Below are 57,671 nucleotides of genomic sequence, written 5' to 3' on the forward strand. Positions count from 1 at the left end.
ATGTCCGCTGACCTGCGCGAATGACCTTTCAGCTATTTCACGTTCGTGCGGGTTGATGGAGCCGGAAGTCCCAGAAAAGTCCCAGAGGGCTCCCACGGGTAACGGGAGCCTTTCGGCTCTGCACAGCAGTGCGGGCTCGTCGAAGTGCCCGCCATCGAACAGCGTCAGTTCGAGCGAGGGGCGGGCGGCCGCCGGGCCGGAGAGGGGTGAACGAAACCGTTGGACGGTCTGCGCCGGCAGTTCGCCCAGGAAGGCCAGGGGGATGTGCCAGTCCTCGATGCGGTTCCAACGCAGGTCCGGATGGGCGGCGCAGGCAGGGCTCAGCGCGTGTGCCAGCTCGTTCTTCGCCTCATCGGGCGGCGCGAGGGCGATGAACGCGTGCTGGATGGTGGTCCGGGGTGGATTTGGGCACAGATGTTTCTTACCTCATGCGTTCGCGGGGCCGAAGCCTGACTGCTATCTCGGTGCAAGCCCGTACTTCAGTGTGGGTCGACTTCATCTGTACGTATACCCAGAGCGCGGACGCATTGGACGAGGGCGGCCAGGTTCGGCGGGCGCCTGATGTCAGCAGCGCGCGCGACACTTAACTCCGTGCCCCACTCCGATGAGCATCACCACGTACCGCACGTCCCCGACTCGCCCCCTGCGGCAGCGGCTGACGCCGTAGAGGAGCGCTGGGAATCCTGCGCCGCAGATCCTGCACTCAGTACCCCGCCGTCAATGGGGCGCCCGGGTAATGCTCCGCCAGGCGAAGACCTCGATCTGCACATCGGCTGGGACCGCTTCGAGAAGCTCCTCGTCGCGGTATGCCGTGGGGTACGAGGCTTGAGGGAAACCAAGTTTCGCCGCTACGGCGTCGAAGGGCAGGCCCAACACGGCATTGACTTGGCTGGACGAGAACCGGACGGTAGCTACACCGTCGTGCAGTGCAAGGACTATCAGACCTTCACTACTACTGACCTGAGGGCGGCCGTCACGAAGTTCACAACAGGCAAGCGTCCGTTCGACGCTCGAAGACTCATCATTGCCACCTCTGCCGAGACTCGCACAACCCAGCTGGAAGACGAACTCGGCAAGCTTCAGAACGCGCACGACGACCTGGATCTTGAGCTGTGGGGCTCCGAACAGATCAACGAGTATCTGCGCTATCTCGGCGACGTGGTCGCCCGGTTCTGGACCCGGGAGACTGCGGAGACCTTCTGCACAGGAGCACCTTTGCCGGGGGTGCCCGTGCCGTTGCCGGACCGTCAGGAATGGGCAGACAAGATCCTCGTCGGCCCATTGCGGACAAGTGATGTCGTGTCCATCCTGCGGCGAGCCGACGAACAGGTGTCGACAATTCCGGAAGAGTCCGCTCGGCTCTATGGTGAGTTGGCGCGCCGACTGGATAGCGAAGATTTCCGCGGACATGCTGCCATCCTGCGCGGCAAGCAACTCGACGCGCTCGTCGCTACCGGGCACACGGAGAAAGCCATCGTTCTCGCAGCGGAACTCGCGGTCGCTGCGTTGCACTACGGAATTCGGGATGAACCGAGGAAGCTCATTCACCGGATTCGTGAACTGGCCCAAGAGGATGCGGCCCCCGGAGTATCATCGGGCGCTAATGTGCAGCGCCACGTCCAGTTGGTGCGCGCAGCCGTTGACAGCGCCTTCCACCCTCTCGGTCACGCCGCGACCCTGGTCGAGACATTGCGTGAAACCGTGCCTGATGAGCCCGCGTACCAGCCCCTACTCGTCCTGCTGGCGGCCGAGAACCTCCTGGTCACAGACTCGGACAGTCTGAAGAGCTTCGCCCCGGTCATCGACGCTGCGATCGAGTACGCACGCTCCGAGAGCTCGGGCCAGGTCGAACGCGTCACAGAAGATGCCGTCATGCGCTTGCGTCTAGTGCGAGCCGAGTACGACGACTCTGAGCGCATTGCGCTCAGGAAACTGGCCCGGTACCACCAAGTGCCAGGTCGTCACGCAGCGCTGATCAACGCACGAGAGGCACGCCGTTGCGCTCTTGAAGGGCGCGCAGAATCAGCAGTGGAGTGCTGGCGAGACGCGGTTCACGAGGCCATCAACGCTGGGCTTCCCGAGGACGCCGCCGACTGGTTGTATGCCATACGGGCTGTGAACGTCCAGTACGGTCCGATCACATCTGACATCGACGACGAACATCGACTGGCGCAAGCTCTGCGCACCACAGGCCGTGGCCGACTTCTTAGCCGGGTCCGTTCTCCCAGGGAACAGGCATTGTCGGCCGTGGTAGCAGGCAAGCCTGTCGAAGCGGCTCTGTCCGCCCGGCGCTGGCTCACCGACACAGTCATCACGGGCAACTGGGCGAGCGAGACCGAGGCCTTGACGCTCCTCGGAGACCTCTACCGCGACAGTGGCGAGCTGAATATGGCTGCCCAGTACTTCCAACTCGCGGGCCGGGCGAAGAAGCTGGAAGAGATTGCAGGTAAAAATGATCACATCTTGCCAGTAGGCCCTCTGAGTGATGCGCCGTGGTGGACGCTGCATGCCCGTGCGGCACTGATCGCGGCGCAGGCCGACCTACTCGATGACGATGCGGCCGCCGCCCATCTCACCGCACTGCTGGCTCTGACTGAACGCGGCAGAATGGGCGAGTTGATGGAATCCCCACTTCGGCACCTCACCCATCAGGCCACACGCAGCGCCTGTTCTCTTGGGGCGAGAGGAACACCGGATCAGGCCCAGACTCTCCTCGACCTGCTTGCCGCTGATGTGCCACGAGGACCTCATCAATATCACTTCTCCGACGACGGACACGCAACGGGGTGTGTTGCCATCGCCAAGGCCCACTCCTGCCTCACAGCGAATGCCCTCACACGACTCTTCGACCTGACAGATGGCGGGGTCGACAAGGCGCTGAAACTAGTCGTGGATGATGAGGTGGTCGAGCTACTAACGGAGCGGGAGGATCTTATTTCTTTTCGCGCACGGGTGTCTCAACTTGATGACAAGGGCCTGTATTTGGCTGACATCGCACTAATGGCCATTGCTCCTGAGTATCCAGCAGTATTGAAAAATGCCGAGAAGGCGCGCGACCGCATCCTGCGACGATCCGCCCCGGAACCAGGCCACGCCGAGCTTGGCACGAGGCTGGTGGAAGACTCCTATTTGGTTGGCAGCCTCCACATCAATGCACGCAAGACGTGCCTCGAAAGGCTCATGGACATCGCAGCAGACCCTCGAGAGATCGCCATGGCGCGGCAGGATGCCATTACTGGTGCCGGCAACCTGGTCATCGACCTGCCGATCGAAGTTCAACGGCAGACGTTCCTGGTAGCCAAGGAGTACGCACTCGGAAGGCGCGACGGAAGCTATCTGGACGGAGAAGTGACCGGTAGTTCCCACCCGCTCAGCTCGTTCAAGTTCTCCGGGGGGTCGGCGTCGCTCCGCGGCAAGGGGCTACGGCTGACTGAGGTATCCGCCACTGAACCTGAGGACCACGTCTGGGTACGCGTCCGGGCGATCAGTCTGCTCTCAGAGCATGACAACGAGATCCTTCATGATGCAGCCATGACGTTGTCCCGACTCCCGCATGACGTTACATCCCAGATCGACCCTGGTGTCTTTGCCGCACACAGTTATGCCGGTGTCCGTCAGGCGGGCGCGGTGCTGTGCATGCGTCATCCCGCCCGCCATAGGGACACAGCCCTGCGACTGGCACGGGACGGTAACTTTCGTGTGCGCCGCGTCCTGGCGGAAGCGGCAGTTCTGGCGACCACGGAAGCAGCCGAACTATCCGCGGAAGTCCTGCAGATCCTCGCCCGCGACGTCCGGCACAGCGTTCGCGCAGCCTCCACCGGTGCACGGTCCCGGAAGTCAGGAGTGTCTAACTGATCTCTTCTTGCAGTCGCGCCGCTTTCTGGTAGAGGCGGCGCGGCAGACTAAATGGCTCTAGCAAAAATGGGTTGATCATGTGACTGTCGGCTTGATCGCTCGTTGATGAGGACATGGGGAAGCGTCAGTCGCGGCAGTGAGCCTTTTCGGCGACCCTCTGAAAGGTCGCCGAAAAGACTCCTCACATCCGCTGGGTCAGCGCTTCTGACCCGAAGAAGCGGCGGGGTGGTGAGCGGTACCGTACACGTACTGGTTCACCATCTGTTTGGTCCGCAGGTCTGCGGACTGCTGGAACTGCGTATTGTCCGCCACCCTCTTCGTGGCCGCTTGGCTGGCCTTGTACGCGGCTTCCAGCAGCGCGTCGTGCTTCGCGTCGCTTGCGCGGAACTGAGCCGCCAGGGCGTCGTCCGATGAGTTTCCGCTCATTTTCCGTCCTCCACTGTTCAAGTTCTCATGCTTTCGAATGTAGCTACGCCGGAGGCGAGTGAAGGGTTCAATCGGAATCCTGCCTGGAATTTTTGAACCGCCGGCACGCTCATGACGTACTGGAGGCCGCTTGGCTCGGCCGACGCGGGACACGGTTCCTCGACGTCCCTCCGGTCGACCGCCTTGTCGGCAGTGAAAAGCTTTCCACCAAGGAAGTTCGGCTTCGTACTCCAGCCGTGGTTCTCCACATGTCAGGGAACACGGATCTACGACTGGGCCGCGGCCGGGCTGCCCGTCGTGGAGATCGCCCTACCTCCTCGCCTACGCCCCGACCGACCTCGACGTCACCGAGCCGAAAAGGCTCAAAAGGCTCTGTGGGCAGGGTAAATGGAGCACCACGACTGGGCTACTAGAGTTCGGTGTCCCGGCGCAGCGCACTCCGTACGAGCCTCGCCCCGCGGCAGTCGGAGCTTGCCGTGCGGACTCGTGTCAGACCCTGACCGCCGTGCTGCGGGCCGCGTAACACCGAGGAGGAGACCGGTTGGACAGCGAGCTGCGGTTCAGTGTGCTGGGTCCTGTCAGAGGCTGGCGCGGAGCCGAGGAGGCCGAACTCGGCACGCCTCAGCAGCGGGCGGTCCTCGCTGCGCTGCTCCTCGCCGAAGGCGCGCAGGTCGGTGCGGCCGAACTCACCGAGGCGGTATGGGGAGCCGGGCCGCCCGCTTCCTCGGCCGGCGTCCTGCGGACCTACATCCACCGGCTGCGCAAGGCCGTCGAACCCGAAGACGCCACCATCGGGTCCGTGATCCGCTCCGTCGGCGATGGTTACCAACTGCCCACCTCGGCGGCCCGGACGGATCTCGGCGCGTTCCGCGACCTGCTCGCCGGCGCCGAACGGGCGCGGCAGGCAGGCGATCCGGCGAGCGTGTCACAGCAACTGCACGACGCGCTCCGGCTGTGGCGGGGGACCGCGCTGGCCGGGATCCGCGGTGAGTACGCGCGGATCCAGCGACAGCGGCTCGACGAGCTGCGGCTGTCCGCGCAGGCGCGGCGTATCACGGCCGAACTGGACCTCGGGTCCCACACCGAGGCCGTGGCCGACCTCACCGAACTGGTCGCCGAGCACCCTCTGGACGAGCGGTTCAGGGAACTGCTGATGTACGCCCTGTACCGCTCGGGCCGGCAGGCCGCCGCACTCGACAGCTACCGCGAGGCACGGCTGCTGCTGGCCGAGGAACTGGGGGTCGACCCCGGCCCGGCGCTTCAGACCATGTACCAGCGGGTCCTGCGGGCCGATCCCGGCCTGCTCACCGCGCACCAGCGGTCCGCGCCCGCCGCCTCCGGACCGCCCTCGGTCATCCCCACCCAACTGCCGCCTTCGTTACCGGTGTTCGTGGGCCGTGACGCCCAACTGGGGATGGTCCGGGAGCTGTCCACCGGAGGCACGGCGGTCGTCAGCGCGGTCGGCGGTATGGCGGGCGTCGGCAAGACCGCGTTCGCGGTGCACTGGGCGCGACAGGTGGCCCACCGCTTCCCCGACGGGCAGCTGTATCTGAACCTGCGCGGCTTCGAACCCGCCGCCCTGCCCGTCAGCCACGAGGACGCGCTGCGCACCCTGCTGGAATCCCTGGGCGCCGACCCCCGGGCGCTGCCTCAAAGCACTGAAGCACTCGCGGTCCGCTACCGCACCCTCCTCACCGGCAAGCGCGTGCTCGTGCTCCTCGACAACGCCCGTGACGCCGCACAGGTCCGGCCCCTGCTGCCCGGAGAACCTGGCTGCCTGGTCATCGTCACCAGCCGCGACCAGCTCTCCGGTCTGGTTGCCGTCGACGGCGCCGTCCCCGTCCACCTCGACGTGCTCTCCGTACCGGAGGCCCGTGCGCTGCTGGCCCGACGCCTGGGTCCGGCCCGCGTGGCGGCCGAACCGGACGCGGTCGGCGCCATCATCGACCTGTGTGCCCGCCTGCCGCTGGCGCTCGCGGTCGCCGCCGCCCGCGCGGCCATCCGGTCGGCCTTCCCGCTGAGCGCGCTGGTCGATGAACTGCGGTCCGGCGCTGGCGGGTTGGGGGCCTTCGAGAACGGTGACGCCCTGGCCGACGTCCGAACGGTGTTCTCCTGGTCGTACCACGCGCTCACCCCTGACGCGGCCCGGCTCTTCCGGCTGCTCGCCCTGCACCCCGGCCCTGACACCACCCTGTCCGCCGCCGCCGGACTGGCCGGACTCAGCCTTCCGCGTACCCGCCGGTCACTCGCCGAACTTCTCCGGGCCCACCTGCTGACCGAGACCGCGCCGGGCCGTCACGCCTCCCACGACCTGCTCCGCGCCTACGCCACCGAACTCGCCGAGGAGCGGGAACCGGCCACGGAGCTGCACGCGGCCCGTCGGCGCGTGTTCGACCACTATCTGCACACCGCCCACCAGGCTGTCGCGCTGCTCAACCCGACCCGGCGGCTCATCGAACTGGGGCCTGCGGCCGAGGGCGTACCCGTTGAGGATCTCGGCTCCGACACGGACCGCGCCAGAGCCTGGATCAACGCCGAGTTCCTGGTGCTGACCGCGGCCGTCGGGGCCACCGCCGCCCACCACTTCGACCGCCACACCTGGCAACTCGCCTGGTCCATGGCCAACCATGTGCATGAACGGGGCCGGTGGCACGACCTGCGGGCCCTGCGCCTCGCCGCACTCGACGCCGCGCGCCGACTGGACGACCGGGCCGCCGAAGCCGACGCGCTCCACGGTCTGGGTGTTGCCCTCGGTGGACTCGGGCACCTCCAGGAAGCACGGGACCGCGTCGAACAGTCCATTGAACTGTTCGCCCTGGCGGACGGGGGAAAGGACCGTCCCGAGTGCTACGTCACCCTCGCCTGGGTGGCCGATCAGCAGGAGGATCCGGAAGCTGCCCTGCACGCCTCTGGGCAGGCCCTGCTGCTCTACCAGGCCCAGGAACGCCGTGACCCGGGCGACGAGCGAGCCAGGACCGGCGTGGCCGCCGCGCTCAACGCGGTCGGCTGGAGCCTGTCCCGCCTGGGCCGCCACCGTGAGGCGCTCGGCCGGACCCGGGAGGCGCTGGACAGGTGGCTCGACCTCGGGGAGAACATCCACGTGGCGCACACCTGGAACAGCGTCGGCCACGCCCACCACCGACTCGGCGAGTACGACGCGGCCGTCACCGCATACCACCGGGCGCTGGAGTCGTACCGCGGCCACCGGAATCTTCCGTGGTTCATCGCAGGCAGCCTCAACCGTCTGGCCGACACCCACGTGAGCGCGGGTGGCCCGAGCGACGCGCGGCGTGCCTGGACCGAGGCGCTGGAGATCTACGAAGAACTCGACCACCCCGACGCCGAGTCCGTCCGCGCCGCACTGCGCCGCCTCGACGAACCGGGCCCGGGGTAGGGGAAGCCGGCCTGACGACGCTCCCGCCGCCCGGGTACCGGGGGCGGTGAGTGAACCGTGGGAGGTGCCTCAGCCGTAGGTGGTTGCCATGAGGAACACCCGGAGGCGAGCGGTCCGCCCGTCACCCCTGGCGTCGAGCGACCTCGCCGACGCCTGCCGCCCACCCGGTGACCCGCGCCCCCTGTCCCGGCCCCGAGAAAGCACCCCACCCGAGCCCCCCGGCGGCGGGCGAGTCCCGCCGCCGGGGAAGGCGCCCCGGCTTCCACAGGTCGACGTGGTGCGCGGCTTCGCCCTGCTGGGTATCTGCATGGTCAACGCGCCGGTACTCGCGGGAACCTGGAGCCTGGCGGCGGGCCCGGTCACGGCGCCGTGGGACCGGACGGTCACCTGGCTGGTCACGGCCCTGTTCACGACCAAGTTCTATCTGCTCTTCGCGTTCCTCTTCGGCTACAGCTTCGTCTTCCAGGAGGAGGCGGCGGCCCGCGACGGCGTGCCCTTCGCCCGTCGCCACGCTCGCCGCCTGCTGGGTCTGTTCCTCCTGGGCCTCGCCCATGCCGTCCTGCTCTACCCCGGCGACATCCTCATGACGTACGCCGTTCTCGGCGCGCTTCTCTACGCGCTGCGGAGGCTGGACCCACGAGCCCTGCTGTGGACGGCCGGGGTCCTGGTCGTCCTCCTCGCCGCGGTGTTCGTCGCCGTCGGCATCCTGGTGTTGAACCTCGACGACGCCGAACAGGTCCTCGACCCGGCGCTCCAGGCGCGGCAGGCCGCGGCCTACCGGGGCGGCATCGGCTCCGTGGTGCACGCCAACATCGCGGCCTACCGGCAGGCGTTCACCGGCGCGCTCCTCTACGGCCCGCACCTCCTCGCCGCCATGCTGACCGGCCTCGCCGCGGGCCGCCGCGGATGGCTGGACCCCGCGCACCGCACGGCGGGCTCCCCCGTCCGGCGGCGCCTGCTCACCGCGGGCCTCCTGATCGGCCTGCCGGGCGGCGTCCTGACGGCGATGTGCGGCAACGGTTTCTTCGGCGCCCGCTGTTACTACCTCGGTCAGGCGGTAGATGTCCTCACCGCGCCCGTGTTCAGCGCTGCCTACGCGACCGCGCTGCTGTCACTGCTGCACGGCAGGTACGGCCCGGCGATCGCCGCGGCACTCGCACCGGCCGGCCGTACGACCCTGTCGCACTACCTCCTTCAGTCCGCCGTACTGGCCTTCGTCTTCACCGGCTACGGCCTCGCCCGCTACGGCACCGTCGGCCCGACCGTTCTGGCCTGCGGCTGCACGCTGCTCTGGACCACTCAACTCGCGCTCAGCGCACACCCGTCGGTACGCAGGCGATACGGCCCCGCAGAAGCCCTGTTGCGCCGTATCACCGGTGGCCGTCCGGCGGTGCGGCGGCCGGCTCCTCGACGTGCCAACGGGTGAGGGACTTCCGAAGGGCCGAAAGGCCGTAGTGCACGCGGGACTTCAGGGTTCCCTTCGGGATGCCCAGAAGCTGGGCGGCCTCTTCCAGGGTACGGTCACGGTAATACACCTCGAACAGGGCCCGCTGGTGGGCCGGGGACAGCGTGGCGAGGGCCGCACGCACCATCATCGCCGTCAGCACGCCCTCCTCGATGCCCCTCACGCCCGCGTCGTACTCCTTCCATCTTTCGCCGTCGACCTCCTGGGGGCGCGTCCTCGCGCTTCGGTAGTTGTCCACGACGAGGTTGCGCGCGACCCGGAACATCCAGGGCCGCAGGTCGCCGTCCCCGCTGCTGCCGTGGGCGCGCCAGCAGCGCAGCAGCGTCTCCTGGACGATGTCCTCGGTCCGGACGGGATCGCCCCGCAGCAGGCGGCTCACGTAGGCGTGCAGGGCGAGGACCTGGGTGCGGTGGTCGGCCCGGCTCTCCTCGGTGTCCGGCCGACCCGATCCGTCGGACCCCATGAACGTCCAACTCATGATCACTCCTTGGGCGTCCGGACGGGACAGCGCTTCGGCGCACGACGGTGCTCCCCGCCGGCCACGCCCGTGCGGTGGTCGGCGGAGGCGGAGGGTGCTGAGGGAGGAAGGGGGGAGACGGTCAGCGGATGAGTTCGGCCGCTCGCTCGCGTACGTCCGTGAGGTCCAGGTAGGTGGCGGCCCCAGGGCATTCGGTGGACGTCCAGTCCCGGTGGCCGCCGACGGCGGGACCCTCGGTGGACTTGCCGCTGGTGGGACTGACATAGGTGACACCGGCCAGCGGGTCCAGCTCGTGCCGTGCGGCGAGGGACGCGGTCAGCCGTACGAGGGAGTCCCGCATCCGGGCCGACGGCTTCGCCTCCTCGAAGTCACCGAGCAGGGCGATGCCGATGTTCCCGGAGTTGAAGCCGAAGGTGTGGAAAGCGGTCACGACCTCGTCGTCCGCATTGTGCGCGGGTATACCGTCTGTGTCGCTGAACCGCCCCTCGTAGACAGCTCCCTGACGATCAATCAGAAAGTTGTAGCCGATGTCTCCCCAGTCGTTGGAGACGGCGTGCTGCTCGTAGATCGCGCGTACGGTGGCGGCGGGGTCGGGGTCGTCCACGGGGGTGGCGGTGTGGTGGACGGTGATGGCCTGCACCGGGGTGAAGCGGGTGGGTGACGACTGCTTCCCGTCCACGGTCAGCCGCTTCGCCTCGTCGGCACCCCAGTCCGCGCGGAGCAGCAGCCCGGGCGGCGGGAAGGCGACGTCGGACGCGGAACCGGACGGTGCGGCAGGCGTCGACGGGGTGCCCGGCGTCGTGGTGCGCCCTTTTCGCCCGAGCCGCCCGGCGTCGATCGCGATCGCCTCGACGACCTTCACCCCGGCGTCGACGTCGAGCTGATAGCCGTAACTGCCCCGCGCCGGTACGAGGGCCCGGTGCGGCGGCGCCGCCGACCTGGTGCGCAGGATGTCGGGGTCCTTGCCGCACGGGCAACCGGCTCTGACGTCCTGCCAGTCGCCCGGCCTGCCGCTCCGGTCGATCAGCCGCAGCCGCACCCCGTGCGGGGACCCGGTCCAGGTGACACCGACCGCGGTGATCGGGAAGGAGGTCCGCTTCACCCCACGCCCGGGGGAAGCCGCCTGGGACACCCGGACCCGCGGCAGCGCGCCGCCCACCGGACCCCGGTGGTCCGGGTCCGCCGCCCCGCCCGAGCCGGTCCCGCACGCTCCGAGCAGCGGGAGCGCGGCGGCGGCGGTCCCGAGGACCGCGAGGAAGCGCCGACGGGACGCGGGAGACCCGTGCTCCGCCGGGGTCCGGTGTCGGGGATACGTGTTGGTCACCATGTGCTCCGTCAGGATCGGCTGCCTTGTACCGACACCTACGGCGCGCTGCGGAAAGTGAGTTCACTCCATCGCGGCGAACCGGGAAGGGGCCGCGGCGCCGCTCCGGGCTGCCGGCCCATGGCCCCGATGACTCCCACGGATGTCCGCAGACATCTGCGAGGGACTGCCGGGCGGCACAACCCGCTGTCCACAGAGGGTGGTTGGCGAGTGATCCATGTCACCGGCGTCCGTTGAACCCCGGGGCCGAACTGCTCGATGTGTCTATCAAACCAGCGGGGAAACATGGGAGACAGTGAATGGCGATCCTGCGGCCACGGGCCACAAAAGCCACAAGTCACGAAGCGGTCATCAGGGCTCTGTACGCCGAGCACGGGAAGGCGTTGCTGGCGTACGCGACGCGCCTGACGGGGGACAGGCTGATCGCGGAGGACGTGGTCCAGGAGACGTTGATACGTGCGTGGCGTCATCCCGAGATCGTCAACGACCCGCAGGGGTCCCTGCGGGGCTGGCTGATCACGGTGACGCGCAATCTGGTGGCGGACCGCTATCGCGCGAAGGCGGCTCGTCCGACGGAGGTGGGTGAGAGCGAGGCGACGGTGCCGGTGCAGCAGGACCACGCCGAGAACGTCGTCGAGTCGGTCGTCCTGATGGAGGCGCTGGCCCAACTGAAGCCCGATCAGCGGAACGTGCTGATGGAGGTCTACTACTACGGGCGCAGCGCGGCGGAAGCGGCGGTGCGGCTGGGTATCCCGGAGGGTACGGTCAAGTCCCGTGCTCATCATGCGTTGAAGGCGTTGCGCAAGGTGTATGCGGGCAGGTCGGGCAGTGATGTTCAGTTTCGGAAGGTGGCAGTGTGACGACGCGGGAGCACTCCCATGACGGGCTTCTCGGCGCGCATGTGCTGGGCCTTCTCGATGCCGGTGAGCGGTCCGGGCTGGAGGAACAGATCGAGGCGTGCGAGGTATGCCGAGTGGAGCTGGCTGATCTGAGGGCGCTGGAGGCCGAACTCGGTGAGGTGCCGCCCGAGTTCTTCCTGGAGGGTCCGCCTGAGGACGGTGATCTGCTGCTCCGGCGGACGTTGCGCCAGGCGCGCGAGGAGGAGGCCGTCAGTCAGCGGCGCCGGGGTGTGCTGGTGGGTCTTGCCGCAGCGGTCCTCGCGGGGGCCCTGCTCGGCGCCGGGTATGTCACAGGGCAGGCGCACACCCCACCCGAGACACTCGCGTCCCGGTCCGCGGAAGGGGACGGGGAGGAAGCCTGGACGGGGTCGGCGACGGACCCGGCGACGCGGGCGACGATGAAAGTGAGCCTGACACCGGCCACGGGCTGGGTCCGGGTCGAAGCGACGGTCGGCGGCCTCCGATCCGGCGAGAAGTGCCGGCTGGTCGTCCGGTCGAAGTCGGGCGAGCGCGAGATCGCGGGCAGCTGGGTGGTGGGGCGGCCCGGTGAGGGCGCCGCGGGGGCGGGCCCGGACCTCTCCGGCTTCGCTGCCGTACCCCTGGACCAGGTGGAATCCGTGACCGTCGAGAACGGCCAGGGCGAACAGTACGTCGAAGTCGAGGCCTGACCGGGCCCCGGTCACCGACCGACGGACCCCTGCCGACCAGCCCCTCAGCCAGCCTGGCCCACGCACTCGGGCCAGGCTGCTGTCGTTTTTCCGGGCACGCGTCGTCCCGGTCCCGGGCGGCACAGAACTCCACGTGACCGGCCGCCGTATAGCCGTATGAAGGTGCTTCGTAGCCTTGTGTGCGAAAGGAAATCACATGCCGGATGCAGTCGACGGGACGTTGTTCCTGTCGGAGATCGACCATCTTCTGTGGTGCAAATTCCAGGGAGTCTGGTATCCAGGCGGGTTCGACAGGTCGCGCGTGGTCGGTCTGGTGCCCGACGCCTCGACACGGCTGCCGAGGCCCGCGATTCTGGCACTGCAGTACACGGAAAGGAACGACCAACCTCCGTCGATCACGTGGTCCGACGGGACCGAGCAGAGCCTTCGGCAGCCATGGAAACCCTTGTGGGCCGTGGCCGTGCTGGAGGATTCGCGGACGGAGTCGTGGGCGCGCGACAGATGGGCGCAGGCCAAAGCCGGTCGAGTCAGCCTCAGCAACATAGCGCCCTCCCCGCTGCCGCCGAGGAACGTACCCACAGTTCCCAATGTGCCCGTGGTCTCCCATGGGCAGCACAACGTGCAGCAGGTCAGCCAGTGCGCCACGGTGTATCCGGCGTACCCGGTGGCACACCCGGCGTCGTCCCGTCCGCCGGCGCCGAGCCACAGCCGTACGTTGTACGCGTACGCCTATCCGCACACCTATCCGTACGGCATGCCGATGGTCACCGCACCTCATGGTGTACCGGGCAGAGGAGCGCGTCCCTGACCGGCTGAGCGTCACCGACACCGGGGCCGGGCCCGCACAGGACGGATTCGTACCGTCCTGCGCGGCTCCGGCCCCGGTCGTGGCACTCCGCACCACACGGCTCAGCCCGGCACCGCCACCCTTTTCCAGGTGGCGGTGCCGGGCTCGGGAACCCACCGTGCTCCAGGCCGGCCGCGTGGGCGATCAGCTCATCGCTGCTGTTGAGACCCGCGCTGTTGCTGCTGTCGCTGCTGGGCTGCCCAGTGCGCGTTGATCTCCTCCTGGGTGGGAGGCCGCTGGGTATGCGTGGGCGCGGGAGGAAGCGCTGACGCCGGGCCGCCGTGGCCCCAGAACTGGTCCTGCTGGCCGGCGGAGTGCGCGTGCGCGCTCTCCGCGAAGTCGACTGCCGCGCCCACCATTTTCGTGAGCCTCACACGGGTCTCCTCGTGGACGCCCACGGCGGCGCTGGTAGCCGCGCTCGGTCGCGCCCCGTGCTCCGGTACCCAGTACCCCGCCCTCTCCCGTGTGGCAACTGCGCGGTGCCCCGCATCGGCTGCGGCGCGGTCGCTCTTCCTCGCGAGGTAGGCCGGAGTCAGAGCGGGATCCATGAACGCCTCATGGACGCTGTGGGATCCGCTCTCCTTCGCGGCAAACCTGATGCCCCTGATGGTCTCGCTCACGTCCCGTCCGACGGTCGGCTCTCCGTACGTGCCGTGCTGACGGAGGACGTTGTCGATGTGCTGCGCGGCCTCCCTGCGCGGCTCGCCCGGTCCGCCCGGAGCCTGTCCTCGCAGCCGGATGGTCGCGTGCACCGCCTGGGCCGCGGCCCCGAACGATCCGGGCCGAGGACCCGAAGAACTGGCCTGAGGCCGCTGAGGATCGGAATCTGATGGATGCGGCATGTGAATCGAACTCCTTCGGTGTGGAAGACCTACTGCGAAATTGAGCCGGCCGGTGGAAACGTATCGGTAAACCGTTTCCCTGTCGGTTGAGCTCCTTCACTCTCAACTACGCCGATGAACGCGCCGACAGTTCAATGGATCCGGCCCGGATTCTTGTTGAACCGGTCGTCATGTTCCTGCGTTGCTGTATTCGAAACAGCACACCTCCAGGATTTCCGGAGGGCCGTCGAACAAATCTTTTGTTTCGCTGATTCCGAGAACATTCGGGATGGGGCCCGCGGTAGGGCCGACGGAACGGCCCGCCGCTTCCCCGTGATGAGCTCGGACCTCTGGGGGTGCGGACGGACTCAACCCGCGTCCGCGTCCGCGCCGACGGTGCTCAACAGCTTCTTCGCCTCGGTGCCGAGACGGGGTCCCGCGAGCCATCGCGTACTGCTCGGGCCCACCGAAGTGTTGCTGACGAGCACCAGCGTGCCGTCGTCCCGGCCCATGAACCAACCGCCGCCTGACGCACCGCCGTTCATCGTGCAGCCGATCCGGTACAGCGTCGGGTCCTTCTCGGCGATGGACAGCCTGCCGGGCCGGTCCTGGCAGGAGAAGAGCAGATTGCCGTCGAATGGGGTCTCCGCCGGATAGCCCCAGATCTTGAGCGTGGGGATCCTGGTGATGGTCGGCGCGTCGAGCGCCACCGGGATCGCGTACCCGATCGCTTCCTCCAAGGACTCTGTGGGATCGCCCGAGCGACGGACGTGCAGGACCGCGTAGTCGTAGGCCGCGCCCGCCCCGCCGATCTCCTCGCCCTCCCGGGCCCAGCCGGTGGAGACGGACGCCCGGTCCGCCCACCAGACGCCCAGCGGCGAGATCTCGCGCGTGTCCCTGTCCGCGCTGCTCACCCCGGACAGCGCCTTGTTGTTGTACGACGGCACGAACACGATGTTCCGGTAGAAGACGCCGGTCCGGCCGGTGTGCACACAGTGGCCGGCGGTCCACACCAGGCTCGACGCGCCGGGGTCCGCGGGATCCGTCACCGCGGTCCCGGAGCAGACCCTGCGACCCCCGGGGGTGTTGAAGAACACCTTGCCCAGGACGGCCGCGTTCTCGACGTAGGGCGCCTGCTCGGGCTCCGCCGGGACGGCCTCCGGCTCCGGGTCGGACACCCGGGGGTCGATGTCGGCCTTGTCCGGCATCGCCATGTCGTAGGGGGTGGCTTCGGCCATGTCCGACGACGACCAGGTCTCCGGCTCGGTGAACTCACCGACACGGCCCGGGACCTCGGCGGGCGGACCCTGGCAGCCGGTGAGTGTGAACAGCAGGGCCGCTGTCACCCACAGCAGGACTCCCCACGGCCTTACGGCCCTGCCAACGGGCCCCTTCATCGCGTTTCCCCTCACGTGGTCGCCGTTCCTTCCTGTGCCGTCCCTGTCCCGTGCGGCTGTCCGCCGTGCGGTGTTCTTCCGTGAACCGGTCGCGCTCCCGTCGCTGCCTCCGCCTCCTGCTCCGGCCGGCCACGCCGTCTCTCGGTCCCGCTTCCCCGGCGCAACCGCGAGCGGCCATCTCTGTCGGGGAGGGAGCGCCTCGACAGAGATGGCCTGGCATGCGGTCGATGTCCGCGGCGGAGGGGGATATCAGGGATCTACCGACTGGTCACTCGGTGCTGAACTCGCCGATGAAGACGGAGCGGGTCCGGTTGTCGAAGTCCTCCGTGGCGAGGTTCGCCGAGACGCCGCGCTCCAGAAGAAGGGACTTTCCGGTGCAGTCGGGGCCGTCCCAGAGCTTGATCGGCTTGCCGGCCGACTGGTCGTCGTCCGGGCTGATCGAGGAGATGGCGCCCCCCAGGGAGGTGTTCTTGCAGCCTCGCCCGGAGACGGTGCCGACCGCGCTCTCGGAGTCGTCGGGGTCGTCGGCGAACTTGTACCGACCGTCCACGGAGCGCTCGACCAGTTCCTTCGCCCCGCTGCCGGCCGAGCCGCTTCCGCCGGTGCCGTTCTCCTCGATCTCGGGCTCGGCCGCACCGCCGCCGTCCTGGCCGGCGCGCTGACCGTCGGGGGTCACACCGAACCAGGTGCCGCCCACGCCCTGGCCGTTGGTGTCACCGGGGGCCGTGTCCTTGCTGAAGAGGTAGATCGGAGCCTTGCCGAGGGTGAGCTGGAAGCCCTTGCCCCGCTGGATGAAACCGACGTCGGACTTCTTGATGCCGTCGATGAACACCTTGCCCCCGGGCTTGACGAGGTAGGGCGGCCAGGTCTTCTCGCACTCGTCGAAGCAGTTGGACTTCGACGGCTCGTCCTTGTCGAACCGGTAGAGGACGAAACCGGCGGCGTTCGTCACCACGGGATCCAGATCGCCCGCCGAGGCAGCCGACAGCTGCACCCAGTTGCGAATGACGGGACTCGACTGCTTGGACTGCTTGGCGGGCGCCGCGTTGGCAGCGAAGTCACCCGTGCTGAGATCGGCCTTGTTCTGCTCGGCCGTACCGTCCTTGAAACTCACCTCGTCCGCCGCGATCGACGTTTCCGAATCCTTCACCGCCCCCTCGTCCCCGCCGCCGCAAGCGGTGAGGAGAAGGGCGCCGGCCATTACGGTCGCCGCGACGGTGGCCATACGAGTGCGATACATGGGAGAACCCCCGAAAGAAAGTGGTACTGAAAGTTCTGGTCTTTTCAGATCGGTTGACATCCGCAACACGGCTGCCGCGTCGGGTGGAGTTCTAAAAAGAGCCCTGCGTTACTCAACCGTGATAAATCTGGGGTGTGGTGACGGGCCGGGAGGTCAGAGCTGCACATCGTGATTCGCCAGATAGGCGACCGGGTCGATGTCCGAGCCGAAGACCGGTTCCGTGCGAACCTCGAAGTGGAGATGAGGGCCGGTCACATTGCCGGTGGCTCCGGACAGCCCGACCCTGCCCCCGGCGGACACGGTCGCCCCCTGCCGTACGTCCAGCCGGGAGAGATGGGCGTACAGGCTGTACTCGTGTTCGGCGTGCCGGATCAGCACGTAGTTGCCGTAACTCGCGTCGGTGGCCGACATGAGCACCGTCCCCGGCAGCATCGCCACCACGGGAGTACCGACCCGCACCGCCAGGTCAACCCCCGTGTGATGACCCGTGGTCCAGTTCCCTGCCTGGGCGTAGGCGGAGGTGATCACATATCCCTTGACCGGCAGGTACGCCGAGCCGGCCACCCGGCCCGACCCCGAGTTCTGGGGCTGCCCCGCACTCGGCGCCGGTTCGGGCGCATCCGAGTCCGGGTCCGCGTCGGAATCCGGCGGCTCCGCGACCGGGTCCGGGTCGCCGCCCGGCTCGGAGTCCTCGCCCTCGTCCCCCGTCAGCTCCGGCGCCAGAATCACCCCGCCGTCGGGCTGCTCGTCGGCGTCGGCGGGAGGCATGACGCTCGCGGTCGGAAACGCCGGGAAGGTGGTGACGGTCGACAGGGGCGGCGCGTCCCCTGCAGCGGTCCGTTCCCCGCCCGACAGGGCGAACGCGGCCACCGATCCGACGACGAGAAGAAAGCCGACGCCGATGATCGCCAGGGTCTTCCGGTCGAGACCGAACAGGATCGCAGGGGAATCGGAGGAACGCGCGACACCGGGAAGGGGCGGCTCAGCGCGAAAGCGTGGCTCTCTCCGGAGCCGGGGAATTCTGGTGAATCGCGGGACGCGCAGGCGGAAGCGTGATCGCTCCGGTACCCCGAAGTTCGCGTCGGCCCGGAAATCCGCGTCCGGATCGACATCCGTTTCCTTGCTCTCGTCGCGGTCGGCCAAGAGATCGGGCCGGAGCGGCTGCCTGAAATACTCCACGGGAATCTCCGGACGTCGAGGCTCAGTTCGGATACTTCGGTGCGACGTTGTCGCTCGCCTCGGGCTGCCAGGACGAGATCTTCTCGTCGATCCCGTTGTTCGGACCCTCCGGGTTCAGATTCGGCAGATAGGTCCGCGAGGGCATCTTGATCGCCGCACCCCGGTAGTTCTTGTCGGCGTAGAGGACGAGGTCGAGATCACTGAGATTCTGGATCGAGCTGATCTTGTCGTTGAGGTCGGTGCCGGCCTTGGAGATGGGCAGGTCCTGGCACTCGCCGCGCAACTCGGGTTCCGTGCAGACGGTGACCACCGCCCGCTCCGTCGCACGCCCGGCCACCTGGGGCTGCCACGAGCTGATCTTGTCGTTCAACTCGACCGGGGAGTGCGGGGTGCCGAGGTTGTCGATGGACTCATGGGGCTTGATCGTGATGGACGCGCCCGCGAAGTCATTTTCGGAGTAGAAGGTGATGCTGAAGTTGTTGTCGTTCCGGATCGAGCTGATCTTGTCGTTCCGCCCACCGGAATCGGACGAGGCCACCGACACCGATGTGCAGCGCTCGAAACCTGTGTGCTCGCAGACCTCGACCTTGAACTCACCCTGCGGGTTGGGGTTGTCCTCGAACGCCGGCAGGGGGATCGGCTGTTCCGAGACCGTGCGCTGCTCACCGCTCAGCGCCGCCAGGTCGGACTTCTTCGAGGGCTTGTCGGCCCCCCTGTCGGACTTCTCCGCCCCGCAGGCCATGAGTCCGAAAGAGGCCACCATAAGTGCCGCCGTGTACGCTGCCATTCGGGCCTGAGTCATTTCTGTTTCCTCAAGTGTGTGGATTTTCGTTTCCTGGACGAAGCCGCTTCGGATACACCGTCGATGGCTTCATGCCTCACAACGTGAACAGTCGGCGGGCAGTTCAAAGAATGTTTTCCAGGGACGCCGCGAACGCGGGCGGAGTCACCCGGGCCAGCGTCGACAGACGCCGCTCGGCCGCCGCGTAGCGCTCGGTGCCGTCGGCTCCGCTGATTCGGTTCCACAGTGGTAGCAACCGCTTCCCGAGCGGCACGGCGGCGATCGGTGTCGTCAGCAACTCCCAGCTCGCCAGGGCACGTTCGATGTCCTCGCGGGCCCGGTCGTCGCCCTGCCGGTGCCGTAGCGCGGCCACCTGGAGCGAGAGCGTGGTCGCCGCGGTGTGCTCACCCATGAGATGGGCCACATAGGCTTCGAGGGCGCGGGCCTCCAGCGCGTAGAGGTGATCCGGCCCGAAGCGATGAGCCGCCTGCCGTTCCAGCGCCGCCGCCTGGGCTTTGGCCAGCGTCAACTCACCGCTTATGACGGTCTCGCAGACCAGCGCCACCCCGGCGACCAGTTCTTCAGGAACGGTGACCGGAGCCGGAGCCGGAGCCGGAACCGGCGACGCGGTCGGGGTCGGGACGGGCTGTGTCCGAGGACCCGGCGTGGGCCTCCTGACCATGGGCAGTACAGAGGTGTCGTACTCCTGATACGGGCCGTGCTCCACATCTCTCGCCGGCCTCGTTCCCGTGGCCGAACCCGGACCCGTACCCGAACCCGCGCCTGGCCCGTCCTGCGGTGACGGTACGGCCGGTGCGGCGGCCTGCGCCGCCGTGGGTACCCCGGTCTCGTCGGAGGCATCCAGCGGCAACGGGTCCTCCAGCAGCTCGCTCGCCCCGTCCTCCCGCACCCGGATGCGCAGCACGAGGCGCCGCCGCTGGTCCAGGATCGACGCCTGGACCGGCGCCGCCCGGTCCAGCGCCCGCTGGTGCAGACGGTCGAGCACGACGGCCTGCGCGGCGTCGCCCGAGGCAGCCGTCGCGATGACCTCGCCGTCGACCGTCACGGCGCCGTCGGTGGAGATGAAGACAGGGCACGGCCGGTCGTCGAGCCGGTCACCCCGGTCCACGTCGGTGCCGGGGTCGGACTGCGCGTTCTTCGCGTCGCGCCGGTCCAGTCGGTACATGGCTCTCACTGTCCTTCGGTGTCTTGGGCGGGCGGGGACGCGGGCACCGCGCCCTCGTAGATCGCGAACTTGGCCCGGATCGCCATGACGTACTGCTGGGAGGCGTTGGTCCGGGGAACACGGCCGGCCTCCAGCACGGCCTCCGGACCGGCGTCGTAGGCCGCCAGGGTCAGGCTCACCAGATCGCTGAGCGGTTCCGGACCCACCGCCGGCCGTACCTTCTCCGCCAGTTCACACATGAAGCGGCCCTGGGCCAGGATCGAGTCGGCTGCGTCCAGCGCGGAGGTCTCGCCGTTGTCGTCGTCGTCCTCGCCCAGCCGGGTGAACACGTCGGGCGGCAGTTGCGACAGCCCTTGCTCGCCGTCGGGTCCGGTCCGGTTGCTCTGGAAGCCGGACTCCTGGTCGATCTGGGCGGCGATGACCACCGGACCGATGTCGGCGCAGAGCGCGCCCGCCTCGGCTATGGGGTCGGCCATGCCCTCCGGAACCGACTTCGGGTCGAACTCACCGCTCCCGTCGCCCTGGATGATCCCGGCGATCCGGTCGGGGTCGGGTCGCTCACCGGCGTCGCCGCCCCCGCCGCCTCCACCGGTGAAGAAGAGGATCAGCGCGATCAGCGGTGCGAACAGCACTCCGAAGCCGCCGATCACGAACACCGAGGAGATCGCCACGGCCATGGCGACAGGGGACAGCAGGCACCCCAGACCGCCCACGGCCGCACCGGCCTTCACGGCGGTCCCCACGCCCTCGGCGCCTGTGCCTCCTCCGGTGTCTCCCGCGTTCCCGCTCACCGCTCCCACCTCTCCCGACGGCCTTGCCTGTGCTGCCTCGTGCGGCCGGATCCGGTACGCGCTCCGGCCTCGGGCGCGGGGAGCGGATCCGTTCGTGCTCGGCAACGGCCCGGACCGCCCGGGCGGTTCAATCTCGATCAATCGGATCCGGGAGTGAACTGTCCGCGGGACTTCGGCCGTAGGTGGCTTTCGTAGGGAGTACGAGGAGGCGGAAAGCTCTCCTCCGGACACCTCCGAAGCCCGGCACCACGGCCCGACGGCCCGCGCCGGACGACTGCACCCGGACCCCGGCCCCCGCCCGCCACGGGCAGGACGCCGTACGTCCGCACAGGTCCTCGGGCTCCCCGAATCGCCGTCACCGATCCGGTCCGGCGTGCCCGGGAACACCCCGAGCGGAAGAAGGAAGAGGGACCCGATGACCGCCACGGCCGCTACCCCCCCGACGGACCCCTGGGTCCGCGGCCCGGTGAGAGCTCGTCAACCCGAGGCCGAGCAGCGGCCGTTCGTGCGCCCGGCGTCGAAGACCGCCGCCCCGGCCCCGGATTCCGCGCCCACTCCTGCCCGGATCTCCGCTCCGGCCCAGGAAGCCCCGCCGGCGCCCGGCCGGGAGGACGCCTCACCCACCTCCGTCCTCACCCTGCCGCCCTCGATCCGGGACGCTCCGCCGCCGGTCGTCCGGGCCTCGCCCCCGCCCACCGCGGGCATCAGCTGGGTCGGCGCGCATGGCGGCGCGGGCGCGACCACGTTCGCGGGAGCGCTCGGCGGGACGGACATCGGTCATGCGTGGCCGGAGGTGGACCAGGGCGAACCCGGCGACATCGTGCTGCTGGCCCGGACCCATCTGGCCGGGCTCCAAGCCGCCTCCAAGACGCTGGACTCACTGCGCACGGGCCGGCACCCCGCCGGGATACGGCTGGTGGCGCTCGTCCTGGTGGCCGACGCACCAGGCCGCCTGCCGCCCGAACTGTGGCGCCGGGTGCGGGTGTTGCGCGCTGCCGTGCGCACCTTCAGCGTGCCGTGGATCCCGCAGTGGCGGGTGGGCAGGTCCGCCCCCAAGGCGCCCCGATCGATCGTGGAGCTCGCCGGGTTCATCCCGTCGCGCCCCGAGACCACCCCACCCCGCTGAGGGCTTCACGCGCCGCACGCCGTCGAAGAACCCGGCCCTGGTGAGAACACCGCTCGCCACCCCAGCCCCCTGACCCGAACCCAAGGACGGACCATGCCCCGCGCCACCGCCGCCCACGAGGTCCTCGCCGCCACCTTCGACCCCGGCGCCGACGCCGACTTCCTCCTCGGCGTCCTCGCCTGGTGCGCCTCCGCCGCCGGGGTCGCGGGCGTCCTGATCACCGGCATGCTCATGGCCCTTCAACTGCGCCGGGGCGAACCCGGCGAGGGTGCCACCTACATGCGAGGCCTCTTCTTCGTGCTCGCCGGCTGCGTGCTCGCCGCGACCGCCGGACCGATCGTGCAGTTCCTCGGCCCCCTGGGGCTCTGAGCACGGTCCCTGGGCCACCCCGGGCCGTCTGCCACTTCCTCCTTCCCCCTCGCATCTCTCATCATCACCTCCATCCTCAGGAGATCCGTCATGCTCACCTTTCTCGCCGCCGCCGTTCCCGACCCGCAGCGCCAGGCCCCCGCCGCCCTCACCGACAAGATCGACCTCGTGCTTGGCATCGCCGCCTGGGCGGGCACCGCGGCCGGGGTGGCCGGTGTGCTGGTGACCGGCGCGATGATGGCCATCTCCGTCAAGCGCGGCGAGAGTTCGGAGCACATGAGCCGACTCGGCATGGTGCTGGGCGGCTGTGTCCTGGTCGCCACCGCCGGCCCTCTCGTCCAGTTCGTCTTCAACTGAACCGGCGAGGGACACCACACCATGTCCACCCCACCCGATCACGTGGGAGTACCCGATCACGTGGGAGTACCCGACCACGGGGGAGTACCCGACCACGGGGGAGCACCCGGCATCGAGGGAGCACCCGGCATCGAGGGAGCGCCGGTCGCCGACGCGAACGGCGGCCCCTCGACCGAGGGCGGCCTCCCGCCCACCCCGCTCACCCCCCTTCCCGCCCCCGCCCGCCACGACGGCGCGGATCCGTTCGCGGCACCCTTCTGGAAGCAGCGGGGCCGACTGCTCGCCGCCGGATTCCTCGCGGCGGCCCTCGGCCTCTCGCTGCTCGCCCTCCTCACCCGCCCCGACACCCCGCCACCGCTCGAAACCGCCTCCGCGGCAGGACCGTTGACCCGGGGCGCCGCGGACTCCACGGGCCGCCCTACGGGCTGCGCCACCGACGACGGTGACCGCGCCACCCCCGGGGCGCCGCCCGCCGACCTGCGCTGGCGCACCCTCGGCGGCACCCGTGTCCCCGTCTCGGCCGCCGCCGGTCCCACCCGGAAGACCGGACCGGTGCGGTGGTGCTTCGCCCACACCCCCATGGGCGCGGTCCTCGCCGCCCACGTCATCCCCGCTCAGATGACGTCTTCCGACTGGCGCGAGGTGACCCGGGACCAGGTGGTGGCCGGATTCGGCCGCGACCTGTTCGTCTCCCAGCGCGGCTCGTTCTCGGACGCCCGCCTCAAGACCCGCAGGAACGGCAGCTACGCCGGATTCCTGCTTGCCGATTACGACTCCGCAGACGCCACCGTCGACGTACTGATCAAAAGCCCGGACGGGCCGTACTTCAGCACATCGGTCCGGCTGCGGTGGAGCGGCGGCGACTGGAAGGTCCTGCCCGCCAACGACGGAGGACTGCACACCGAACTGACCTCGGCGGGCGGCACCGACGGCTACGTGCTCTGGAAGGTGTGACATGGCCTGTGAAACGGGCAGCGGCCCCGGCGACGTCATCAAGGGCTTCTTCGACTTCCTCGGCGACCCCATCGGCACGATCCTGGAGGTCATCGCCAACAAGGTGCTCGCCGGAGCCATCGCGGTCTTCGGCGATCTCACCACCGGCATCCCCACCCTCGTCTCCGACGGGACCGCGGACCAGGTCAGCCGGCAGACCCAGTGGATCGTCGTCTACACCGCCGTCGGCTCGCTCCTCTTCGCCGCCGCACGCATGGCGCTGGAGCGGCGCGGTGAGGCGGGCACCGTCGCCCTCAAAGGGCTGCTGCGGGTGATCCTGGTGGCCGGTGGCGCGACCGCCGTCGTCACCGCCCTGGCGAGCCTCTCCGACCGGTACGCCGACCATCTCTTCGCCACCGGCGCCCAGCAGCAGCTCACGACCATCGGATGCAGCGGCGGCGACGGCATCCCGGCGGTACTGCTGCTGATCCTCGCGTTTCTGCTGCTCATCGCGGCGATCGTGCAGACCGTGCTGCTCTACGTCCGGCTCGGCGTCATGATCATCCTGCTGGGCACCCTGCCGCTGGCCGCCGCCGCGTCCATGACCAACTGGGGCGGCGGCTGGTGGCGCAAGCACATCGGCTGGATGGTCGCCTGGCTGCTCTACAAGTCCGCGGCCGGTCTCGTCATCTTCGCCGGAAGCGCGATGCTCTCCAACGACGGCGACAGCGGCATCCACGAGAAGATCGCCGGCATCGGGGTCCTGCTCCTGTCGGCCCTGGCCCTGCCCGCTCTGCTCAAGCTGATCGTGCCGGCCACGGCCGGGCTGGGCAGCGGAGCCCAGGGCAGTACCGGTGCCGCGGTCGGCGGGCTCGCTTCGGGCGCCAAGTCCATCGGCGGCGGGGGCGGTTCCCCCGGCGGGATGTCCGGCGCCGCGGGACCCTCCGGGACGGCCGGACCCTCCGGCGCGGCCGGCGGATCCGGAGCCGCGGGGGCGGGCGGAGCGCGTGCCGCCGCGGCTGCCGGACCTGTGGGCGCCGCCGCTGCCGCAGCGATCAGCGCGGGCCAGTTCGTCGGCCGCGTGGCGGCCGGAGCGGTCGAGGGCGCGGACGGCGACCGGGGTCACAACAGGTGACCCACCGGCGCCACCCCCGGTGACCCGGCGCTGCTCCGGCCGGTGACACCACGCGGGTGCGGCGCGGCCCCGGCGACCGCGACGGCGCGGCCCACGACACCGCCGTATCCGCACCGCACCCGCGGAAACCCCCGACCCCCGGCGACCCACCACCCCATCACGCCATCAACCCACCAACCCAGGAATCCCCATGTCGACGGATACGGTTGTCCATCCCACCTACGGGAACTGGCGCCGCCCCCGCCGCCCCGGACTCGGCCCGCTCGGGCTGCTCGGTACGTTCGGGGTGTTCGGCGGGCTTGTGCTCACCCTGCTCGTCTCCCTGGTCTCCCTCGTGGCGGCCCTGTTCGTCCTGCTCCCGCTCGCCGTGGTCATCGTGCCGCTCACGGTGCGCACCCAGGACGGCCGAAATCTCTACCAGTTGCTCGGCCTGCGCATCGGCTGGTTGCGGCGCCGTTCCAAGGGCTCCCAGCTCTACGTCAGCGGCCCGCTGTCCACCCGGCCCGGTGGCCGGTTCGGGCCACCCGGGCTGCTCAGCCGCCTCGCCATGAGCGAGGGCCGCGACGCCTACGACCGGCCCTTCGGCGTCCTGCACCACCCGGGCCGCAACACCTACACCATCGTGCTCGGCTGCGAACCCGACGGCGGATCGCTCGTCGACCCCGGCCAGAGCGACGTATGGGTGGCCGCCTGGGGACAGTGGCTGGCACGGCTCTCCCAGGAGCCACAGCTCAAGGGCGCCTGCGTGGTGGTGGAGACCGCCCCCGACTCCGGCACCCGGCTGGCCAACGAGGTGCTGCCGAGGATCAAGGAGGACGCTCCCGCCGCCGCCAAGGCCGTGATGCGCGAGGTCGTCGAACGCTACCCGTCCGCCTCCTCCGAGATGAACACCTACATCGCGCTCACCTACGGCGTCCTACCCGGCCAACGCCGCCGCCAGTCCGAGATCGTCACCGAGTTGGCCATGCGCATCCCCGGACTGCTCGGCGGACTCGTCGGCGCGGGAGGCGGCTCGGCCGCGCCGCTGTCCGCCGAGCGCATCGCCGAGGTGGTCCGCATCGCCTACGACCCCGACATCGCCGGGGACGTCCTCGACGCCCGCGCCCGCCACGGCGCGACCGGCCTGGTCTGGGAGGACGCGGGCCCCGCCGCCGCTGTCGAGGCCGTGGGCGCCTACCAGCACGACTCCGGGATCTCCCGTACCTGGCTGCTCACCCTCGCCCCGCGCGGCACCGTCAGCTCCAATGTGCTGCGCGGCCTGCTGGAGGCCGCGCCGAACACCCGCCGCAAGCGGGTCGCCCTGCTCTACCGGCCGATCGACCCGGCCACCTCGGCACGCATCGTCGAAGCCGACCGCCGCGCCGCCCAGTTCATGGCGACCTCCGGCAAGGGCATGATCCAGGCCCGCGCCGCCTCCGAGATGCGTGCCGCCGAGCAGACCGCCGCCGAGGAGGCCGCCGGCGCCGGGCTCGTGGAGTTCTCGCTCATGGTCACGGTCACCGTCGACACCCAGGAGCAACTCGCCGACGCCGCCGTCACCGTACGCAATCTCCAGGCCGCCGCCCGGCTCTCGCTGCGCCCGGCCGACCGGATGCAGGCCGCGGCCTTCACCTGCACCCTCCCCCTCGGCATCCTGCCCTGGGAGCACACCCTCGTTCCGCAGGCACTCCAGGAGGCACTGTGAGCAGCACCGGCCCCCGGCGCCCGGCATCCAAGGTCCCGCCGGTCCGGCTGCCCGGCGCACGCGGCTGGCCCGGCCCCGGCGGCGGCGAGATCGGCCACCTGGACCCGCCCACCATGTGGCGCGCCACGACCGTACAGGCCTGCGGACTCTGGCCGTTCGCCGCCGGATCCGGCTCCCCGATGACGGGCGTGCCGCTCGGCCAGCACCTGAGCACCGGCGCCACCGTGTGCGGCGACCCCATCTCCTGGTTCACCAGAGCCCGTTACATCTCCAACCCGTCCCTGTTCATGCTCGGCATGCCGGGCCTGGGCAAGTCCACCCTCGTCAACCGGATGCTGATCGGCCTCGCCGCGACGGGAGTCGTGCCCCTGGTCCTCGGTGACCTCAAGCCCGACTACGCCGACACCGTGCGCGCTCTCGGCGGCCAGGTCATCTCCATCGGGCGCGGGGTCGGCGGCATCAACATCCTCGACCCGGGCGCGATGGGCGCCGCCGCCGAACGCCTTGGCGGACCGGCCGGAGAGAGCCTGGCCGCCGAGGCGCACGGCCGCGTCCTCAACATGGTCGCCGCGCTCATCTCCGTCGTCCGCACCCGCCCCATGGACGACCACGAACAGTCCGTCCTCGCCGCCGCCTTGCACCACCTGCGCGAACGCACCCCGACCGGCCGCGCACCGCTCCTGCCCGACCTGCTCGCCGTACTCCAGCAGGGCCCCGACCGGGTGCGCGCGGTCACCCTCGACCGCGGCGACGACGCCCGCTACCGTGACGCCGTCGACCCCCTGCACCGCTCCCTGCTCGGCATCCTCGACGGCCCGCTCGGCGGCACCTTCTCCTCGCCGACCTCCACCCGCATCGACCCGGCCGCGCCCGCCGTGTGCATCGACATCTCCCGCATCGGAGAGTCCGACACCCAGCTCACCGCCGCTGCCATGCTCGCCGCCTGGTCCGACGGACTGGGCGCGGTCGCCGCCGCGCACGCCCTCGCCGACGCCGGACTCGCGGTCCGCCGCTGGTACTTCACCGTCCTCGACGAACTGTGGCGCCCGCTCCGGGCCGCCTCCGGCATCGTGGACCGCATCGACGCGCTCACCCGCCTCAACCGCTCCCTCGGCCTCGGCGACGCGAAGATCACCCACACCCTCAAGGACGCCGAAGCGCTCGGCAGCGAGTCCGACCGGGCCAAAGCGCGCGGCTTCGTCGAACGCGCCGGCATGGTCGTCTGCGCCGGGCTGCCCCGTACCGAGATGGAGGAACTCGGCCGTGTCGTGGGGCTGTCGGAGCGCGAGATCGACCTCGTCTCCTCCTGGTCCTCCCCACCTGGCTGGGCCGTCACCGGCGGCCACGAGGAACCTCCCGGGCGCGGCAGGTTCCTCATCAAGGTCGGCGGACGCCCCGGCATCCCCATCAAGGTCGCCATCACCCAGACCGAACGTGACCTGCACGACACCAACAGCCGCTGGACCGCGGCCAGTCCGCCGCGTCCCGCGGACACCGGGCGCACCGCGTGAGCGCCCGCCCCCACCTCACGGGCAACGAACTCGCCCCTTGGGCGATCGTCGCCGTGGCGGCCGTGGCCCTGCTGCTCTCCGCCACCGTCTGGCTCGGCGGTACGACGGCCGCGGCGCTGACCGGCGCGGGCTGGAACCCGCCCCCCTTCGCCCTGTCCACCTTCGCCGAACTCGCCTCCCACGGAACACGGAAGGCGTGGCCCGGCGCCTCGCCGCTCGCCGTGTACAGCGGCATCGCGGTGGCCTTCGCCGCGGTCGCCGCCGTCGTCGCCCTGTTCACCGTCGTACGGGGACACCGGCGGCCCACCACCGGACTGGCCGGTGTCCGTGAACTGGCCTCGCTCGGCCCCGCCGGCATCGCCGCCCGCGCCCGCGATCTGCGCCCCTCCCTCAAGGGCCACAAGGAACTCGACCCCGACGACACCGGCAACCTCCTCGGCGACCTCGATCCCGACGGTCCCGAACTCCGGTCCTCCTTCGAGGACGTGGAGCTGGACCTCATGGCGCCGCGCGCGGGCAAATCCACCGGCATCGCCATCCCGCGCGTCCTGCGGGCCCGCGGCGCCGTCCTGCTCACCTCCAACAAGTCCGACGTGTACGCCGTGACGCGCGCCGCCCGGACCGAGGTCGGCCGCGTCTGGACGTTCGACCCGCAGGGCATCGCCCACGCCCCCCGCGAGATGTGGTGGGACATGCTCGCCGACTGCGCCACCATCGAGGGCGCCCGCCGCCTCGCCGGACACTTCGTGGCCTCCGTCAACGACGACTCCTCGAAGAAGGACTTTTGGATCTCCGCCGCCCAGAACACCCTCACCGCCCTCTTCCACGCCGCCGCGGGTGGAGAACGCCAGGTCACCGATCTGCTCGCCTGGCTCGCCGACCCGGCCGACCGCACCCCGATCGACCTGCTGCGCGACATGGGCATGCACGCCTTCGCCGAACAGCTCCAGGGCACCGTCCGGGGCGCCGTCGAGACCCGCGACGGCATCTACGAGACGGCCCGCCAGTGCGTGTCCTGTCTCCTGGACCCCGAGATCGTCGCCTGGGTCACCCCGCAGCCCGACCTCCCCGAGTTCCGCCCGCACGACCATGTCCTCACCCGCGACACCCTCTACCTCCTCTCCAAGGACGGCGGCGGCTCCGCGGCCGGGGTCGTCGCAGGGATCGCCGACGGCACCATGCGCGCCGGGGTCATGGCCGCCGAACGCATGGGCGGACGCCTCGACCCGCCCATGACCGCCGTGCTCGACGAGGCCGCGAACGTCTGCCGCATCTCCGATCTCCCCGACCTCTACAGCCATCTGGGATCCCGGGGCATCAACGTCGTGACACTGCTCCAGAGCTATCGCCAGGGCAGCCGGGTCTGGGGAGAGGCAGGCATGGACGCCTTGTGGAGCGCCGCCACCATCAAGCTCCTGGGCGCGGGTCTGGACGACGCCGACTTCGTCGACAAGGTGTCCAGACTCGTGGGCCAGCGGGAGGTCAGCACGCTCAGCGTCTCCCGCAGCAAGGACGGTACCTCGCGCTCCACGTCGTACCGCCTCGACCCGATCCTCCCGCCCGACCGCATCCGTGCCCTTCCCAAGGGCACCGCCCTCCTCCTGGCCACCGGTGTCAAACCGGCCATGATCCGGCTCCGCCCCTGGTTCCGGGAACCCGGCGCGGCGGTCATCTCCGCCGCCGCCAAGGCCGAGGCGGACGCGATCACCCGCCGCGCGGCGGAGAAGTGGACGGGCCATGACGGCATCGAGCACTGACCCGGCGGTCGCCGGGGTACCGGGCGCCGCGCGCACGGACGGCTGGGTGCGCTCCGCACCCGTGCCGGATCCGTCCGGCGGGAACCCGGTGACGGCGACCGCCCCGGTCCCACGGGCCGGTCCGCACACCGAGAACCCTCCGGTAGCAGACCCGGCGGAGCCGGCGCCTACGGTCCCGGAACGCGAAGAGCCCGGGCCCTCGCCACCTGTGCCCTCGCAATCCGTGCCCGATGCTCCACCCCCCTCGGACGCTCCGCCGCCTCCCGGCACCCCGCCCTTCGTCCTCTACAAGTCCGGGGGAGAGTTCGGTTCGGCCGTGTCCGATCTCGCGGTCTGGGTGCACGGCCTGCTGCTCCCCGTCTACGGCCGCGAGATCTCCTCCACCGCACCCTGGTGCCCCCGCTGGTACGAGCACATGGAGGCCGTAGCGCAGTTGTACGGCCTGTGGATGGCCTGGCAGGACCTCACCGGTTCCGGTTCCCCGATGACCGGCCCCGCGATGTGGCACCGGGACCACCTGAGCCCGGTGATGAACTCGCTGCGCGCCCCCTCCGGCGTCTTCGCGGGCTGCAAGCCGGGCCAGCACCGCCCCAAGGAGCCACCGCCGATCGACGACCCGGCCGCCTGACGGCGTCCTGCCGGGTGGGATCGGGAGATCGGCGGTGCGGCTGGGTATCCCGGAGGGTACGGTCAAGTCCCGTGCTCATCATGCGTTGAAGGCGTTGCGCAAGGTGTGTGCGGGCAGGTCGGGCAGTGACGTTCAGTTTCGGAAGGTGGCAGTGTGACGACGCGGGAGCACTCCCATGACGGGCTTCTCGGCGCGCATGTGCTGGGCCTTCTCGATGCCGGTGAGCGGTCCGGGCTGGAGGAACAGATCGAGGCGTGCGAGGTATGCCGAGTGGAGCTGGCTGATCTGAGGGCGCTGGAGGCCGAACTCGGTGAGGTGCCGCCCGAGTTCTTCCTGGAGGGTCCGCCTGAGGACGGTGATCTGCTGCTCCGGCGGACGTTGCGCCAGGCGCGTGAGGAGGAGGCCGTCAGTCAGCGGCGCCGGGGTGTGCTGGTGGGTCTTGCCGCAGCGGTCCTCGCGGGGGCCCTGCTCGGCGCCGGGTATGTCACAGGCCGGGCGCGCACCTGGTGGAACGGCGGAGAGAGCAGGTCCTAGGGGCGAGGTACGGGCGCGGGGCTACGGGTTCGGCCCGGCCCGTGCGGTCGGGGCCAGGCCGCGGTCGCGTCGTCCGCCGGTGCCGGACACTCAGTGGTCCGTGGCGTCGGTCAACAGCTCGTGGTGCGCGGCGATCCGTTCCCTGAGGACGACCGCGGCCAGGCGGGGCGACAGCCGGAGCATGAACTGCTCCTCGGCCTGCCGCAGTACATCCGAGACCAGGACCACACGTTCGCGGCGCCGCACCGCGTGCCGGACCGTGGCCTCGGCGGCGGCTCGGGCCCGTCGCCAGTCGTGCACCGAGGCGGAGAGGGCGAGGTGGTTCTCGCGAAAGGCTGCCACACGGCGGCGGAGCAACAGCTCCATGATTTCTGTCCATTGCATGCGGTACATATATGAACCAACGGTTCCGGACCCGATTCGGGTCAGTACGCGGCGCACATTTTTTCGCACCGTCACACGTCACTCGGCGGCAAGCCTGTTCCGCAGGGAATTGAGCGCGTAATGATGCCGGGATTTCACGGTGCCGACCGGTATCCCGATCAGGTCGGCGGTTTCCCGCACGCTGTGTTCCAGCACGTAGAGGTGGAGGACGACCTCCCGGTGCTCAGGGGAGAGGTCGTGCAGCAGAGCGAGGGTGTGCATGGAGGTAGCGACAGACTCGGCGTGGTCCGGCAGTGTCCTTTCCGGGTAACCCGTACCGAACAGTTCGTCCGAGCCCACCAGTTCGTTGCGCGCCATGGAACTTCGTGACCGGTCGATGATCAGGCGGCGGGTCACCGTCAGCAGCCAGCCGCGGATGGAGCCGGCGGTGGAGAACAGCCGTTCCGTGTGCGGCCAGGCCCGGATGAACGCTTCCTGGGCGATGTCCTCCGCGAGATGCCGGTCCCGGAGAATCTTCGCCGCGTAGGCGATGACGGCGGGGGAGTGTTCGGCCATCAGGGCGTCCAGCAGATCCGCAGGTGGCTCGGGTCTTGCGAGTGTCGTATCAGACGTATTCATCGTGCATCGGGTTTCTGGGGAGAAAAGGCGGCGACGGCCGCGTCAGGCGGTCGCCATTGCACGATCAAGGCAACCAGCGACCTGTATATGTCCCGTTGACGACCTGTCTATGGATCGTGCGCATGGGCCTCGAACCCCACTTCATGGGCCGTGCACGCCCCGTCCTGAACCCGGCTGGGCATCTCGCCGTAGCACTCGATGAGCCCTGGGGCGCCCCGGGCCGAAGAGAGTTCCCCAGGGAGGGGAGGGGCATGACCTCCGCAGCCGAGTTCGCCGATGTTCTGTACGCGTACAGCCGTCGTTCCGGCAGGTTCACCGCGGTGGACCTGTTTTCCATCAAGTCCGAGGTGCCACAGAACCTCAAGTTCTACATCTCTCAGTATCTGGTCGATCGTCTGGGTGAGGAAAGTCGAAAATCTTCCTTCATGGCCAGAATGGTGCGGCCCGCCGGCCGGGCGTCTTCCCGATTTCATGTGCAAGCGAACCGAATGATGGGCGAGTACGACGTGCATCGCGAATTTGCCGCTGCCTACCGGGAATTCAGCAGAAAGGTCGCGGAGTGCCAGGGGGAGATCGGTGCGGCGGGACGGGAGCAGTATGCCCGGAGAGAGGGCTTGACAGGTCAGCGTCCCGCGGTGGAATCGCATGGGTCGTACCGGCCCGGTTTCCTGGAGCATCTGGGGTCTGCCGTCAATCGGCTGGAATCCGCTCACGTCGGTTCGCTGAGGAAACAGGACGAGGTGAGGGCGCGCGTCCGCGAGGTACTGGGCGGGAGTCAGGATCTGGCCGCGATCCGCAATCTCACCACCCAACTGACGCAGCAGACACAGAACCTGGACGGCGCCTTGCGGAGAATGCGCCGGTCGGTGCAGGAAGCGCGCGATCGATTCCCCGAAGGGAAACCGAGCGCGAGCGACAGAGGGCTGTTGCGGGGGGAACGGCCTACGCAGCCGAACCCCGCGGACGCCGGCGCGGGAACGGCGAGAGCTGCGGCCTGGAGAGCCGCTTTGCCCGCGAAGGCGCCCTCGTCCACCAGCGCCCCCTCGTCCCACGCGGCGCCCCTGTCCGATCGGGCTCGCCGCACTCTGCGGACGGGCCCGTCCGCGGCCCCCTACCGTCCGCCCCACGACCCGTTCCGTCCCACAGGGCAGATCCGCTGATCGCGGTCCCGCCGTGTCGTTCCCGGCCCCACCCGTCCCTCGGTTCGAGGACAATCCCCCCTTGAGACACTGGAGACCGCTCACGGACGACGCGCCCGCACACAACGCGCACTGACAATGGGGAAAGGCCTCGACGTTGGAACAGCCATTACGCTTCTCGGTGCTGAGCCCGGTCCGGGCCTGGCGCGGCGGGACCGAGATTCCGCTCGGCCCGCCGCAGCAGCGCGTCGTGCTCGCCGAGCTACTGCTGGCGGAGGGCACGCAGGTCTCGTCTGCCGCGCTGTCCGAAGCCCTGTGGGGTCCCGACGCGCCCGCCTCCGCCTCGGCCGTCGTGCGCGGTTACATCCACCACCTACGCAAGGTCCTCGACCCTGGTACGGACCCCGCGGTCTCCCTGATCCGATCCATCGGTGACGGCTATCAGCTGTGCTCCGCGGTCGAGTTGGACCTGTTCCGCTTCCGGGAACTGAGCGCCCTGGCCGAACGGGCGCGCGGCGAAGGCGACCTCGCGGGCATGGTGAAGCTCCTCAGGGAGGCGACGGACCTCTGGCACGGCACCGCGCTGGCCGGACTCCGCGGCGCCCACGCCCAGCGGCAGCGCCACCGCCTCACCGAACTGTGGCTGTCCGCGACCGCGGCCCGCCTCACCGCCGAACTCGACCTCGGAGCCACCGCGGAGGCCGCCGCCGAACTGGCCGAACTCGTGGCCGCACACCCCCTGGACGAGCGGTTCCGCGAACTGCTCATGCTGGCCTACTACCGTTCCGGCCGGCAGGCCGCCGCCCTGGACACCTACCAGGAGGCACGGACCCTGCTCGCCGAGGAACTGGGCGTCAACCCCGGCCAGGCCCTGCGGACCCTCCATCAGCGCATCCTCCGCGCCGACCCCGGCCTCCTCGACCCGCCGCCGCCCGCACCCGCACCGACGCCCCCGCCCACACCGACCACCACTCCCGTCCCCTCCCAACTACCTCCGTCGCTGCCGGGGTTCGTCGGCCGGGAGAGCGAACTCGCCCGAGCGACGGCCCTGTCCGCGGACGGCGCCGTCGTCGTCAGCGCCGTCGCGGGCACGGCGGGCGTCGGCAAGACCACGCTCGCCGTGCACTGGGCCCACCGCGTCGCCGACCGCTTCCCCGACGGACGGCTCTACCTGAACCTGCGCGGTTTCGACCCGGTCGGTGTGCCCGTCGCCCCCGAACACGCCCTGCGCACCCTGCTGGCCTCCCTCGGCGCCGACCTGCGCGCCCTGCCCCAGGACCTCGACGCCCTCACCGCCGCCTACCGCACCCACATCGCGGGCCGCAGACTGCTCCTCCTCCTCGACAACGCCCGCGACGCCGCCCAGGTACGCCCGCTACTGCCCGGAACCCCCGGCTGCCTGGCCATCGTCACCAGCCGCAACCAGCTCGCCGGCCTCGTCGCCGTCGACGGCGCCCACCCCCTCCACCTCGACGTCCTCACCCCCGCCGAGGCGCGCGACCTGCTCGCCCGACGCCTCGGCGCCGCCCGCGTGGAAGCCGAACCGGAGGCCGTCGACGAGATCATCGCCCGCTGCGTCCGCCTCCCGCTCGCCCTCGCCGTCACCGCCGCCCGCGCGGCCACTCGCCCCGCCTTCCCGCTCGCCACTCTCGCGGCCGAACTCCGCTCCAGCGCCGCCGACATGGATGCTGCGAGCGCCTTGGACGCCTTCGAGGACGAGAGCGACACCGCCGCCGACGTCCGCGCCGTGCTCTCGTGGTCGTACCACGCCCTCACCCCCGAGACGGCCCGCCTGTTCCGCCTCCTCGCCGTGCACCCCGGCCCCGATGTCACCGCGCCCGCGGCCGCGAGCCTCGCCGGCCTCACCCTCGCGCACGCCCGGCGCCTGATCGCCCAACTCGTCCAGGCGCACCTCCTCGACGAGACCGCCCCCGGCCGCTACGCCTCCCACGACCTGCTTCGCGCCTACGCCGCCGAACTCGCCGAATCCGCCGAACCCCCCGCGGAACTGCGGGCCATCCGCCACCGGGTGCTCGACCACTACCTCCACACCGCCCACGGCGCCGCCGCACTCACCAACCGCGCCCGTGTGCTCATCCCCCTCGCCCCGGTGGCCGAGGGGGTGCGCCCCGAGGACTTCGGCGGCGACGCGGCGCAGGCGGCAGCGTGGCTCACCGCCGAACAGGCCGTCCTCATCGCGGCAGTGGCGCAGGCGGCCGCACACCACCACCACACCCACACCTGGCAACTCGCCTGGGCCGTCGCCAACCACTTGCATCTGCGCGGCTTCTGGCAGGACGAGGAGGCCATGCAGCGCGCCGCCCTCGACTCCGCGCGCCGACTGGCCGACCCGGTCGCCGAGGCGTACGCCCATCGCGGCCTCGGCCTGGCCATGGTGGGCCGAGGTCACTTCGGCCAGGCGGCGGCCGAGGCCCGGAAGGCCGTGGAACTCCTGATCGGCGCAGGCGACCAGAGATCCGCCGCCGAGAGCTACCGCACCCTGGCCTGGGCGATGGAACAGAGCGGGGGCCTGGACGCCGCGCTGGAAGCCTCCCGGCGTTCCCTCGAACTGTTCCGTGCCTGCGAGAACCAGGCCACCGACGGAATACGGCTCCGTACGTCGATCGCGTCGGCGCTCAACGCCGTCGGCTGGCACCACGTCCTGCTCGGCCAACACCGTCAGGCGCTCGACCACTGTCGGGAGGCCCTGAGCATGTGCCTGGCACTGGGCGACCACCTCAACGCCGCCCACACCTGGGACAGCATGGGCCACGCCCACCACCACCTGGGCCAGTACGCCGATGCCGTCACCGCTTTCGAACACGCCCTCGACCTGTACCGGCGCCAAGGCGACCTGCCCTGGTTCATCGCGGGCACCCTCACCCGCCTCGGCGACACCCACCGCGGCGCGGGAGACCCGGACGCGGCCCGCGCCGCCTGGACGGAAGCCCTGGCCATCATGGACGACTTGGGCCACGCCGACGCCGAGTCCCTCCGCGACCGGCTGGACCCCGGGTGGCCTGGACCGGACCACCCGGTCGATCACGTCACCGATTGACGAGCGAACCCGTTCCGCCAGTTCGGCCGAGGCCGTCGCAGGCCGCTGCGGCACCGGTCACATGCTTCTGCGGCGCCGCACGTCCTGCGCCGCAGAAGCAGCCGCGGGCCCGGTGACCGAGTCCCGCGAAGGGGCCGACGGCGCGGCCCTGTCCGTGCCGCTCGCCCGTAACGCGGCGGAGGACGCCACCCGTGTGCTCACCGCCTGCCCAGGCCGGGATGCCTCGGCGGACACGGGACCGCCGAGGCGCTGTGACCGTGACCGGGACAGATCCGCCACTGCCGACCGCGTTCGTGCCGGGTACGTCGTCCGACGGGGGGCGGGAGCGACGTCGGCGGTGGCCGTCGTCGTCTGCGCCACGCCTTGAGCGGAACCCTGGCCCGCGCGTCGACTCTCCGAGGACCGCTGCAGGTAGGCACGAACCCCGGCGCCGGCCGCAGCGCCCACCAGAGCGCCGGCCACCACCCCCAGGGGACCACCTGCGGCACCGAGGTATGCGCCGATCGCCGCACCCGCCACCATGTCCGGATGCTCGCGCACGAACTTCGCGGCACCGCTCGCGAGTTTCCTCGCAAGCTGCCATCCGCGCTTGCCCAGGTCGAGCAGACGCCCGGCCGTGCCGCGAGCCGGTGACGGGAGGGCGTCGGCCGCGGGGGCCGGCGGGGTGGGGGAGGAGGCGGTCGGGGCCGATGTCGGTGCAGGAGGCGCAGGGGTGGCGGGCGCCGGAACTGTGGCGTCCTCGCCGAACCGACCGCCCGCGGCGGACGCTACGGCGGCCACGGGGCCGGGCCCGGCCGGGGGAGGGACCTGAGGGCGCGATTCCTCCAGCGGCATGGTGGACGATTCCGCGGCGCGGAAGTGGCGCTGGTTGTCATCCATGACCGTGGCCAGCTGTTCCTCTGAGGGCCAATAGGCCCACCCGTTCATCAGCAGCTTCTCATCGGTCACTGCTGTTCGTCGGCCGTCGGTGGGTTCCTCGCCGGGGCGGGGAAAACTCGGCATCTCGGTCCTCCGTCGATGAATCGTCTCGCGGTTCGGCCGGGCGAACTCATCCATGCTTGGCTGTCGACGTCGCGCGCCCTCACCGATGGCTACGCGCAGCCGCGGTGATCCGGTTCAACGAGGTCGCGGGATCGGAACGTGCTGCGGGGATTCCACATATCTAAGACCCTCTGGTCCGGTTCATTCCGACGACGGCGTCACCTCCTGCCCAGGGTGCCGGGGACCGGGGGTGCGGTGAGGCGGGGGAACTCCGGGTGCCGTGGACCTGGCGGCGGGCCGCTTCGGCGATGCTCCGTGCAGCCGCGCTCCGAGCCGACGGGGAGCGGAGAGGGGCCGCGCGGGTCGTGAGGGCGTGTGCCTCACGGGCCAGCGCAGAGGTCCAGGCGTCGTCGCGAAGGCGGGAGACGAAGCTTGCCACCTTCGCCCGCCGGGACTGTGCCTCGGGTTCGGTGCCTTGTGCCGGACCTCGGAACCAGCCGCGCGCTGGCGGTGTGCTCCTCTCCGCGACGGCTTGCCGGGCGTCGAAGTGGGCCATGACGCGCCGGGTGCTTTCATGGTCGTCGCGGATGCCCTCGGCGGTCTGGGCCAGTTGCCTCGTATCGGCGACCCCTCGCAGGGCCTGTGCGTCGCGCTCCGCCTGCATCCTCACCAGGTCGAACGACGACTTGAGCAGGAGATCGGGTGCGCTCCGGCCCAACTTGGCGACATAGTCCCGTTCCACGCGTCGCAACGTCTCCAGACGGTCCTCCACCGTGCGCAGGTAGTGCCGCGCCACGTACCGCCATTCCTCGCCCGGTTCGAGTCGGACCGGACGGCTCGTCGTCCTCCGGGTGCGTACGTCGCCGTAGTCCCTGAAGTCGGCGTGGTTCTCCTGGCTGAGGAACTCCCAGCCCTGCCCGCCCCGCCAGAGCAGGTTGGTCGACTCGGGGATCGACTCCGGTCCCAGGCTCTGGTACTCGCCGTCCCCGAACCAGTCCACCGGCCGTTCCGCCGTCCGGAACTGCTCCGCCGCCGCGTGGTTCGACGTCGGGGACTGGTAGTGCCAGGCGGTGAACTCGTCCCGGCCGTCCTCTTTGGTCACGGCGAGGGCGCATCCGTTCATCGCGGCCGTGAAGACGAAGTCCGCGCGGAAGTCCTGCGACGACTCCAGCGGTACGACGGTATGGCCCACGTTCTGTTCCGGGTTCGCCGAACTCCCCTGCAGGTAGGGGACGTAATGCGCCTGGACGTAGTCCTCGGCCGGACCGACCGGGGGCAGGGAGTGCCCCCGGAGCAGTGCGCCGAGCGCCGGGTCGGCACGGAACGCCTCGGCGTACTTCTCCACGGCCGGTGTCAGCACGTAGGCCGGGCTTTCGCGACCGTTTCCCGGCGTCGCGTGCGGTGTCAGGGCGAACCAGTGGCGGTCCTGCTTGTCCATCCAGCGCAGAAAAGCCGCATGATCCATCCCCTTGGCCACCGAGGAAGTCCCCGCACCTCCCGAACTCCTCGCTCGCATGCCGTCCGCCATCCGCAGCAGCACCGTGTTGCTCCGAAGGAACTCCTTCGGAGCTGTGACGAACTCCCGGACCGCCCTCCCGCCGTCCCCCTTGCGCATGCCGATGGTGTCGTGTCGTCCGCTGGGAGTGGTCATGGTCGGTCGGCCTGTTCGCGTCCGTCGGATACTTACTGCCCGGTACGACGGTTGCGCGGCCCACGACGTTCATCGCGGCCGCAGGGCCCCTTCACCGGCCCCAGTGAGCCGGCGGCGCCGGTCAGGTCTCGGGCGTCCTGCAGCGAGCGGCCAGGCGAGGGGCTGCGTCAGCGTCGTGGCGCGGGCGACCCGGTCACGCCGACGCCGAGCACCTTCGTGCCGAACTGGGTCGGCCCGTCGGCACCGCACCCACATCGGCGTTCCTGGCTTCTTCCAGGATTCCCAGGCGCATCCTTCGACTGCTACGAGCGACGAGGACGGGGCATGGTCGACATGGAGGGGAGGTACGTTGGCGAGTAGGTCGCCTCCGTCGATCTGCTGTGATCCCGGCTGGCGTAAGCAGCACCTGGAGTCACCCGGAGCCGCGCATATTCGGCGGCGGAGTACTCAGGGATCCGCTGGTCCGGGAGGTGCTGCTGGCGATTCATCGCCTCCGCTGTAAGGGCCGCAGCCTTCTTCCAAGTACGGGAATTCTGCAATCCGGCATTCCGGAGTGTCTCCGCAAGCTCCGCGGTGACGGTCTCGTTGTGGACATGCGGAGTCGCTTGCGCGTAATTGATCCGCTGATCGACGTAGTTCCTCCACTGGGCATTGAGGTGGGGATCGTTTGCCGCAGTGGTTCGAAGCTTCTCCAGATTCGCATCGACCGCAGTGGTCTGACTTCTGTAGGAAGCTCGAAATTCCGGGCTTTCCACGTCTGGCGGTAGGTGCATGTGCGCGAAGTCGAGATCCCGATCGTTCGGCCTGCTGTAGCCGCGATCGGCCGCGACGTGCAAAGCCTCATGCACGGCCAGGGATCTTCCGGTAGCCGGATTGGGGTGAGTATAGGTTGGATCATACGTGATCTCGTATCCGGTCCCGGTTCGAGACGCTTGAGGTGCTTGCCCGCTCCCGGGCTGTGGCCTCAGTCAGGTATGAGCCAGCGAGCGTGCCGCGTGATCACGATATGCCGCTGTCTCGGAATCCGAACTGTCAGGACTGGAGCGATTTCCTGTATTGCCCGGACGCATTGCCGCGCCGGTTCTGTTCAGCGCGATGCGCTGCATCCGTATCGACTCTTCCATAATGATTACACCGGTTTCCCGTCGAGGCCGCATGAGCTTTCACTCAGCACAACGTCCCGGAGTCCGGAAGGGTTCACCCGACAATGGGGTCCTTTCGTTATCGGTATGAGCTGGCCGGATGCAAGGTGACGACAGCCTGAATGGGGCGGGTGGTCCGGGTGGTCGAGCACCGGAGCTCGCGAGCCGCGTGAAGATCATGAACAGTGCCGGGCAGGTACGGGCGCGGGCGGCGATGGACCTGTGATGGGTTGCGTTCGCCGCCGACCTGTCTGCTTGGCGCGCTCTTTGTCGACCGTGACGCTCCAGGCACTCACACACAGGACGGGGAGCTGCAAAACGACTCTGAGCTGGGCTTTTCCGTGATGTGCTCAGGTCAATGTCTTTTCGGTGACGCATCATGTGGAGTGCGTGGCGATCCTTGAACCGGTGGCGAAGGGCGTCTGACCTGCGGTTTTGTCCGTGCGCGTTATGGGCGGTGTGGGCGTTACGGGCGATATCTTGACGCTGAAATGGCGCTCGTGACGCTCGTTCTGATGGGGTGTCAGGTGTGTTGCGTCGCTGGTCAGGTGGTGTGATGACTGCGGCTGTGAAGCAGGGGAGCCGAGAATTTCGTGGTGCCAAGCGGTCAGGGTTAGTCGCCGGTGCGGACCGCCCAGCAGGTTCTTCGTCTGCTGCGGTACTGCGCTGACAGGCTTCTGGCCTGAACAAAGCCTTGCGGAGCGGGCGGTGTGCGGCTTCGTGGTCCGCGAATGGTCCGGATCTTGAATCCTCGGCCGCATCGGAACAGGGGCTCCCGCGCCGGGGCGGAGACGTGGCATGCCCCGGTTGTTCAGGGCACTCGGCAGGGAGCGCTCGTGCCATCTGGGCCGCTGTCTCGGACAGAACCCGGCGTATAGCCCTGCTCGTCTGCCGCTCTTCATTTCCGCAGGTCGGAGGCCATGTTTTTTGGCTAAACAAACTCCCGGGGTCGAATCTGGGCCGTGCGGGTGAGTGACATCGTGGATGTGTACGCCGAGTATCGTCGCCCCGGTCTGACGTATATGGGGCGGGCCCGGGCGTATCGGCTTCATGTCGCGTACAGAACCCAGCCGGAAGCGAGTTGGTGGTGGGCCTGGACGCGTCGGATGCAGTCGAAAGTATGGTCCGGTGTGTCTCTGCGGATCGGCGGGCCAGCACGGCCATCGACTACGGCATGGGCGCATGTTCAGCAGCCCGCAAAATGCGGAGCCCATGTCAGCAAGATCCCGCTGGCCTCCGCGAGCGACCTCCATCTGGAGTCGTCCGGCTGCTTCTCCAGGACCAGCACAGGACGTATCTTCCCAAAGGTCCTTACACGTTGGAGCTGGTGGGCGTAGTCGAGGACCTGGCCAATTCCCAGCCGAATCTGTTGATCTTCGCTCGCGCCGGTCAGGCTCTTGACCTCAGCGATGAACACGTCGTCGCCTCGCGACCATCCCGCGTCGAACCTGGGAGCGTGGCGAGCATGCCCGCGAAGCTCGATCTGCTGTCGAGCAAGGTGCTCGACCAGTGCTGTGACAGTTGCTTCGTGTGCTTCCGTGCCCTTGTCGAGCTGATCAAGGTCGAGCGCAAGTGCACCAGCTTCGTGCTGGCCGACGCTCCGTCGCTGGAGTGGGCCGCCGAGGATGCCATCCCCAGTCTGAGGCAGTACGAGGACTCGGTCACTGCCGCTCTCAGCTTGTCGCAGCTCTCGGCAACGTGCGGGAAATCGTCCGACGAGGTCCGCGAAGCCGTCCGCGTCCACGACACACACGTGGTAGCCCCGGTCGCGCTCCCACGCTGCACGCACGAGCTTCTGGCTGTACTCCCGGCGCGCGTCGGTCACAACCTGGCTTGCGAGATCACCGTGAACCACAACAGTGATCTTGCGTGAGAAGTCTGGTTTCCACTCCGCCCCGAGCCCATGGGCTATCTCGATGCAGTGTTTTCGGATGGTCCACTCGCCGTCGATGAGCACTTTGCCGGTGAAGCAGAGTGTCTGCCCTCTGAGCGAGCGAACCCAGCCATCGCAGAGCCTGCCGTCCATGATCCCCCTCTTCTGGTCATGATTCTGACGTGTCTCCGTGCCGTCTGGCGTCGGTCGTTGGAAGGGCCCTGACCCTGGAGTTTGGACACCGGAGAGACTTGGATCTTGATGGTCCAGGAGAACGGAGTCCCTGTGGGGATGATGCATTACCCCGCCGAGTTCAAGGCGGACGCGGTCGCGTTGTACCGGTCGCGTCCGGGAGCCACGATCAAGTCGGTCGCCGCCGATCTCGGAGTGAACACCGAGACGCTGCGGAACTGGATCCGGGCCGCCGACGGACGCCGCGCCGGTGCCCACTCCGCCCCCGCGACGGCACCGCAGCCTGCCGGCGACGCGGTTCAGGCGGAGCTGGCCGCCGCGCGCAAGAGGATCCGTGAGCTGGAGGAAGAACGCGACATCCTCCGCAATGCGGCCTGGCATTTCGCGACGGAGACGCGCTGGTGAACCGCTGCCAGTTCGTTGAGGATCACCAGCGCCGATACGGCGTGAAGCGGCTCTGCGACATTCTCGGGATCTCCCGCTCGAGTTTCTACTACTGGCGTCGCACCGCCCCGGCTCGCATGGCCCGCCAGGCCGCCGACGACCGGCTCGCGGCCCGGATACGCAAGGCCCACAAGGAGTCCGACGGGACCTACGGAGCCCTGAGGATCACCGCCGAGCTCCGCGACGAGGGCGGCCGGGCGGTCAACCACAAGCGCGTCGCGAGGATCATGCGGACCATCGGCCTCGAAGGGGTCCGTCTGCGGCGCCGGCACCGCACCACCATCGCCGACCCGGCCACCGCGAAGGCCCCGGACCTGATCGGCCGCGACTTCACCGCGAAGGAGATCAACACCAAGTACGTCGGTGACATCACCTACTTGAGCGTCGGCGGCGGACGATTCTGCTATCTCGCGACAGTGATCGACCTGTGCTCGCGCCGCCTGGCCGGCTGGGCGATCGCCGACCACATGCGCACCGAGCTCGTCATCGACGCCCTCGCCGCCGCGGAAAGGACCCGCGGCAGCCTCAACGGGGCGCTGCTGCACACCGATCACGGAGCCCAGTACACCACCCGGGCCTTCGCCGACGCCTGCCGCCGGGCCGGTGTCCGCCAGAGCATGAGCGCCGTCGGGTCCAGCGCGGACAACGCCGCCGCCGAATCGTTCAACGCCAGCTTCAAAAGGGAGACGTTGAAGGGCAGAAAGGGCTGGTCAAGCGAGCGAGAGGCCCGACTCGACGCCTTCCGCTGGCTCCACCGCTACAACACCCGACGCCGTCATTCCCACCTCGGCCAGCGGGCCCCGATCACCTACGAAATCACCGTCCGCCCAACATCAACTACCTTGACTCGAGCCGCGTAGACGTGTTCAAACTCCGGGGTCAAGGCCCCCGTTGGCTCCGCCCTTTGCTCCGGAGTAGGCGGCCTCCGTACACCACAGCCTCGGCGGCCGCTCAGTCCCCCAGTTCACCGTTCGGCCGGGTCCGGTACGGAAGGAACACCAGGCCTGGCATGCCTGTCTGGAGGGACTGATGGACCGTCGCCTGAAAGACCGTGCTCAGGTAGTGGATCTGGCCGACGTGGAGACGTTGCTGGGCAACCTCGTCGCCGCCCGGCGGGATGAGGGCACGACCGAGGCCCGCCAACCGCACCAGCGGTTCTGCGGGATCGAGCAGCGGTTCCAGGGCGACGGACTCCCCCACCGACAGCAGCAGCCCGACGACGACCTTCAGCAGCTCCGGCTCCTGTTCCACGGCCGCGCCGTACAGGCGGCCCCGGCAAAAGGTCACCAGTCGCTCCAGTTCCCTGGGATTCAGCAGCCCCGAGACGCGCAAGGCCCACAGCCTGCCCCACAGACCCCCCGTACTCCGCTCCCTGCCCAGCCAGTCGGCCAGCATCGGGGCGATGTGCACGGCCCGCTGCGCCCGCTCCCCCACGTTCAGCGCCAACTGCACGGCCAGCGAGGCCATGTCGGGATCGACCTCCCCGAGAGCCGCCATCAGTACGGTCGCGCCGATCAGCGGCTGGAGGTGGATCTCCTCGGCCTCCCAGCCGTCCTCCATGCGGATGTCCATCCAACGCCGCAGCGCCTCGGCTGCGGCCGGGGACGGGAGTGCCGAGGGAGTGGTATCTCCCGCTCCGGTTCCCTGGCGGACGAAGAGATGGTGCCAGGCGGCTCGGACCACCTCCTCGTCCGCCGCCTGCGTGACATTGTCGGCAACCACCAGGGCGGCCGGATCATCACAGACCTCGGAGTAGCGCCGGAACAGCTGATACGCCCCACCTGGCGGTACCACGACACTCGGCAGGTCGGGAATCGTGCCGCGCTTGCCGCGTGGCACGCATCCCACGGTCATGACGTGCCTGTCGGCCTTGTTCGTGAGGCTCTCCACTTCGCCGATCAGGCGCTCACCCTCCAGATGCTTGAGCGAGTCGCTGGTGAACGACACAACGACGTCGTTGCTCTCCACTCTCGCCAGGTACTGGTACACCCCGTGCGGCCTCGGTACGGCTTCTCCGCCAAGCACCACGAGATTCACCGCCCGGCCGATGCTGAGGTTGCGGAAGTGGCTGAGCACGGCGGGCGCCCCGATGACCGAGACCCTCCCGTCGTCGAGCAGGAGGACCCGCACAGGCAGTTGAGGGACCACCATCGTGTCGTGCAACTGGTCCCGGGACAGTTCGGCCCATGCGGAGTGCGACGCCGGAAGCCAGCGCAGCGCACCCGTCTCCTCCTCCCGGCACAACAGGCCCGAGCCTTCTGGGCTTTCTTCCGTCGCGGCGACCGCAGCGACGGGGAGCACACGCCGTTCCGCTTCCTGGGTCGCCCGCAGACCGCTGCTCAGTTCGCCCCCCACCGACGTGCGCAGCCACAACGGATCCGGATCGCCGGTCAGCGCGCTCGCCACCGCGACGCGGGCGTGAGCGGGTATCCCCGGTACGATTTCCTCCGGGCGGACGGCGAGCAGGGCACCGCCGGCGCGAACCACCAGTCGGCCGTCACGCAGCGTGCCGGTGACCCGGGACGGAGACTCCCACAGGTTGTGGTCGCCGGAGGGCAGCCGCGGCTGGGCCGCCCGGGAGACTCTCAGCCGACCATCCGCGTCCACGCCTTCACAAGTCATCGCGAGGACACCTCCGACAGCCGACAGCAGCGTGGCAGCCGCGTCCCCTCCGGCCGCCAGTTCCGCCCGGATCCACTCGGCCCCCGCCCAGCCCTCCTCAGCCAGGACGACAGCGTGCCCGGGCAGGCCGTGCACGAACAGACCACCGCCCAGGGACACCCCGGCCAGGACGGCCTCCCCGGCATCGGGCGGGCCGACGTGCGGTCGGGGCAGGAGTCGGTTGTCCGGCGTCAGCCGCACGGTGTCACCAACGGCGTACCGCGCGGCCATGTCGCGCGACACCGGGTACTCCAAGGAGGCGTTCCCACCGCCCAGCACAAGCGCGCCGGTCTTCGAGTCCGCCGCCAGGACGGTCAGCAGGGCAGGTACCGAGCCGAGCATGCCGCGCAGCCCCGGCCGCCAGTCGTGCAGGACCGCGCACTCGGGTTCGCTGGGACCGCCGCGATGGGCGGAGAGCCGCACCTCGTCGCCCGGCTGGAAGAGATCCCAGTGGATCGCCTCCAACGGGTGCGGCGTGCCCCTCGTTGTGGCATGCGCCAGCTCGCCTGGAATCTCCACCAGACAGCCCGGGGACATCTCCACCCACAACCCGGACGCACGCCCGGAGTCCGACCGGATCGGACCAGCCACGGTGTACCAGGACGACGGTCCGCCCCGGCCGCCTCCGCCGACGTCACCGGTCGGCCTGGCCGCGCCGTTTCCGGACGGCCCAGTACTTCGCCGTTCCGTCAGATATCCCGCCGGGTAGCCGTACCTTCGGGCCTGGTCGAGGGGGTAGCGCAGGGTTGGGCCCGGCGCGGGCACCACGGGTTCCACAACGCCGTCAGTGCCGAGGTCCATGGGTTCGTACGATTCCGGAGTTCCGTCGGGCCAGTGCCCGGTCAGCCGATCCTGCGGCACCCGTCGTGCCTCGTCATGCCGGCGCGCGATCCACTGGGCGCTGCGGTCCGCGAAGGAGGCCTGGGCCGGCTCCAGCGACAGCGCCGGGCCGCCGCCCGACTCGCTTCCGAGTACTGGTTCCAGGTTCGCCTGCAGGGTGTCGTCATAGAACGAGAGCCATCCGGCGGCCGACTCCCCGGGGCCGGGGGCGGCCACAGTGACTTCACCGTCCGGCCCCCTCCGCAGTCGGCCGATCTTGGGGTGGCGCTCCCGCATCAGCCGCGCTACCGGCCCGAGTTCATCCGCTCCGTCGCCCGCCCGCGCAGGGGGGACCTCCACGTTGGGCAGGCCCGACAGGGTGAAGAGGGGTTGCGCGAGCTGGTCGCTCGTGGGGCCCTGTACCTTCAGCAGAGGGTTCTTCGGGTAGACCACGACCTCACGGCCGTCCATGGCGTACGCGGCATCGCCCGGCAGGGCGGGCCGGAGCAGGAAACGCCTGTCCCGCGCGAGAGCGACCCGGACCACGGCGCCCACCTCCGGGGTCACTTCCCCGGCAAGGTCCTCATGCCTCAAGGCGACATGGACGCCTGCGCGGAGTTCCAGCCGCAGTCGGTGATCCCGTTGCGTCACCACGGCGAAGCACGACGGGTTGCGCGAGGTGAGATGGCCGCGCAGCGCGTTCGCCGGGCGAGCCGGTGCCGCGGAGATACGGCCGTCGAAGTCGTACCCGTCGGCGGGCCCGCGCAGCTCCACCAGGTAGGGAGTCCCACGGAGCGCGTCCTCACCCTCCTCGTCGAAGAGGCGGCGCAGCACGTCCTCGCGATGGGCGAAGGTGCGCCGGGTCACCCTCGCGGTGAGGTTCTGGGGCCTGTCGTCGGAGCCCAGCCCCAACGAGAGGATCAACCAGACGTCGTTGGGGCGCCGCTTGATCTTCTCGCCCCACATGAAGACGTACTGCCCGCGCTGGACCGTCTGGCCACCCTTGGGGCCCAGAACCGGCCGCAAGTACTGGAAGTGGGCTTCGGCGCCCTGGGTCTTGTCCCAGCGGAGCGTGTCGAGCCGTCCGAGCACCCTCACGACGTCGGGCCCGGTCGGGTAGCGACGCAGTACGGCGGCGACGCTGCCGTCGGTGAGCCGCAGCCTGGGGGTGCTGACCTCCGTAGGACTCGCTCCCGCCCGTTCCCGGGCGTCGAAGGTGCCCGGCAGGGACTCGACCCGCAGGACCGTCACGGTCTTGGCCTCACGGTCGAGCCGCACCGTCAGCCCGGGCACGATCCCGTCCACCGCCTGGTCGTACAGCCGGCGTTCCCGCGACCGGACGATCGCGTCGCCGGGCACGTCGAGCCAGTGGCGCTCTCGGTCCGAGCCGCCGCCCCCTCCGACGCGCGGGGTCAGCGTGAGGCGGGTCACCCGGTCGCCGTGGAAGAAGGGAAGGTCCTTCACCCCGCGCAGTGGCCGTCCGTCGAGCCGTACGTCGGTCAGCAGCACACGGAGGGTCAGGCCGAAACCCCACTCGAAGAGCAGCCACTGTTCCGGCGGCGCCCCCGGCCGTTTCCGCTCGCGCTTCTCGACTTCCACGAAGTTCAGGCTCGTCTCGGTTTCCCGCCTCTCGACGATGTTCTGGTGGTTCATGAAGACGCGCAGGGGCATCGGCGGGACCTCGCGGTACGACGCCAGGTACTGGGTCTCGCCCGGTCCGGCCGACAGGTCGGAACGCACCACGACGCGGGCCCGGCGCTTGTCGTACTCGACGCCCTCCACACGGGCCGTTTCCCCAGGGGCCAGTGGCACGTGCGGGAGACCGATCCGGCGGGCTCCCCGGTCGAGGGGGACCGGGGCGAGGACCGCTTCCCCGCCACGCAGTTCGGCGTTCCAACCTGATGTTCCCGTGACCACGGTCCATGCCTCGCCCAGATCTCCGCCCGTCTCCGTGGCCTGGGCGGGTCTCAGGGTGAAGACCCGCCGGACGTCCCACAGTCCCTGGTTGCCGACCGGGCTCGCCGACAGCTTGACCGTGTCGACCTGGTATGCCTCCTGCATGGAGGTGAAGTAGGGGTGGTCGGTAACACCCCACAGCGAGCGGTTCTGGGACAGCAGGACCTGCGCGCGATGTCTGGTCGCACTGTCACCGGCAGCCGTGAAGGGCTCGCCCAGGTCCACCTGTCCGGAGCCGACCTCCTTGGGGAGCCACCGGCGCGTCGAGGACACCAACTTTCCGGGCCGGCCCTGCCCGACCACCGTCTCCGTCCGGGAACCCTGCTTCGTGAGATACCCGACCGGTGTGACGCCTACGGCGTTGTTGTCCAGCTCCCACAGGCAGCGGGCGAAGATCTGGCGGCCTCGCGGTGTGAGACTCCACCCTCGTGGGGACCGCAGCGCGACCAGCTGGTCACCGCTGCGCCGGGTGGTCAGTGTGAAGGCGTCCCACGGCACGGGGAGGTCGATGACGCGCCCGTCCAAACGTAGCCAGACCTGGGGCAGGCGTCCGGCGCCTGGCGCCGGGGCCACGAGCAGCAAGCCGTCGAGGCGGTCCAGCCCGCGCAACCGCTCGCCGACCGCGGCGCGGTCGGACTCCGGTACACCGGCCAGCAGTGCGTCGTCGGAGAGCGGTTCGAGCGCCGGCCGGTCGGCGGAGAGGGGGCGACGCCCACCGCCGAAGCGAACCCCGGTGATGACGGCATCACGACCGCGTACGGCCTGCTGCCAACCTACGGTGTCCTTGGCCGGACTCAGCATCACGGATTCGGCGTCCACGGAGATCTCCGTGTTCCCTCCGCGTGTCCAGGCCTGGAGAGTTCCGCGCCGAGCGGAGCCGCTACAGGTGCGCAGGCGGACCACATCGTCCTTCCGCAGGCCGTGCAGCCGGTCGTACTCCTCTGCGGTGGCATCCGTCGTGCCGACACCGTACGGGTTGTGCACGGCCTGGACACGTGCCCTGCGTACCTCCTTCTCCTCCCAGCCGGTGATCCCCTGCTCGACCGAGTTCACGGTCAGGGGTGGCATGTCCTCGACGATCACCGGGGGAAACCCCGGAATGTCGTGGTCGACCTGCCAGTGTCCGTCACGGCGGATCGCGCAGACCGTGTCTCCCGCGCACAGGTCCTGCCATTCCAGGTTGCGGCGGTCGATGCCGTCCCCGGCGGCCGCCTCGGGGTGTTCGGCGGCCGGCACGTCCTCCGGAGGGTCCGTCAGCGCCAGTCGGGGTCTGCCGAAATCGTCCTCGGTCACCCGGACCCAGCAGCGCAGCCCGGCCGGGTGCTGTGCTCCGTGGGTCTCGGTCCGCAGCCGACGGGCGGTGTCGGCGGTCCAGATCCGCTCGGGCAGCAGAAAAGTCCGGCCCGGCGCCAGGCAGAACCGCCAGGCGTCCTCGGTGGAGTCCGTCGGCGCCATGAGGGTCAGCAGGGCCACCGATCCTCGCGCGTACGGCAGTCCGGCTGCCAGGAACTCCGTGAAGCCGCCGTCCACGGGGTGCCAGCCGTCGTCGTCGTACCGAGCGACTGTCTCGAAGGGGGATTCCACGGGTCGGGGCCAGCCGTCACCGGACCAGGAGCGGTGCCACCGGGAAAGGTCGGGATCCCATTCCGACAGCGGGCCGGTCCCCGCCGGTGAGCCAGCCGTGTCGTACGCCGTGGCGTGCACGACGGCGCCCTCGGACGTCAGCTCGACCCGCACCCGCTGCACGTCACCCGGCCTCAGGAGAGGGGGAAGCCTCCGGGGCCGGCCCTCGACCTCGACGAACAGCGGCTCGCGCCCGGGTGCCGGATCGACGGGCAGACGGCGGTGCCCCAGCGTGACCGCGACAAGATCTCCCGGTTCGGCACCGGGGTACGGCTCCGCTTCCAGCGGCTGTCCGAGGCCGCAGTTGACCAGCAGCCGGTCCCGGTCCTCGGTGAAGCCGCAGACGACTCCGACCAGTTCGGGCTGCTTGTCCCGGGCCGCCCGCCGAAGGACGTCCGCACGCTGGTCGGGCCGGCGGAACAGGTCGAAGCCTCCGGAGATGTTCAGGTCGACGGGCAGGTAGTGGTAGACGGCCCGGTCCTCGCTGCGGTGGGCGAGGACTGACACGACCGTCCGCGGGTCGGGGAGTTCGGCCTGGTCGGGCATGTGCTGCGCGGAACCGCCCAGCGGCACGGCCAGCGAGCGCAACGACGAGGTCAGGACGGAGCGTTGCCATGAGTTTGCGATGAACTCACGGTTGGTCTGCGCCTCCCAGTCGTCGCTCCGGGTGAGATTCCACACCAGCCTGTCGAGTTCCTCCCGGAGCGCATGTGCGTTCGCCTCGTACATGGCGTGCGCCCAGACGTCGAACTCGCTGTGGTCTTCGGCCGCGTGCCGGCCGTCGTACGAGAGGCTGAGCAGACGACGCCGCAGCCGGGCCGCGAACCCATCCCCGGACAGCCGGTCGAAGAGCAGCCGCAGGTCCGTCGGCGTGCGCAGCCCGAACTCCGTGAAGACGTCGAGGAGTTTGTCGAGCACCCGGGACTCGAGTTCGCCGTCGTCGTGCACGACGTCGATGAGCCCCAGCATGTACCAACGGGTGACCCTCGCGAGTTCCGCGGTCGAGCCGACCAGGTCCATCCGGTAGATCCAGAGGTCGACCGCCTTCCGCAGCGTCTCCTCCCGTTCGGGCTCACGCGGCTGGGCCAGGGCGTGCAGCAGTTGGACGGTTCGCGCGGGCAGTTTCACAGCGGCCTGGAAATCGCGCGGTGCCGACTTCACCCAGCGGTTGAAACGCTCTACGCCTCCCGGCAGATCGAGCCGGTCGGGACCGACCAGTAGAACCTCCTGGAAGGTGACGGGCGGGTAGTCCATGTTCCGCCCCTCCGTCAGCCGACCGTCCGTCACGTCCTGGTGCAGCAGAATGCGCAGCAGAAGCAACGCGTTGCCGAGTTCCTTGCGGTGCTCCCGAGGGCCGAGCCGACCCGCGGCCAGCCGGAGCAGCCGTTCCACCAGGGGTGGATCGCCCTCGAACCAACGGCTCTGCGGAGTGCTCTCCCGTACGTCGGCCGCGCCGGTCAGCACGTCGCGGATCACACGCACGAGCACTTGCAGGGCACCGCCGCTCTCATGGAGCAGTCGGGCCTGCCGGTAGAACCGCTGGGTCGTGTCCTTGAGCGCGTCCGGGTTCCCCCCGGCGATGGCACGCTCCGCGAAGACCCGCGGATGCAGTTCGGCGTAGACGCCCCGCATGGCGTACACACACGTGCGTTGCGCGGACTGGGCGAGCGGCACCAGGGCCGTGGGGACGGGAGACTCGTCGACGGTCTCCCCGTCGTGGGTCACCGAGTAGAGGTGGCCGCCCACGATCCCGCTGGAGAGGAGTTCGGTGCCGTGCATCACCAGGTCGCTCAGCGGGTCGGCGGTGCTTCCTCCGTGACGCATCAGCCGGACCGAGGTCCGCAGGGACGACAGCAGGCGCAGCAGAACGACCGGATCATTCGCGGCCGGGAAGAGGGACGGGCCGGTGTCCCGGTCGACCCACGGGGAGAAGGCCCAGTTGGACAGACCGGGGAGAGTGAGCCGCTCGGCGTACGCGGTCTGGACCAGGCGGGCGGGAGCGCCGTTCTCCTTGAGGGGGGTCGCGGAGGCGCCGGTGCGCAGTTGCCAGAGATCCGTCATCTGGCCCGACCATGTGGCGCGTTCCCGGTCGGCGACGGGGCCGCTGAACCGCACGGGGTAGTGTGGTCGGCCACTGGTCGGTCCCCAACGGCCGACCAGGACCGACGCGGTCTGCCGGGGGTGCAGGAGAGCCGCCAGGTCCCAAAGGCTCTGCTGCCACAGGACCGTCGACAAGGCACGCGGTACAGGCTTGCCTGCAGTCATGCCCAGCCGGTCCAGTACGCGCTGCACCGGTATGCCGCCCGTGTCACCGCGCAGCCCCCGCAGTCGGCGGAGCCCGTTCAGGGTGACCGCGTCCAGATCGAGATCGGCGACCAGTTCCTCGGGTTCCTGATTTCCTCCGGGATGCAGCAGTCGGGCCGCGGCCCCCATCAGATCGGGTTCGAGATGGACCCAGCCGACCTCCGGCCTGGCCAGGGACCTCAGCAGTTGCTCCCGTTCCGCTTCCCCGGTGGCGGTTGCGCCCTGCATGCGCAGCGCGAGCAGGCAGGGCAGCCTGCCGTATACGGGCTTGGTCGCCAGGTTCGTCAGCTCGGCCAGCAGGGAGCCGTCCCTGCGCAGTTCGGCCGCCACGGTCTCCACGGTCTCGGGCCGTTCCGCAAGGTGGGCGGTGGCCGCCAGGAGCAAGGTCTCCACGGGATGACCGGTGAGATCCCGGAAGGGGTGGTCGGTGGTCCTGGACGTCGTGTATCTGTTCCAGGCGGTGAGGGCAGCGCGCAGCGCGGTGGCCGTCCGGGACGGGGAGTCCTCCGCGCAGACATGGAGCAGCGTCTCAAGGGACGAGGCCGCCTCGTGGTGACCGAGGGTGTCCCGCACGGTGCCGAGCAGGTGGCCGAGCACTAGGCCCGTCGTCCCGCCGCCGGTCCGGGCGAGGCGCAGCAGTCTCGGCGCGACATGCAGGGCTGTCCAGGGCTCGCAGCGGTTCAGCGCCTCCAGTGCGTTCGGCAGCAGGTCGCCGGGGCCGTCCGGGGTGTCAAGGAGGTCGAGGACGGACAGATAGGAGTGGGTGGCCTGCCATGTGTCCCGCATCGCGGCACAGAAATACCAGTCTTCGATCATCGCCTCGCCTTGTCGCCGTTCGGGGGCCGAGGGACGGCCATGGGGCTCCGGCCCAGTTCGGCTCGTATGTGCTCGATTCGCAGGGTCGCCTCGTGGCCCGGGGCCGGGGAGACTCCCTTGGGTTTCGCCTTCACAAGCCCCACGGCGTCGCGCTGCTCGGCCGGGAGACGGAACAGGAGGCGCAGTGTCCCCGCATCGATACCGAAGGCCCGCAGGACGGGCCACGGCGCGGTGGTCGCCGGCAACAGGCCCAGCACGGCGGAGGGTTCGGCGGTCAGCCCGGCCCGCGCCGCCGCCGGAGCCGCCGAGGGGTGGGCCGCCAGCCAGAGGGCCAGTTCGTGCGGGGCGGGCTGCTCCCGCCAGACGTCGCGGTACTGCCGGAAAAGCGGGCGGACGGGACGGGTGAGGAGCAGTTCGTCCCAGGTGGAGAGGTCGGTCTCCAGGTGGTTGAAGTGCCACTCCAGCAAAGCGAGGACGACAGTGTCGGCGCGCTCCGCTGTAAAAGTCGGCGCCAGGTCGTGGCGCCGGGGCAGAGGGGCTTTCGACTCGTGGGCGGCGCGGAGCCAGGTCCGTATGTCGTCATCGTAGTCGGCGGCGACCGCGAGCATGGCCCGCCGACCATGCGCCTCGGTGTCCGCCGCCAGCTGTGCCAGTGCCTGTTGGTAGCGGGCGGGGTTGGTGGCGCGCAGCGCCAACAGGCCCGTCTCGTCGAACGGTTCGCACGCGTCCGCCGTACCGTTGGCGTACGCACTTTCCTGCACACGGCCCGGGCGGTGGCGGCTGAGCGCGGTGACGGGGATCTTGAACCGGCTGGCAAGGTGATCGCGGACTTCTTCCAGGGCGGTGACTCCCCAGGCTCTGAGCGAGGGACCGGTTCCGCGCAGGACGACGACGACCGGTCTGTCCAGCCTCCCGTCAGGGGCGCACAGCAGCGGTAGCCACCCTTCGAACGCCGTCCGCCAGTCGTCCGACGACCAGGCCCCTCCGGCGTCGGGCAGGTCGAGCCGGACGATCCATCCGTGGTCGGCGCTCCGGCCGGGGAAGTCGCGGCGGAACTCCGTCCACTGCGAGCGCGGATGCACGGCGTCCTGCGGCCGGTGGACGCCGGTGCCGGAGTCGGGTCGTGGCGGTTGTGTGATGTCGACGCGGAACCAGCGTCTCGGACGGACTCCGCCTTCGAGGAGTGCGCCGTCCCACTGCGCCTCCCAGCGGTTGAGGTCGTCGGCCAGGTCGTTGTGCGGCGAGTCGAGCAGGACACCAGCGAACGGCCTGCGGTCCAGCCCCCAGACGACGTCCAGCCGTGCGCGCCGGCCCTCGGCGCCCCGCCGGTCGAGCGCGTCGACGGGATAGCCGTACGGCAGACCGGGCCGCGACGGCCGCTGAGGGTCCCGCAACTGCAGCCCGTTCGGGCCGGTGTAGAGGGCGGGGACGCCCATGTACCCCGGCATGTCGCAATCGGCGATCCGCTTGTGGCCCTCGGCCATGGCGGCGTGGATCTCCCCGTGTTCGGACAGGCCTCTGACGAGGCCGACCAGGAAGTCGTGACCGATGCGGGGTTCCACCACCGACTGCATGGCCACGACCGCGGGGACCTTGGCGGTCAACTGTTCCGCGGTGTTGCCCCAGCCCTCGAAGGACTCCATGCCTCCAGCCGTGTTGCAGCAGACCAGTACGACGAGCTGGGTGCCCGCCTCGTGAAGGAGATCGGCGAGTGCACCGGCCGTCAGCAGCTCCGGGTCTTCGGTGGAGCCGTGCAGCACGATGCCGCTGAGATCGGCGGACTCCGCCCAGCCGTTGGCGATCAAACACACGATCTCGGTGGTGGTGCTCAGTGCGGCCGTCAGCCCGGCCCGGTCGGCCCTCGACAGTGGTGGCCCGGCCGGTCCCTGTCTCTTCAGAATGTCGACCACGGCGTCCGCGGCCCACCGGGCGTCCTCCGTCGATTCCTCGGCCTTCTGCCCCAGTGTTTTCTGCTGCGGTTCGGCGATCTGTCGGCCGTCCGCCTCACGCACCTTCCCGTACGCCTCGGCAGCGCTCGCCACCACGGTGCGCAGGGCTCCCTTCGGGCCGGACAGTGCGCCATGGGGTGTGACCCGGGAGACCACACAGCGGAAGGAACGGTTGACCAGATGGAGCATCCGGCGGGAACCGTCACCGGCATCCGCCACCGGTGGGAAGAGGGCGCGTGTGAGTTCCCAGGGCAGAGCGGTGAACACGGGATCCGCGCAATGGATCCGCAGCCGCAGGATGTCCTCCGGCCGCAGCAGGCTCAGACAGCCGTCGAACAGAGCCTGTTCGACCGAAGCGGGAAGAAGCAGTCTTCTCAATGCCTCCCCGAGGGCCCGCGAGCCTTCGGGATTGGCCCGAAAGGCCGCGGCCAGTGCGCGCAGACCCGTGGTACTGCCTCGGTCGGACACCGTGTCCGACGGCGAGTGGCCGGTCAGGGTGACCGTGGCCGACCACTTCTCGGCGGACCCGTCGTCGCGGACGGGCGCGATCCGTGTATCTGTCAGGCTCAGTTCGACGACGTGTTGCTTTCCCATGTCCCCCCGTTCCGGGCTCCCTCGTCGGCCCTGTCCGACAGTCCGCCCTCCCCCTGCCGACCGGTCTCTCAGCCGAGAACAAGCAGCACGGCCGTCTCGGCGGCCAGAAGACCCGCGGAGAGCTGCCACTGGACGCCACGCAGCGTATCCACAAGGGACCGCGGTGGCGGTGTGGGAGGTGCGCCCGACGCGGGGGGTGTGCCCGACGTGCCGGTGGCTGGCGTGGCCGTTCCCGGAACGACGGCGTGGGCGACCGCCAGCCACGCTATTTCGCGCGCGGGAATCGCGAGTCTCACGAAAGGCGGCGGCCACGAGGCAGGGACCGACGCGGGATCCTCCTGAAGAAACTCCACACTTCTGAGCACCAACTCCCGCCGGTCCACCTCGGGGTGCGCGTTCAAGGAGTGCAGAAACCCTTCCACCCGGTGCCCTCCGCTCTTGAGAGCGACGACCAGCTTCGGCTGCCTGCCCTCAGGAACCTCGTTGTAGAGCAACTCGTACCAGGCGTCCGCTCCTCGGATCCCGCTGCTCGTCGGAGGCCGCACCATGCCCGCGACGAGCAGTGCCAGTGCGGTCGCGGCCACGAGTTCCGCGACAAGTCCGAAGATGGTGAGCCGGAGATGGGTACGGGTGTAGTCGATGGTCCCGGCAAGCAGTCCGTCCGGGCTGGGCAGTGAGCCGGGCCTGGCGGAGTGGATGGCCAGGAGCAGTCCGCAGGCGACGAACGTGGCCAGCGCGCCGACGAGCAGAACTCGAGCGGTCTCCACGAACGGGCTCTCCGCCCGCGCCGGGATGCGCTCGCGAAGGCTGAGCTCGAAGGCGATTCCCGGCACGACGAAGACGAAGAAGACCGCGACCGCGGTGAACGAGGTGGGCAAGGGCCGACCGCCTCACCCCTCGCCGGACGGTTCCGCAGTCGGCGGCGGCTGCGGTGACGCGTCAGGCTGCGGAGCGGGTACGCCGAGGAGGAAGGACGGCGAGGTCTCGTCGTGCCGGTGGTCGTCCGCCGGAGGATCGGCACGCACCACCCCATAGTGGTCGCCCGGCTCGCTGCGGCCCAGCCTCATGACCGGCCGGCGTGGCGGAGCCGGCTCCTCCTCGTCGTCGGGCTGATGGATCGGCGATTGGTCCGTCATGCTGTTCCTCAGTACGTCGGTACCGCGTGTTCGGCGGCGCCTACAGTTGTCCGGGACAGACGGCGAGGGAGATGACGCAACGCGGGAGAGACCGTCTTCCGAAGAGAAAGAAGCGGGAGACGACCCGTGAGATCCACGTGGCAGAACACCCCCAACTTGCCGACTGGTGAACCAACATAACGGGCCCTCAGCAGAAATGGGCCCGAATCTGCTGGATACCGGGCTTGGACGGGGTTGTCCACCGAGGTCGATCCAATGAGCGTTTTCAGCGGGGGCACTGATGGGGTGACGGGGCGGTGCGAGGTCGGGATGCGCAACGGACAGGGCTCCCGTGCCGTTGAGGGAGGTGTTCGACGTCTCAACTCAGCAGCACAGGAGCCCTGTTGGTTACGTATCCTGCCGCACTCGACCTGCCTCACGCCCTGGTCGAGTGAGTCACCATGTTGATCGTCACCCGTGAGGGCGACCGGCGCTGCAAGCTCCGTCCGTCCCAGCGAGCGATGGTGGCACTGGTGTACCTGCGCGAGCACATCACTCTGGCGAAGATCGCTGCCGGGTTCGGGATCAGCGAGTCCACCGTGCATGCCTACACCAGTGCAGTCGTCGACCTCCTCGCCGCCCGTGCACCGGGTCTGCTGAAGACGCTGCGCGAGCATGATCCCGACTTCGTCCTGCTCGACGGCACTCTAACCGCTCCGCGCTCCGGCCCAAGATCCGGAGACGGGCCCGCCGCCGCACGCATCCCGACCTTCGGCGGTCCGCACCTCACTGCGGCCATCACGTGACGCATCTCCCGGGCGATGTGGTCCCACTGCCCTGACCGGGCTGGTCGACCTTCGTCCTGGACCGCCCGCCAGCCCGGCGAAATCCAATCGCCGGCTCTTTCCTCCCCTCCATGTTTCCAAGGAGTCGCCCATGCCTGCCCGTTTGCTGTCCATCCCTGCCGTGGCCGCCGCCCTGGACGTCGACCGCCGCACCGTCTACCGCTTCATCGCCGCCGGGGACCTTCCCGTCGTCGACCTGCGCACCGGGACGCAACGCTCCCGCGTCCGTGTCCCCGCCGCAGGGCTGGAGGAGTTCATCGCCAGCAGGCTGGTCGCTTCCCCGCGCGCCCGCCGGTGATCTCTCACCGTCGCTCCGGCCATCACCGTCCCTGCGTGAAGGAGCAGTACCACGTACCTGCGTAAATTGAAGTCCGGCAGCTGGCAGGCGACCGTACGCAATCGGACCGGCGACCGGTTCAGCGAGTCCTTCCCCCTCAAGGCCCAGGCCCGCGCTTGGGGCATCGAGTTGGAGACCCAGTTCGCTCGCGGAGCGGTACGCGACCCGCGGGCCGGTGAAGTCTCGTTCCGAGAGTGGCACGACCGATGGTGGAACGCCCGCATCGTCGAACCACACACCCTGCGCGGCGACGCGTCGAGCATCAAGAACCAAGTCATGCCCCACTGGGCGGACTGGGAGATGCGGGCCATCACCCGCATGGACGTCCAGACTTGGATCCGCTCCCTCGTCGACAAGGGCGCGGGCCCCGCTGCGATAAAGCGGG

At 69.7% G+C, this 57,671-nt stretch carries 40 protein-coding genes and 1 pseudogene (1 of these 41 only partly in view); 22 read left to right on the forward strand and 19 right to left on the reverse strand.

Features of this window, described 5'->3' with window-relative positions:
* The first annotated feature begins 591 nt into the window (after positions 1-591).
* Positions 592-3,855, forward strand: a complete 3,264-nt coding sequence (locus ACFVH5_RS00255) for a hypothetical protein (protein WP_385830794.1) — start codon at positions 592-594, stop codon at positions 3,853-3,855.
* 195 nt (positions 3,856-4,050) lie between these two features.
* Here ACFVH5_RS00255 and ACFVH5_RS00260 read toward each other — a convergent pair whose 3' ends face one another.
* Positions 4,051-4,281 carry a hypothetical protein gene (locus ACFVH5_RS00260; RefSeq protein WP_385830795.1) on the reverse strand — a complete coding sequence of 77 codons (231 nt, stop codon included), beginning with the start codon at positions 4,279-4,281 and terminating at the stop codon, positions 4,051-4,053.
* 541 nt (positions 4,282-4,822) lie between these two features.
* Here ACFVH5_RS00260 and ACFVH5_RS00265 point away from each other — a divergent pair.
* Both ACFVH5_RS00265 and ACFVH5_RS00270 read left to right on the forward strand, forming a co-directional pair.
* Positions 4,823-7,675 carry a BTAD domain-containing putative transcriptional regulator gene (locus ACFVH5_RS00265; RefSeq protein WP_385830796.1) on the forward strand — a complete coding sequence of 951 codons (2,853 nt, stop codon included), beginning with the start codon at positions 4,823-4,825 and terminating at the stop codon, positions 7,673-7,675.
* Positions 7,676-7,952: 277 nt separating this feature from the next.
* Positions 7,953-9,101: a DUF418 domain-containing protein gene (locus ACFVH5_RS00270; RefSeq protein WP_385830798.1), complete on the forward strand. Its 1,149-nt coding sequence runs from the start codon at positions 7,953-7,955 to the stop codon at positions 9,099-9,101.
* Here ACFVH5_RS00270 and ACFVH5_RS00275 read toward each other — a convergent pair.
* Both ACFVH5_RS00275 and ACFVH5_RS00280 read right to left on the reverse strand, forming a co-directional pair.
* Positions 9,046-9,618 carry a sigma-70 family RNA polymerase sigma factor gene (locus ACFVH5_RS00275; RefSeq protein ID WP_385830799.1) on the reverse strand — a complete coding sequence of 191 codons (573 nt, stop codon included), beginning with the start codon at positions 9,616-9,618 and terminating at the stop codon, positions 9,046-9,048. The genes ACFVH5_RS00270 and ACFVH5_RS00275 overlap by 56 nt on opposite strands.
* Before the next feature lie 121 nt (positions 9,619-9,739).
* Entirely contained in the window at positions 9,740-10,945 is a 1,206-nt protein-coding gene (locus tag ACFVH5_RS00280) for a peptidoglycan recognition family protein (RefSeq protein ID WP_385830800.1), read from the reverse strand.
* A gap of 296 nt (positions 10,946-11,241) precedes the next feature.
* Here ACFVH5_RS00280 and ACFVH5_RS00285 point away from each other — a divergent pair, with 296 nt between their 5' ends.
* From ACFVH5_RS00285 to ACFVH5_RS00295, 3 genes are all read left to right on the forward strand, one after another.
* On the forward strand, positions 11,242-11,802 hold the full coding sequence (locus ACFVH5_RS00285; protein ID WP_385830802.1) for a sigma-70 family RNA polymerase sigma factor: 561 nt from the start codon (positions 11,242-11,244) through the stop codon (positions 11,800-11,802).
* Positions 11,799-12,509, forward strand: coding sequence for an anti-sigma factor (locus ACFVH5_RS00290; RefSeq protein ID WP_385830803.1), 711 nt, complete (start codon positions 11,799-11,801; stop codon positions 12,507-12,509). Before ACFVH5_RS00285 ends, ACFVH5_RS00290 begins: the two co-directional genes overlap by 4 nt.
* A 589-nt stretch (positions 12,510-13,098) precedes the next feature.
* Positions 13,099-13,317: a hypothetical protein gene (locus tag ACFVH5_RS00295; protein ID WP_385830805.1), complete on the forward strand. Its 219-nt coding sequence runs from the start codon at positions 13,099-13,101 to the stop codon at positions 13,315-13,317.
* Between the two features lie 188 nt (positions 13,318-13,505).
* On the opposite strand, the gene ACFVH5_RS00300 is transcribed toward ACFVH5_RS00295, so the two are convergent.
* From ACFVH5_RS00300 to ACFVH5_RS00330, 7 genes are all read right to left on the reverse strand, one after another.
* Positions 13,506-14,198, reverse strand: coding sequence for a hypothetical protein (locus ACFVH5_RS00300; RefSeq protein ID WP_385830806.1), 693 nt, complete (start codon positions 14,196-14,198; stop codon positions 13,506-13,508).
* Between the two features lie 347 nt (positions 14,199-14,545).
* The gene (locus ACFVH5_RS00305) at positions 14,546-15,574 is read right to left on the reverse strand and encodes a trypsin-like serine peptidase (RefSeq protein ID WP_385830807.1); all 1,029 of its coding nucleotides are present in this window, start codon (positions 15,572-15,574) and stop codon (positions 14,546-14,548) included.
* Between the two features lie 268 nt (positions 15,575-15,842).
* A complete protein-coding gene (locus ACFVH5_RS00310; protein ID WP_385830809.1) occupies positions 15,843-16,724 on the reverse strand; it encodes a hypothetical protein in 882 nt (293 codons plus the stop codon).
* A gap of 243 nt (positions 16,725-16,967) precedes the next feature.
* Entirely contained in the window at positions 16,968-17,993 is a 1,026-nt protein-coding gene (locus ACFVH5_RS00315; RefSeq protein ID WP_385830811.1) for a M23 family metallopeptidase, read from the reverse strand.
* A 22-nt stretch (positions 17,994-18,015) separates the two neighbouring features.
* On the reverse strand, positions 18,016-18,795 hold the full coding sequence (locus ACFVH5_RS00320) for a peptidase inhibitor family I36 protein (RefSeq protein WP_385830813.1): 780 nt from the start codon (positions 18,793-18,795) through the stop codon (positions 18,016-18,018).
* Positions 18,796-18,898: 103 nt separating this feature from the next.
* Positions 18,899-19,960: a hypothetical protein gene (locus ACFVH5_RS00325; protein WP_385830814.1), complete on the reverse strand. Its 1,062-nt coding sequence runs from the start codon at positions 19,958-19,960 to the stop codon at positions 18,899-18,901.
* Positions 19,961-19,965: 5 nt separating this feature from the next.
* Positions 19,966-20,751, reverse strand: coding sequence for a transglycosylase SLT domain-containing protein (locus ACFVH5_RS00330; RefSeq protein WP_385830816.1), 786 nt, complete (start codon positions 20,749-20,751; stop codon positions 19,966-19,968).
* 466 nt (positions 20,752-21,217) lie between these two features.
* Between ACFVH5_RS00330 and ACFVH5_RS00335 the strand changes: the two genes are divergently transcribed.
* The 10 genes from ACFVH5_RS00335 to ACFVH5_RS00380 all read left to right on the forward strand — a co-directional run bounded on the left by ACFVH5_RS00335 (position 21,218) and on the right by ACFVH5_RS00380 (position 30,785).
* On the forward strand, positions 21,218-21,877 hold the full coding sequence (locus ACFVH5_RS00335) for a DUF6668 family protein (protein WP_385830818.1): 660 nt from the start codon (positions 21,218-21,220) through the stop codon (positions 21,875-21,877).
* A gap of 93 nt (positions 21,878-21,970) precedes the next feature.
* Complete coding sequence (locus ACFVH5_RS00340; RefSeq protein WP_385830819.1) at positions 21,971-22,246, forward strand: hypothetical protein; 276 nt, start codon at positions 21,971-21,973, stop codon at positions 22,244-22,246.
* A 90-nt stretch (positions 22,247-22,336) separates the two neighbouring features.
* Positions 22,337-22,603: a hypothetical protein gene (locus ACFVH5_RS00345; protein WP_385830821.1), complete on the forward strand. Its 267-nt coding sequence runs from the start codon at positions 22,337-22,339 to the stop codon at positions 22,601-22,603.
* Positions 22,604-22,624: 21 nt separating this feature from the next.
* On the forward strand, positions 22,625-23,557 hold the full coding sequence (locus ACFVH5_RS00350) for a hypothetical protein (RefSeq protein WP_385830823.1): 933 nt from the start codon (positions 22,625-22,627) through the stop codon (positions 23,555-23,557).
* Position 23,558: 1 nt separating this feature from the next.
* On the forward strand, positions 23,559-24,671 hold the full coding sequence (locus tag ACFVH5_RS00355; protein ID WP_385830824.1) for a hypothetical protein: 1,113 nt from the start codon (positions 23,559-23,561) through the stop codon (positions 24,669-24,671).
* A 190-nt stretch (positions 24,672-24,861) separates the two neighbouring features.
* Positions 24,862-26,355 (forward strand): SCO6880 family protein, encoded by a 1,494-nt coding sequence (locus ACFVH5_RS00360; RefSeq protein WP_385830826.1) that lies wholly within the window; start codon positions 24,862-24,864, stop codon positions 26,353-26,355.
* Positions 26,352-27,866 (forward strand): ATP/GTP-binding protein, encoded by a 1,515-nt coding sequence (locus tag ACFVH5_RS00365; protein WP_385830827.1) that lies wholly within the window; start codon positions 26,352-26,354, stop codon positions 27,864-27,866. The genes ACFVH5_RS00360 and ACFVH5_RS00365 overlap by 4 nt, the downstream gene beginning before the upstream one ends.
* Positions 27,863-29,623: a type IV secretory system conjugative DNA transfer family protein gene (locus ACFVH5_RS00370; protein ID WP_385830829.1), complete on the forward strand. Its 1,761-nt coding sequence runs from the start codon at positions 27,863-27,865 to the stop codon at positions 29,621-29,623. Before ACFVH5_RS00365 ends, ACFVH5_RS00370 begins: the two co-directional genes overlap by 4 nt.
* A gap of 316 nt (positions 29,624-29,939) precedes the next feature.
* Positions 29,940-30,251, forward strand: a complete 312-nt coding sequence (locus ACFVH5_RS00375) for a DUF4913 domain-containing protein (RefSeq protein WP_385830831.1) — start codon at positions 29,940-29,942, stop codon at positions 30,249-30,251.
* A gap of 153 nt (positions 30,252-30,404) precedes the next feature.
* Positions 30,405-30,785: a hypothetical protein gene (locus ACFVH5_RS00380; RefSeq protein ID WP_385830833.1), complete on the forward strand. Its 381-nt coding sequence runs from the start codon at positions 30,405-30,407 to the stop codon at positions 30,783-30,785.
* A gap of 90 nt (positions 30,786-30,875) precedes the next feature.
* Here ACFVH5_RS00380 and ACFVH5_RS00385 read toward each other — a convergent pair whose 3' ends face one another.
* Both ACFVH5_RS00385 and ACFVH5_RS00390 read right to left on the reverse strand, forming a co-directional pair.
* Positions 30,876-31,169, reverse strand: a complete 294-nt coding sequence (locus ACFVH5_RS00385) for a hypothetical protein (RefSeq protein WP_385830835.1) — start codon at positions 31,167-31,169, stop codon at positions 30,876-30,878.
* A gap of 78 nt (positions 31,170-31,247) precedes the next feature.
* Positions 31,248-31,787, reverse strand: a complete 540-nt coding sequence (locus ACFVH5_RS00390; RefSeq protein ID WP_385830837.1) for a sigma-70 family RNA polymerase sigma factor — start codon at positions 31,785-31,787, stop codon at positions 31,248-31,250.
* A 251-nt stretch (positions 31,788-32,038) separates the two neighbouring features.
* Between ACFVH5_RS00390 and ACFVH5_RS00395 the strand changes: the two genes are divergently transcribed.
* A complete protein-coding gene (locus ACFVH5_RS00395; RefSeq protein WP_385830839.1) occupies positions 32,039-32,947 on the forward strand; it encodes a hypothetical protein in 909 nt (302 codons plus the stop codon).
* Positions 32,948-33,107: 160 nt separating this feature from the next.
* The gene (locus ACFVH5_RS00400) at positions 33,108-35,984 is read left to right on the forward strand and encodes a BTAD domain-containing putative transcriptional regulator (protein ID WP_385830841.1); all 2,877 of its coding nucleotides are present in this window, start codon (positions 33,108-33,110) and stop codon (positions 35,982-35,984) included.
* A 57-nt stretch (positions 35,985-36,041) separates the two neighbouring features.
* Here the strand turns inward: ACFVH5_RS00400 and ACFVH5_RS00405 are convergent, their stop codons facing one another.
* The 3 genes from ACFVH5_RS00405 to ACFVH5_RS00415 all read right to left on the reverse strand — a co-directional run bounded on the left by ACFVH5_RS00405 (position 36,042) and on the right by ACFVH5_RS00415 (position 41,784).
* On the reverse strand, positions 36,042-36,986 hold the full coding sequence (locus ACFVH5_RS00405) for a hypothetical protein (RefSeq protein ID WP_385830843.1): 945 nt from the start codon (positions 36,984-36,986) through the stop codon (positions 36,042-36,044).
* Positions 36,987-37,146: 160 nt separating this feature from the next.
* Positions 37,147-38,616 carry a hypothetical protein gene (locus ACFVH5_RS00410; protein ID WP_385830845.1) on the reverse strand — a complete coding sequence of 490 codons (1,470 nt, stop codon included), beginning with the start codon at positions 38,614-38,616 and terminating at the stop codon, positions 37,147-37,149.
* Between the two features lie 2,328 nt (positions 38,617-40,944).
* The gene (locus ACFVH5_RS00415; RefSeq protein WP_385830847.1) at positions 40,945-41,784 is read right to left on the reverse strand and encodes a hypothetical protein; all 840 of its coding nucleotides are present in this window, start codon (positions 41,782-41,784) and stop codon (positions 40,945-40,947) included.
* A 132-nt stretch (positions 41,785-41,916) separates the two neighbouring features.
* Here ACFVH5_RS00415 and ACFVH5_RS00420 point away from each other — a divergent pair.
* A protein-coding gene (locus tag ACFVH5_RS00420) for an IS3 family transposase (protein ID WP_385830849.1) occupies positions 41,917-43,127 on the forward strand; the annotation gives its coding sequence in 2 pieces (ribosomal slippage) (positions 41,917-42,199 and positions 42,199-43,127; 1,212 coding nt in all).
* Positions 43,128-43,218: 91 nt separating this feature from the next.
* Here the strand turns inward: ACFVH5_RS00420 and ACFVH5_RS00425 are convergent.
* The 4 genes from ACFVH5_RS00425 to ACFVH5_RS00440 form a co-directional block, all read right to left on the reverse strand.
* A complete protein-coding gene (locus ACFVH5_RS00425) occupies positions 43,219-52,446 on the reverse strand; it encodes a hypothetical protein (protein WP_385830852.1) in 9,228 nt (3,075 codons plus the stop codon).
* Positions 52,443-54,989, reverse strand: a complete 2,547-nt coding sequence (locus ACFVH5_RS00430) for a CHAT domain-containing protein (protein WP_385830854.1) — start codon at positions 54,987-54,989, stop codon at positions 52,443-52,445. Before ACFVH5_RS00430 ends, ACFVH5_RS00425 begins: the two co-directional genes overlap by 4 nt.
* Positions 54,990-55,057: 68 nt before the next feature.
* Positions 55,058-55,867 carry a DUF6338 family protein gene (locus ACFVH5_RS00435; protein WP_385830856.1) on the reverse strand — a complete coding sequence of 270 codons (810 nt, stop codon included), beginning with the start codon at positions 55,865-55,867 and terminating at the stop codon, positions 55,058-55,060.
* Positions 55,868-55,879: 12 nt separating this feature from the next.
* The gene (locus ACFVH5_RS00440; protein ID WP_385830858.1) at positions 55,880-56,125 is read right to left on the reverse strand and encodes a hypothetical protein; all 246 of its coding nucleotides are present in this window, start codon (positions 56,123-56,125) and stop codon (positions 55,880-55,882) included.
* Positions 56,126-56,565: 440 nt separating this feature from the next.
* Between ACFVH5_RS00440 and ACFVH5_RS00445 the strand changes: the two are divergent.
* The 3 genes and pseudogenes from ACFVH5_RS00445 to ACFVH5_RS00455 all read left to right on the forward strand — a co-directional run.
* Positions 56,566-56,856, forward strand: a pseudogene (locus ACFVH5_RS00445) (transposase family protein); the annotation flags it as partial.
* A gap of 184 nt (positions 56,857-57,040) precedes the next feature.
* Entirely contained in the window at positions 57,041-57,247 is a 207-nt protein-coding gene (locus ACFVH5_RS00450; protein ID WP_248777029.1) for a helix-turn-helix domain-containing protein, read from the forward strand.
* A gap of 66 nt (positions 57,248-57,313) precedes the next feature.
* Positions 57,314-57,671, forward strand: the 5' end (the start) of a protein-coding gene (locus tag ACFVH5_RS00455; protein ID WP_385830860.1) for a tyrosine-type recombinase/integrase. The gene runs 731 nt beyond the window's last position; the window shows 358 of its 1,089 coding nt (coding positions 1-358); the start codon lies at positions 57,314-57,316; its stop codon lies off the right edge, out of view.

The sequence above is a fragment of the Streptomyces sp. NPDC127119 genome (genome assembly GCF_042677425.1).
Taxonomy (GTDB): domain Bacteria; phylum Actinomycetota; class Actinomycetes; order Streptomycetales; family Streptomycetaceae; genus Streptomyces.

Excerpts from the sequence above, each read along its gene's own strand:
- ACFVH5_RS00260 (WP_385830795.1), bottom strand. The coding sequence starts at position 4,281 with ATGAGCGGAAACTCATCGGACGACGCCCTGGCGGCTCAGTTCCGCGCA.
- ACFVH5_RS00275 (WP_385830799.1), bottom strand. The coding sequence starts at position 9,618 with ATGAGTTGGACGTTCATGGGGTCCGACGGATCGGGTCGGCCGGACACC.
- ACFVH5_RS00280 (WP_385830800.1), bottom strand. The coding sequence starts at position 10,945 with ATGGTGACCAACACGTATCCCCGACACCGGACCCCGGCGGAGCACGGG.
- ACFVH5_RS00285 (WP_385830802.1), top strand. The coding sequence starts at position 11,242 with ATGGCGATCCTGCGGCCACGGGCCACAAAAGCCACAAGTCACGAAGCG.
- ACFVH5_RS00300 (WP_385830806.1), bottom strand. The coding sequence starts at position 14,198 with ATGCCGCATCCATCAGATTCCGATCCTCAGCGGCCTCAGGCCAGTTCT.
- ACFVH5_RS00305 (WP_385830807.1), bottom strand. The coding sequence starts at position 15,574 with ATGAAGGGGCCCGTTGGCAGGGCCGTAAGGCCGTGGGGAGTCCTGCTG.
- ACFVH5_RS00320 (WP_385830813.1), bottom strand. The coding sequence starts at position 18,795 with ATGACTCAGGCCCGAATGGCAGCGTACACGGCGGCACTTATGGTGGCC.
- ACFVH5_RS00325 (WP_385830814.1), bottom strand. The coding sequence starts at position 19,960 with ATGTACCGACTGGACCGGCGCGACGCGAAGAACGCGCAGTCCGACCCC.
- ACFVH5_RS00340 (WP_385830819.1), top strand. The coding sequence starts at position 21,971 with ATGCCCCGCGCCACCGCCGCCCACGAGGTCCTCGCCGCCACCTTCGAC.
- ACFVH5_RS00345 (WP_385830821.1), top strand. The coding sequence starts at position 22,337 with ATGCTCACCTTTCTCGCCGCCGCCGTTCCCGACCCGCAGCGCCAGGCC.
- ACFVH5_RS00350 (WP_385830823.1), top strand. The coding sequence starts at position 22,625 with ATGTCCACCCCACCCGATCACGTGGGAGTACCCGATCACGTGGGAGTA.
- ACFVH5_RS00355 (WP_385830824.1), top strand. The coding sequence starts at position 23,559 with ATGGCCTGTGAAACGGGCAGCGGCCCCGGCGACGTCATCAAGGGCTTC.
- ACFVH5_RS00360 (WP_385830826.1), top strand. The coding sequence starts at position 24,862 with ATGTCGACGGATACGGTTGTCCATCCCACCTACGGGAACTGGCGCCGC.
- ACFVH5_RS00385 (WP_385830835.1), bottom strand. The coding sequence starts at position 31,169 with ATGCAATGGACAGAAATCATGGAGCTGTTGCTCCGCCGCCGTGTGGCA.
- ACFVH5_RS00390 (WP_385830837.1), bottom strand. The coding sequence starts at position 31,787 with ATGAATACGTCTGATACGACACTCGCAAGACCCGAGCCACCTGCGGAT.
- ACFVH5_RS00395 (WP_385830839.1), top strand. The coding sequence starts at position 32,039 with ATGACCTCCGCAGCCGAGTTCGCCGATGTTCTGTACGCGTACAGCCGT.
- ACFVH5_RS00405 (WP_385830843.1), bottom strand. The coding sequence starts at position 36,986 with ATGCCGAGTTTTCCCCGCCCCGGCGAGGAACCCACCGACGGCCGACGA.
- ACFVH5_RS00410 (WP_385830845.1), bottom strand. The coding sequence starts at position 38,616 with ATGACCACTCCCAGCGGACGACACGACACCATCGGCATGCGCAAGGGG.
- ACFVH5_RS00415 (WP_385830847.1), bottom strand. The coding sequence starts at position 41,784 with ATGGACGGCAGGCTCTGCGATGGCTGGGTTCGCTCGCTCAGAGGGCAG.
- ACFVH5_RS00425 (WP_385830852.1), bottom strand. The coding sequence starts at position 52,446 with ATGATCGAAGACTGGTATTTCTGTGCCGCGATGCGGGACACATGGCAG.
- ACFVH5_RS00430 (WP_385830854.1), bottom strand. The coding sequence starts at position 54,989 with ATGGGAAAGCAACACGTCGTCGAACTGAGCCTGACAGATACACGGATC.
- ACFVH5_RS00440 (WP_385830858.1), bottom strand. The coding sequence starts at position 56,125 with ATGACGGACCAATCGCCGATCCATCAGCCCGACGACGAGGAGGAGCCG.
- ACFVH5_RS00450 (WP_248777029.1), top strand. The coding sequence starts at position 57,041 with ATGCCTGCCCGTTTGCTGTCCATCCCTGCCGTGGCCGCCGCCCTGGAC.